The organism is Psychrobacter sp. Pi2-51 (assembly GCF_904846665.1).
Classification (GTDB): domain Bacteria; phylum Pseudomonadota; class Gammaproteobacteria; order Pseudomonadales; family Moraxellaceae; genus Psychrobacter; species Psychrobacter glaciei.
The window spans coordinates 1-57,671 of the sequence record NZ_CAJHBP010000003.1; the positions used below are offsets into that span (position 1 = coordinate 1).

Annotated in this window: 44 protein-coding genes, 2 tRNA genes and 1 rRNA gene (1 of these 47 running past the window's edge); 21 read left to right on the top strand and 26 right to left on the bottom strand. The window is 44.0% G+C overall.

From position 1 onward, the window contains the following. Positions 1–112: 112 nt before the first annotated feature. The 3 genes from rrf (at position 113) to JMY08_RS02200 (ending at position 2,086) form a co-directional block, all read left to right on the top strand. Positions 113–227 (top strand): 5S ribosomal RNA (gene rrf, locus JMY08_RS02190). A gap of 469 nt (positions 228–696) precedes the next feature. Next, positions 697–1,191, top strand: a complete 495-nt coding sequence (locus tag JMY08_RS02195) for a hypothetical protein (RefSeq protein WP_201589705.1) — start codon at positions 697–699, stop codon at positions 1,189–1,191. Between the two features lie 94 nt (positions 1,192–1,285). After that, positions 1,286–2,086 carry a DUF3800 domain-containing protein gene (locus JMY08_RS02200; protein ID WP_201589707.1) on the top strand — a complete coding sequence of 267 codons (801 nt, stop codon included), beginning with the start codon at positions 1,286–1,288 and terminating at the stop codon, positions 2,084–2,086. Positions 2,087–2,183: 97 nt separating this feature from the next. Here the strand turns inward: JMY08_RS02200 and JMY08_RS02205 are convergent, their stop codons facing one another. After that, positions 2,184–2,444 (bottom strand): DUF1289 domain-containing protein, encoded by a 261-nt coding sequence (locus JMY08_RS02205; protein WP_201589709.1) that lies wholly within the window; start codon positions 2,442–2,444, stop codon positions 2,184–2,186. Between the two features lie 187 nt (positions 2,445–2,631). Between JMY08_RS02205 and JMY08_RS02210 the strand changes: the two genes are divergently transcribed. The 3 genes from JMY08_RS02210 to JMY08_RS02220 all read left to right on the top strand — a co-directional run bounded on the left by JMY08_RS02210 (position 2,632) and on the right by JMY08_RS02220 (position 6,104). Next, positions 2,632–3,264, top strand: coding sequence for a YqiA/YcfP family alpha/beta fold hydrolase (locus JMY08_RS02210; RefSeq protein ID WP_201589711.1), 633 nt, complete (start codon positions 2,632–2,634; stop codon positions 3,262–3,264). 110 nt (positions 3,265–3,374) lie between these two features. Next, entirely contained in the window at positions 3,375–5,261 is a 1,887-nt protein-coding gene (gene parE / locus JMY08_RS02215) for a DNA topoisomerase IV subunit B (protein WP_201589714.1), read from the top strand. Between the two features lie 144 nt (positions 5,262–5,405). After that, positions 5,406–6,104, top strand: a complete 699-nt coding sequence (locus tag JMY08_RS02220) for a lysophospholipid acyltransferase family protein (protein ID WP_194620985.1) — start codon at positions 5,406–5,408, stop codon at positions 6,102–6,104. 82 nt (positions 6,105–6,186) lie between these two features. Here JMY08_RS02220 and JMY08_RS02225 read toward each other — a convergent pair whose 3' ends face one another. Next, entirely contained in the window at positions 6,187–6,969 is a 783-nt protein-coding gene (locus JMY08_RS02225) for an SDR family NAD(P)-dependent oxidoreductase (RefSeq protein ID WP_201589717.1), read from the bottom strand. Positions 6,970–7,254: 285 nt separating this feature from the next. Between JMY08_RS02225 and JMY08_RS02230 the strand changes: the two genes are divergently transcribed. Further along, positions 7,255–8,760, top strand: coding sequence for a hypothetical protein (locus tag JMY08_RS02230; protein ID WP_201589720.1), 1,506 nt, complete (start codon positions 7,255–7,257; stop codon positions 8,758–8,760). A 185-nt stretch (positions 8,761–8,945) separates the two neighbouring features. Here JMY08_RS02230 and JMY08_RS02235 read toward each other — a convergent pair whose 3' ends face one another. After that, positions 8,946–10,640 carry a mechanosensitive ion channel gene (locus tag JMY08_RS02235; protein ID WP_201589723.1) on the bottom strand — a complete coding sequence of 565 codons (1,695 nt, stop codon included), beginning with the start codon at positions 10,638–10,640 and terminating at the stop codon, positions 8,946–8,948. 499 nt (positions 10,641–11,139) lie between these two features. On the opposite strand from JMY08_RS02235, the gene JMY08_RS02240 reads away from it, so the two are divergent. Beyond that, positions 11,140–11,871 (top strand): FKBP-type peptidyl-prolyl cis-trans isomerase, encoded by a 732-nt coding sequence (locus JMY08_RS02240; protein ID WP_201589726.1) that lies wholly within the window; start codon positions 11,140–11,142, stop codon positions 11,869–11,871. A gap of 134 nt (positions 11,872–12,005) precedes the next feature. Here JMY08_RS02240 and argA read toward each other — a convergent pair whose 3' ends face one another. Then, positions 12,006–13,328, bottom strand: a complete 1,323-nt coding sequence (argA, locus tag JMY08_RS02245) for an amino-acid N-acetyltransferase (RefSeq protein WP_189586965.1) — start codon at positions 13,326–13,328, stop codon at positions 12,006–12,008. A 468-nt stretch (positions 13,329–13,796) separates the two neighbouring features. On the opposite strand from argA, the gene JMY08_RS02250 reads away from it, so the two are divergent. Continuing rightward, positions 13,797–14,396: a hypothetical protein gene (locus tag JMY08_RS02250; protein ID WP_010201301.1), complete on the top strand. Its 600-nt coding sequence runs from the start codon at positions 13,797–13,799 to the stop codon at positions 14,394–14,396. Positions 14,397–14,623: 227 nt separating this feature from the next. On the opposite strand, the gene JMY08_RS02255 is transcribed toward JMY08_RS02250, so the two are convergent. Further along, entirely contained in the window at positions 14,624–15,616 is a 993-nt protein-coding gene (locus tag JMY08_RS02255; protein WP_201589729.1) for a patatin-like phospholipase family protein, read from the bottom strand. 382 nt (positions 15,617–15,998) lie between these two features. Here JMY08_RS02255 and recG point away from each other — a divergent pair, with 382 nt between their 5' ends. From recG to ahr, 4 genes are all read left to right on the top strand, one after another. Then, a complete protein-coding gene (gene recG, locus JMY08_RS02260; RefSeq protein WP_227679570.1) occupies positions 15,999–18,365 on the top strand; it encodes an ATP-dependent DNA helicase RecG in 2,367 nt (788 codons plus the stop codon). 681 nt (positions 18,366–19,046) lie between these two features. Beyond that, a complete protein-coding gene (locus tag JMY08_RS02265) occupies positions 19,047–20,345 on the top strand; it encodes an efflux RND transporter periplasmic adaptor subunit (protein WP_201589732.1) in 1,299 nt (432 codons plus the stop codon). After that, positions 20,342–23,443 carry an efflux RND transporter permease subunit gene (locus JMY08_RS02270; protein ID WP_201589735.1) on the top strand — a complete coding sequence of 1,034 codons (3,102 nt, stop codon included), beginning with the start codon at positions 20,342–20,344 and terminating at the stop codon, positions 23,441–23,443. The genes JMY08_RS02265 and JMY08_RS02270 overlap by 4 nt, the downstream gene beginning before the upstream one ends. Before the next feature lie 454 nt (positions 23,444–23,897). Beyond that, positions 23,898–24,905: an NADPH-dependent aldehyde reductase Ahr gene (gene ahr / locus JMY08_RS02275; protein ID WP_201589739.1), complete on the top strand. Its 1,008-nt coding sequence runs from the start codon at positions 23,898–23,900 to the stop codon at positions 24,903–24,905. Positions 24,906–25,046: 141 nt separating this feature from the next. Here ahr and JMY08_RS02280 read toward each other — a convergent pair whose 3' ends face one another. From JMY08_RS02280 to hisF, 13 genes are all read right to left on the bottom strand, one after another. Beyond that, positions 25,047–25,454: a MerR family transcriptional regulator gene (locus JMY08_RS02280; protein ID WP_201589742.1), complete on the bottom strand. Its 408-nt coding sequence runs from the start codon at positions 25,452–25,454 to the stop codon at positions 25,047–25,049. A 406-nt stretch (positions 25,455–25,860) separates the two neighbouring features. Next, on the bottom strand, positions 25,861–26,634 hold the full coding sequence (locus JMY08_RS02285; protein ID WP_201589745.1) for an STAS/SEC14 domain-containing protein: 774 nt from the start codon (positions 26,632–26,634) through the stop codon (positions 25,861–25,863). Positions 26,635–26,772: 138 nt separating this feature from the next. After that, complete coding sequence (locus JMY08_RS02290; protein ID WP_201589748.1) at positions 26,773–29,871, bottom strand: efflux RND transporter permease subunit; 3,099 nt, start codon at positions 29,869–29,871, stop codon at positions 26,773–26,775. After that, positions 29,868–31,004, bottom strand: a complete 1,137-nt coding sequence (locus tag JMY08_RS02295; protein ID WP_201589751.1) for an efflux RND transporter periplasmic adaptor subunit — start codon at positions 31,002–31,004, stop codon at positions 29,868–29,870. Before JMY08_RS02295 ends, JMY08_RS02290 begins: the two co-directional genes overlap by 4 nt. Positions 31,005–31,150: 146 nt before the next feature. Further along, complete coding sequence (locus tag JMY08_RS02300) at positions 31,151–31,960, bottom strand: MipA/OmpV family protein (protein ID WP_201589754.1); 810 nt, start codon at positions 31,958–31,960, stop codon at positions 31,151–31,153. A 116-nt stretch (positions 31,961–32,076) separates the two neighbouring features. Beyond that, a complete protein-coding gene (locus tag JMY08_RS02305; protein ID WP_189586985.1) occupies positions 32,077–32,721 on the bottom strand; it encodes a TetR/AcrR family transcriptional regulator in 645 nt (214 codons plus the stop codon). A gap of 386 nt (positions 32,722–33,107) precedes the next feature. Then, entirely contained in the window at positions 33,108–34,952 is a 1,845-nt protein-coding gene (gene glmS / locus JMY08_RS02310; protein ID WP_201589757.1) for a glutamine--fructose-6-phosphate transaminase (isomerizing), read from the bottom strand. Between the two features lie 15 nt (positions 34,953–34,967). Continuing rightward, positions 34,968–36,344, bottom strand: coding sequence for a bifunctional UDP-N-acetylglucosamine diphosphorylase/glucosamine-1-phosphate N-acetyltransferase GlmU (gene glmU, locus JMY08_RS02315; protein WP_201589760.1), 1,377 nt, complete (start codon positions 36,342–36,344; stop codon positions 34,968–34,970). Positions 36,345–36,599: 255 nt separating this feature from the next. Beyond that, positions 36,600–37,181 (bottom strand): phosphatidylglycerophosphatase A, encoded by a 582-nt coding sequence (locus tag JMY08_RS02320; RefSeq protein WP_201589763.1) that lies wholly within the window; start codon positions 37,179–37,181, stop codon positions 36,600–36,602. A gap of 3 nt (positions 37,182–37,184) precedes the next feature. Continuing rightward, on the bottom strand, positions 37,185–38,210 hold the full coding sequence (gene thiL, locus JMY08_RS02325; protein ID WP_201589766.1) for a thiamine-phosphate kinase: 1,026 nt from the start codon (positions 38,208–38,210) through the stop codon (positions 37,185–37,187). A 2-nt stretch (positions 38,211–38,212) separates the two neighbouring features. Beyond that, a complete protein-coding gene (gene nusB / locus JMY08_RS02330) occupies positions 38,213–39,310 on the bottom strand; it encodes a transcription antitermination factor NusB (protein WP_189586992.1) in 1,098 nt (365 codons plus the stop codon). 242 nt (positions 39,311–39,552) lie between these two features. Further along, entirely contained in the window at positions 39,553–40,074 is a 522-nt protein-coding gene (ribE, locus tag JMY08_RS02335; protein ID WP_010200525.1) for a 6,7-dimethyl-8-ribityllumazine synthase, read from the bottom strand. A gap of 298 nt (positions 40,075–40,372) precedes the next feature. Then, the gene (gene hisF, locus JMY08_RS02340) at positions 40,373–41,155 is read right to left on the bottom strand and encodes an imidazole glycerol phosphate synthase subunit HisF (RefSeq protein WP_189586995.1); all 783 of its coding nucleotides are present in this window, start codon (positions 41,153–41,155) and stop codon (positions 40,373–40,375) included. 188 nt (positions 41,156–41,343) lie between these two features. Here hisF and JMY08_RS02345 point away from each other — a divergent pair, with 188 nt between their 5' ends. The 4 genes from JMY08_RS02345 to JMY08_RS02360 are packed head-to-tail and all read left to right on the top strand — an operon-like array spanning position 41,344 to position 45,521. Beyond that, positions 41,344–42,537, top strand: coding sequence for a homoserine kinase (locus JMY08_RS02345; protein ID WP_201589769.1), 1,194 nt, complete (start codon positions 41,344–41,346; stop codon positions 42,535–42,537). Positions 42,538–42,597: 60 nt separating this feature from the next. Beyond that, positions 42,598–42,930 carry a hypothetical protein gene (locus tag JMY08_RS13950; RefSeq protein WP_227676228.1) on the top strand — a complete coding sequence of 111 codons (333 nt, stop codon included), beginning with the start codon at positions 42,598–42,600 and terminating at the stop codon, positions 42,928–42,930. Next, the gene (locus JMY08_RS02355) at positions 42,931–43,854 is read left to right on the top strand and encodes a class II glutamine amidotransferase (RefSeq protein ID WP_201589772.1); all 924 of its coding nucleotides are present in this window, start codon (positions 42,931–42,933) and stop codon (positions 43,852–43,854) included. Between the two features lie 8 nt (positions 43,855–43,862). Next, entirely contained in the window at positions 43,863–45,521 is a 1,659-nt protein-coding gene (locus tag JMY08_RS02360; RefSeq protein WP_201589775.1) for an RNA-binding domain-containing protein, read from the top strand. 163 nt (positions 45,522–45,684) lie between these two features. On the opposite strand, the gene JMY08_RS02365 is transcribed toward JMY08_RS02360, so the two are convergent. After that, positions 45,685–46,239, bottom strand: coding sequence for a YchJ family protein (locus JMY08_RS02365; RefSeq protein ID WP_201589777.1), 555 nt, complete (start codon positions 46,237–46,239; stop codon positions 45,685–45,687). Positions 46,240–46,283: 44 nt separating this feature from the next. Further along, complete coding sequence (locus tag JMY08_RS02370) at positions 46,284–47,000, bottom strand: metal-dependent hydrolase (protein ID WP_189585836.1); 717 nt, start codon at positions 46,998–47,000, stop codon at positions 46,284–46,286. A gap of 113 nt (positions 47,001–47,113) precedes the next feature. On the opposite strand from JMY08_RS02370, the gene JMY08_RS02375 reads away from it, so the two are divergent. Continuing rightward, positions 47,114–48,154 carry a DUF3025 domain-containing protein gene (locus tag JMY08_RS02375; RefSeq protein ID WP_201589780.1) on the top strand — a complete coding sequence of 347 codons (1,041 nt, stop codon included), beginning with the start codon at positions 47,114–47,116 and terminating at the stop codon, positions 48,152–48,154. A 288-nt stretch (positions 48,155–48,442) separates the two neighbouring features. Continuing rightward, complete coding sequence (gene acnA, locus JMY08_RS02380; protein WP_201589794.1) at positions 48,443–51,271, top strand: aconitate hydratase AcnA; 2,829 nt, start codon at positions 48,443–48,445, stop codon at positions 51,269–51,271. Between the two features lie 248 nt (positions 51,272–51,519). Here the strand turns inward: acnA and JMY08_RS02385 are convergent, their stop codons facing one another. Both JMY08_RS02385 and JMY08_RS02390 read right to left on the bottom strand, forming a co-directional pair. Then, on the bottom strand, positions 51,520–51,978 hold the full coding sequence (locus tag JMY08_RS02385) for a hypothetical protein (protein ID WP_201589797.1): 459 nt from the start codon (positions 51,976–51,978) through the stop codon (positions 51,520–51,522). A 32-nt stretch (positions 51,979–52,010) separates the two neighbouring features. Continuing rightward, complete coding sequence (locus JMY08_RS02390; RefSeq protein WP_201589800.1) at positions 52,011–52,664, bottom strand: LysE family translocator; 654 nt, start codon at positions 52,662–52,664, stop codon at positions 52,011–52,013. A gap of 492 nt (positions 52,665–53,156) precedes the next feature. Here JMY08_RS02390 and JMY08_RS02395 point away from each other — a divergent pair, with 492 nt between their 5' ends. Beyond that, entirely contained in the window at positions 53,157–54,065 is a 909-nt protein-coding gene (locus tag JMY08_RS02395; protein WP_194620957.1) for a DMT family transporter, read from the top strand. A gap of 201 nt (positions 54,066–54,266) precedes the next feature. On the opposite strand, the gene JMY08_RS02400 is transcribed toward JMY08_RS02395, so the two are convergent. From JMY08_RS02400 to gltX, 4 genes are all read right to left on the bottom strand, one after another. Further along, positions 54,267–54,342: transfer RNA gene (locus JMY08_RS02400), tRNA-Glu, on the bottom strand. 156 nt (positions 54,343–54,498) lie between these two features. Beyond that, positions 54,499–54,574: transfer RNA gene (locus JMY08_RS02405), tRNA-Ala, on the bottom strand. A gap of 122 nt (positions 54,575–54,696) precedes the next feature. Further along, on the bottom strand, positions 54,697–55,062 hold the full coding sequence (locus JMY08_RS02410) for a hypothetical protein (RefSeq protein ID WP_201589803.1): 366 nt from the start codon (positions 55,060–55,062) through the stop codon (positions 54,697–54,699). 272 nt (positions 55,063–55,334) lie between these two features. Beyond that, positions 55,335–56,864 (bottom strand): glutamate--tRNA ligase, encoded by a 1,530-nt coding sequence (gltX, locus tag JMY08_RS02415; protein ID WP_201589818.1) that lies wholly within the window; start codon positions 56,862–56,864, stop codon positions 55,335–55,337. Between the two features lie 393 nt (positions 56,865–57,257). On the opposite strand from gltX, the gene rsmH reads away from it, so the two are divergent. Beyond that, positions 57,258–57,671: the start of a 16S rRNA (cytosine(1402)-N(4))-methyltransferase RsmH gene (gene rsmH / locus JMY08_RS02420; protein ID WP_201590250.1), read on the top strand. Its footprint extends 642 nt past the window's final position; the window shows 414 of its 1,056 coding nt (coding positions 1–414); the start codon lies at positions 57,258–57,260; its stop codon lies beyond the right edge, outside the window.

Consider the following 57,671-nt stretch of genomic DNA (forward strand, 5'->3'; position numbering starts at 1 on the left):
GAATATTTCGATATCACCTTTAACCTTGATTCAGTTAGGTTACAAGTTGGTCGACTAAAAAGTAAAATTTGAAGTCATAATAACAACATCAGACTCATATCTAACCCCCTTTGCTGACGACAATAGCGCGATGGCCCCACCTGATCCCTTCCCGAACTCAGAAGTGAAACATCGTAGCGCCAATGGTAGTGTGGATTCGTCCATGTGAGAGTAGGTCATCGTCAGCTCTCTATTCTAAAAAGAGTCATCCTTAACGGGGTGGCTCTTTTTTTTATCTTTTATTCCTAGTGACCTACGCAGCAAATCCTATTGAAAGGTGAGCAAGGAGTAACGACTGTCTGGGAGACAGTCGTCCGTAGCGCAAGACGAAAGGCTATGCCTGTAGATAGCTCTTGCACTGCCTAGCAAAGCGGTGCTTTGCTTTTAAGCCATTTCTTCAATTCAAACGGCGCTCTCCTCGTTCGTTAGCTCTCTATTCCTAAAGTAAAACCCCCTGCGACTTATGTCACAGGGGGTTTCTTTCGTCGTATGGAACTTAATTGTCTTCTTATTACTAAATATATGGAAGTGAAAGTATAAGCTTTTACTGCTATATTGGGACTAATATTACATTCCCATTTGATCTTTGAATTATTGCTAAAAATATTAGAATTAATCAATTATCAATATATCAGATTCTTAAAATTAGGTGCAATAATGAATCCTGAGCAATCACAAAAGAACAGAATTAGATTTTTAAATGATGTTCGTTTATTCAGTGAACGTGATCATCAAGGTCTAATTGGTATTCTCAAAGCTCACCTAATCGTTGAGCAAATGCTGAATGAAATGATTAAGTGCAATCTTAGCTGGAACGATAAAAAACTTGATTCTTGTAGGTTATCTTTTGCTCAAAAAATAAAAATTACTGTAGCGATGGAAAACTTAGATGCTTCTGTTGAGCGTGCACTCATAACTTTGAATAAAATTAGAAATTTATGTGCTCATGATATTTCGTTCGAGCTTGAAGATAGTCACTGGGAGTCTATTTTTGAGCCATTTATTGAAGATATGCCTTATGATTCTATCTCTACTTTAAAGTATATGAGATGGAAACGCTGGTCTTATTGGATACTAGGTGTTTTTTTTCCTACAGCTGATGTTTATGCGTATGAAATGGGAATTAAAGAGTTGAAAACAAAAGGTGAATAATAAACTCAAACACAAAAATACAGTTAGCTATTTTCAAACCTTTAAGTCTTTTGCCAACTAAGTTGTTACTTTTCATAAGGTGCTAGAGAGAATTATGCATATTGCAATCGATGACACATATGGTCCAACAATTTCAACAAGGTCTGAGTATGTCACTGGAAACAGAAGAACACATATTGGAGTGGGTTTTCCTGATAAAGATGTTGATTATATTCGAGAGCAAATAACAAATTCCCTTAATTGCATTAGAGATGAACTCTCCATTGACCCTAAGGAGTTTCATTTTGTAGAGATTTATAATAGGAAAAATCTTTGGAATAAACTACCCGAAAAGGCAAACTTAGCTATATTTGAATCTTTTGCTAAAATATATACTGAATATAAATGGAAGGTTTTTATTCAGACTATTGATAGTAGGACTCTTAGGGACCACGGTATCGAAAAGATCAGGGGCAAAATTAAGCAATTCAACTTGGAAAAACCATCCGATCTTTCGCTTTTTTGGTTACTAATTAAAATTAAAAAATTTTATTCAAATACTTCAGAAGATTTAACTGTTTTTATTGATGAAGGGTTAGGCAAACCAAATACTACAGTTGGGGATGAAATCTTTCATGATTATTCGAATAAATATCAAGGTGTATTTCAATCGTCTCATCAAGAGCCTTTATTGCAATTAGCTGACTTCATAGCATTTGTAGTTAATAGGTCTACTCATCTTTACATGAAAGAAAACAGAACTGATTTAGATAATTGGTTCTTACAACTGTTTAATAGCATGAATATCAATAGCGATGACTTATTAAAGGTTGACTTTAATGGCGATTACTCTGAGCTGACGGCTTCAAAGTTTGATATAGCACATGAACATGATCGTTATGTGAAGAAAATTTAGTCTGGCTAAAGTGGTCTAAAAATTTTAAGTCTATAATCATCTATTTCAAAAAGTAAATTTAAAATGATATTTTTCAGTGTATCACAATCTCCACTTCCTAAAATAACTCACCAACTTCAACCACTCCCTCAAAATCAAACCCCAACTGCTCACCTTTACGCTGTCTCATCTGTTCAATACGCTGTTTACGTCCAGAGACTAGCCGTAGCACCTCACGGCGCTGCTCGTTAGTCATGTTCAGCCATAGCTGACGCTCAGGACGACTGCGTAGGCAACCAAAGCAATAGCCTTTTTTATTGCTCGTGCACACACCAATACACGGATTGGCAATCTCGAACAGCTCAAACTGTTGATTCATGGCGGCTCCATCGCGCTTATCATTATTCCTTTAACTTGCCTCATCTTATTTTAAAACATTATTATGTCGTAAATAACGAATAATAGTGTGCCGCTTTATTGTTACTGTTTTTGGCGAGGCAATGCTATGCTTAGCTTTTATAGCATATATAAAGTCATCATAACAAAATTAATAAGTGAGATTGTACGTGAACATTATTTATATTCATGGACTAGACAGTGATGCCAACTCTACTAAAGGAGTACTGTTAGAAAAATATTGTCAGCAGTATCATCCTGATATCAGCGTATATCGCCCTGATCTAAATAGCGTTCCGGAGCAAGTTTTTGAGCAGCTGGTCAAGTTGGTAACTCAATTAAATAGAGATGCTGAAACGGTACTGGTGGGTAGCTCGTTAGGTGGCTATTTCTCTACCTTGGTGAGCAATCATACAGGCTGTGCGGCTTTACTGCTAAATCCCAGTACGCAGCCGCATATCACGTTGCAACGCTTTGCTAGTGAATCGTCTTCAACGGCTAGTGGGAAAAGTAAAACATTGAACAATGAGATTCTACATACAACAGCGGGTGGTTGGCACATTACTCATTCAGATTTGCAATGGTTTGCAGCGCATTCTTTAGGATCAATTAACTACCCTAATAAAATGGTGGTCTTTATCAAAGAGGGTGATGAACTTTTGAATCCGTACTTATCAAGAGATTTTTATAGAGGGCTTGATGTACGGGTTACTTTGCAAGAAGGTGGTGATCATAGATTTACGGATTTTGGTGAACAGCTACCGATGGTAATAGATATGCTACAGCGTTTGTTATCGACTTAAAGAGACGACATTATCTGACGTGAGCGACTGACAATTAGCGTTACCGTCGTTATTTTTGGTTATAATGGTTCAATAGAATGAATGATCTGTAAATATTAAGGGAAGCATTTGTGAGTGAATATAATGCGCAATCGTTAGAAGTTTTAGAAGGACTTGAGCCGGTACGTCGTCGCCCCGGCATGTATACGGACACCACCCGTCCGAACCACTTGGCACAAGAGGTGATTGATAACTCAGTAGATGAGGCGTTGGCGGGTTATGCTAAAACCATCAAAGTTCAATTGTATAGTGATGGCTCGCTGTCAGTCGAGGATGACGGGCGCGGTATGCCAACTGATATTCATCCTGAGTTTAAACAGTCAGGGATTGAGCTGATTTTGACCCGCTTACATGCTGGCGGTAAGTTTTCGACCGCTAACTATGAAGTTTCGGGTGGTCTGCATGGCGTTGGTATCTCGGTCGTCAATGCGCTGTCCACGCGCGTAGAAGTGACCGTATGGCGTGATAGTACACAGTTTGAAATGGCTTTTGAAAATGGTGCGCCAGTTACGCCTTTGACGGAAACGATCAGCTCAAACAAGCGCAAACGCGGTACTAAAGTACATTTTTGGGCGGATGGTAGCTTTTTCGATACGCCAAAATTCAATGTTAAACAACTCAAGCACAATCTAAAAGCCAAAGCGGTGTTGGCCGCGGGTTTGACGATTGAGTTCGTCGATGATATTAACAATGAAAAAATCGTTTGGCAGTTTGCCGATGGCGTTGTTGAATATTTAAACGAACAGTTAGATGGTCTTGAGACGTTGCCTGAGGCACCTTTCTATTATAATTACGATGCGAAAGCGGGCGAACGTGCCGCCATTACCTTTGCACTGTCTTGGTTGCCTGATGGTGGTACGCCCATTCAAGAAAGCTATGTTAATCTTATCCCGACTGCGCAAGGTGGCACGCACGTTAATGGTCTGCGCACCGGTATTCTAGAAGCCTTACGCGAGTTTTGTGATATTCATAATCTATTGCCGCGTAGTGTCAAGCTGACGGCAGAAGATGTATGGGATGGGGTCAACTATATTCTGTCGCTTAAGTTTTCTGAGCCACAGTTTTCAGGGCAAACCAAAGAGCGTTTATCGAGCCGTGAAGCCGCAGGCGCAGTACAGACATTGGCAAAAGATGCCTTTAGCTTGTGGTTAAATCAACATGCCGATATGGGTGCTCAAATTGCCGAGTTGGCGATTAATAAAGCGGGACGTCGCCTAAAATCTGCCAAAAAAGTTGCGCGTAAAAAGATTACTCAAGGTCCTGCATTACCGGGTAAATTGGCTGATTGCCGTGGTGATTTGCGTGATGGCGCAGAGTTGTTTTTGGTGGAAGGAGATTCGGCGGGTGGTAGTGCCAAACAGGCACGAGATCGTCATTATCAGGCCATATTGCCACTGCGCGGTAAGATTCTAAATACATGGGAAGTGTCGTCAGATACCGTGCTGTCGAGCCAAGAGATCCATGATATCGCCATCGCTATCGGTGTCGATCCGGCGTCAGACGATTTGTCCGAACTACGTTATGACAAAGTATGTATTTTAGCGGATGCGGATTCTGATGGTCTGCATATTGCCACCTTGATTTGCGCGTTATTCGTTAAGCATTTTCCAGCGTTAGTCGATGCAGGACACTTATTTGTCGCCATGCCGCCGTTATATCGCGTGGATGTCGGTAAAGACGTGCATTACGCGTTGGATGAGCCTGAGCTTGCCCATATTTTGGCCAATGTACCGGGTAATAAAAAAGCGCAAATTACGCGCTTTAAAGGGCTGGGTGAGATGAGTGCAGAGCAGCTGCGTGAGACAACTATGAATCGTGATACCCGCCGCTTAGTGCAGTTAGATATGGACGACATGGTGCTCACCAATAGCGTGATGGATATGCTGCTCGCCAAAAAGCGCTCTGCTGACCGTAAGACTTGGCTTGAGGATAAAGGCAACTTGGCTGATATTTCATAAAGTATCGTAATAATGAATACTAGATAGGCTGATTGCTCACTGTAGAGTCGAGTAAGAGATAGCGCAATAAAAGCCTGTAAAAGGCAATTTAGTGGCATAAACTTAATGGTATTATGTAGCTATCTTTTATAATCTGGTGCCGTTATGACATCGAAGTTTACCCATCGCTCTAAGTTGCCAACTGCTGCTAATTCTGCACGCTCTAAAATATTGCCAAAGCTTAGCAAAAAGGATTTGGGTCATTTAATTCCCAAACGGGGCGGCACAATTGCTCCAGTGATAGCTTCTTTCCTGTTAAAAACCTCAGGATGGCGAATCGTTGGTGAAATTCCAGATATCTCGCAAGCGGTGGTATTGGCGTTACCGCACACGTCAAACGTTGATGGCGTCTATGCATTACCCAGCTTGTTTGCCTTAGATTTAAAAATCAGCATTATGGGTAAACATACGTTATTCAAAGTCCCAGTATTGGCGCAACTCTTACGTTGGATGGGTATTATTCCCATCGATCGTGGTAATAAAGGTTCTGTGCTACAAGCGAGTATTGATAAGTTTAAAACCGGTGAGCCACTGTTTTTGGGATTATCTCCAGAAGGCACGCGGGAATATACCAAAGACTGGAAGACAGGGTTTTATTACCTAGCAGTGGGTGCTGGTATCCCTATTTTGCCAGTGGCGTTAGATTATAATACTAAAGAAGTGCGTTTTTTATCTGCTGTGTATCCTACTGGAGATATTGAGGCTGACTTACCAAAAATTTATGCTCAATATAAAGGGGTAATACCAAGACATCCTGAGCGCTTATCGCAGCCACTACAGGATGTTAATAATTCAGCCGATTAGGTCTATCTTGCGAATATGAGCGTTTGAATCTCTTATGAATGGTTAGTAAAACGCTCATATTCGACTACAAAGATAGCAATGGCTAGAATTGAGGCTGACCGTTAGAAGCACTAACCCCACCGTCCACTGGTAAATTAACACCGGTAATCATCGACGCATCATCACTCGCTAAAAAAGTAATCGCAGCGGCAATATCCTCTGGCGTGGCCAGACGACCAAGTGGGCAACGATCTAAGAATTTATCAGTCTTGGCATCGTTATCCTGAATGGCACTCGTCATGTTTGTCTTAGTCACGCTTGGATTAACCGCGTTAACACGCACTCCATCAGGACCATGATCCAAGGCGAGGGTACGTGTTAAATTGCTAACGCCAGCTTTGGCAGCATTGTAAGCGGCCATATTCCAATCACCACCGACCCCTGATAATGAGGAGACATTGACGATATTACCTTTGGTCGCTATCAAATGTGGCATGGCTGCCTGACAGACATAAAAAGTACCGTTTAAATTCACATCAATCGCTGATTTCCAGTCTTCAGCCGTTAGCTCCGTAATTTTACCTTGGGTGGCTTTACCTGCATTATTCACCAAGATATCAATTTTTTCAAACTGATCAATGGCTCTTTTAATCATTTCTTGCACTTGGCTCTGCACACTAATGTCGCAAGTGATGGTCATATAATTATCGGTATGAATCCACGTACGGTCTTGCGGGAATTCTTTGGCGGTTTCTGCTAACGTATCGGCAGTCCGTCCCACTAAAACGACACTGGCGCCTTCCTGAGCAAAGCGAATGGCCGTCGCACGACCAATACCTGAGCCTGCTCCTGTTACGATAACGGTTTTTTCTTTAAAACGTTTCATAGTATTCAGTCCTTGTTCTTATATGCAAATAATAATAGTCACTACATAAAAAGTGAATGAGCAGACCCTAACATAATGGCTGCACTATAAATCAATGCGTCAGCTGTGCTACTTTTATGTCATCATAACAAGTCATTGCTTGGAAAGCGACTTTGTATAATTGCACTTATGTAGTTTGCTTTTTCTTTATTGAATTATGCCTATCATCCTCACAAAAATGGCATGATCTTTGTAAGTTGCCGTGTAGGGTACGTTATATTTCATTGATAATAAAAGGTTGAGACTGTGTTCAATTCGATTACTGGTACATCTGATGGGGGTTATCTGGTCAATGAGTTGGCCTGCTATCTACAGACAGATGCTTTAGATATTGTTTTACCTAACATGCAAACCATAGAGATTCGTTATGAGGCTCATTATACAGCTCGACAGTATCACTATCATTTACCACTAGGTAAGCTTCAACTATTAGCGCTCATCTTATATCTGCCTTCTGAGACCAGCTTGGCTAATATCGAAACAGTACGTATGGCAGCGGTCAAAGCGGTGCTAGCATGGCAAAAGACTAAGTCTTCTCAAGATAAAGACAATCAGGCGCTCATCTATGACGTATTGGTCGTCGACATCCAATTCAGTGAGCACGCTAATAGCAACAATAATAATAACAGTGACAATAATGATGAGCACAACAATGACAATAATATTGAACATAACCGTCAGCGCGGTCAGTTACCGAAGCGCTTAAAGCACGAATTTGCAGCACGCTATTTTATGGAGAATTTGGTTGTCGACATGAGTGACCACGCACAACGACTGCAAGTATTTAGCTGGCATGATTGGTGTTCGATAACGCTTGCATTACAGACGCCATGCGAGCTGTGGCGATTCTTAGGGTATCATCTTGACCAGCTCCAGCGCTCGGTCTCCAGCCATGTCGCGAGTTTTGAATCTGAAGACATGCTTGTCACGCAGTTTTTAAGCAGTGCGCTCTTATTTGACCATGCTATTACGATCGATAATGCCCTGATCAAATATGGTATTCAGCAAGCACCAAATTCCGCTTTGGTAGCCATGACCTTAGCTCAAAAAAATAAGAGCCAAACTGCCCAGATGTATCAACAACATAGGCAACAAGCAGCAACACTCTGGTCGCAACTTAGTACACAGATGATCGACACGGTCAGTGCAGAGCTGACAGCTCAAGCAGACACCGAGTCTCTAAAGCCACAGTTCTCTCTTTGGCAGCAGCAATTATTAGACGAATCCGCGTTTTCGCGACATGAACTGATTCGCACTTTATATAGACACCCAAAACAAGAGCTGGCGTTGCAAAAAACTGGTTATGTGATACATCAGCATTCATATGAACGTCTCGGCAGGCATTATGTGCTGATATTTTATGGGCAAGATTTGGCGGGGCAGAACAGTAAAGCGGCTATTCAGCCAAACTTACAGAAAATTGCGCAAGATGTCGCTACGCGTCTGCCGATGGCTGAGCTACACCATGTCATCATACTTGGTATAGGTTTTATCTCTGATGCCGGTGAGACTTTCATGGACATCGACCTGTGGATTCAACCCGTGAATAATATGACTCAGCGCGAGCGTCAACTTACCAAGCAAATACAACGTCTCAAACAGCAAGGTGCTGAGCAGCAAGATATTCAGCAGCAAGATATTCAGCAGCCAGTGGCTAAGAAGCAAGCGGCTAAGAAGCCAAACGAGCCAGTAAATGATTTGCCTCAGATCCGTCTCAACCTTTCTATTCCAGCCCGTAAAGATAAGCTGTAAATCGATACTATAGTCAGTGAAAAGTAATATCGATATATCAGCAGTATCGTAGCGTTTTCGGGGTATTTTGACTATGGATAAATTTGTCGTCGTTTAACTTAAAGAAATCATCTATCATACAAACACCCATAAAAAAAGACAGCCTAAGCTGTCTTTTTTTTTCGAAATTATACTTTCATAAAGGTTTATTTATTGGTGTCGTCGATAAGACCGCTACCAGGTAATAAATCGTTATTAGTCGTAGTTCCAGTAGTTCCAACATCAGTAGTATCTACAGGATCAGTACCAAGTTTTGTGGTATCGACCGTATCTGTACGTAAGTTGGTAGTCGAGGTAGTTGGTGCACTCGGCATATTCTCACGAACTGAATCAGCAACTTTGTCTTGCGTTGATGAATTAGGCGTCAAAGCAGACTTCGCTTTCGCTTCAGTACGCTCTTTGTCCATTTTGTCCTGCATCTTGCGTAGGAAACGTGCTGCTGCTTCTTGACCGCCAAGACCGAATGATAGAGCAAAGGCAACCGCAACGGCACCTAACGTTAGACCAAATGCTAAGTTAACGATAGAGTCAGCAATACCCATCGCTTTTAGACCCATGGCTAGTACCAAGCCCATGATTAATACACGTACGATGTTTGCTAAGAACTGTGAGCCTTGCTCAGAGCGCTCAACGACACCAGCAATGATATTGGCAAGCCAGAAACCGATGAATAGAATGATCGCGCCCAAAATGATGTTGGCACCGAAAGCGATAAACATCGTGATAATAGCTGAGATAGGCTCAAAACCTAATAAATCAGCGGCAGCGATAGCGGCAAACAGCATGGCAAAAAAGATGATCGCATAACCAACAAGGTCAGAAACTCTTTTATCACCCATGGTTTCTTGTAAGCCAACTTTCGCAGGCAACTGGTTGATCTGAGTGTTTTCGATCAAGCCTTTAATAATATTAGCGACCATACGTACCACGTAGAAAGTCACTACTAGGATAGCCGCTGCCATAAAGATGTTTGGCAAGGCTTCCATGATTTTGTTCAGCATATTCGTCGCAGGACGAGCAATCACTTCGATTTTTAACGCATTTAATGCGGCAATAATCGTTGGGATAATCACAACTAAAAATGCTAATGAACCCGCGATATTAGGTAGGCTATTTTGCTCGTTCAAACCTGCTTTTGACGCCAACTCTTGCACGTTAAAAGTAGAAACAAGGTTGGTCACAATGCCGCGTACAACTTTAGCAATGATATAACCAACGACAAACACCACACCAGCAATTAGGATGTTAGGAATAAAGCTGAAGATTTTATCTACCATATTAGTCAATGGGGCAAATAAACCATCAAGCTCTAATTGGCCCAATACCATGGTTAGAACAACCAACAAGATGAACCAGTAAACCATATCAGCAATCGTGCTACTCATTGGTTTTACGCCAGCTTTAGCGCTTAAACGCTCATCCATTGATGTTTTGGCCAGTGCTGCGTTGATCGCTGTGCGGGCAACAGTTGCCACAACCCAACCAATCACACCAAGAGCAATAGCACCGATCAGATTAGGAATGAACGCCAACACTTGGTTAACCATATTTGCAAATGGTGCTGAGATAGAGTTCAAGTTCAACTGACTAAGCGCTCCTGAAATGGCAATGATAAAGATAAACCAAAAAATAATCTTAGAGATAATACCCTCCAGATCATAGGTTTTGCCAGTAGAAGAGTTCATGCGTTGATTAAGATTCACTTTAGACAGCACACCGCGTACCAGTGCCGCGATGCCTAAAGCTACGAGCCAGCCAATAATAAATATTAAGATAGCACCAATAATGGAGCCGATCGGCCCACCAAGATAACCATTAAAAGATGTAAATGTTGGATTCATCTTATCCTCCTTGAATCATCATATATGAGCTGTGAAATAACAAAGGTAACCATTACAAATAGTAGGTAATCAGAACCTTAGTTATTGAGCAAAATCATATAGATGGTAATTATAAATAGTGTTTTTAATTTAAGTTATACAGGGACATTATAGTGACTGAAAAAGTAATACTACTATAGGAAAATGTGGATCTGCGATGGCCATACATCTCTATTACGCAATATGGCTACCGACATCCCAATATATACTAGTAAAACTGACGTCCAGTTACTTATCACCTTAACTAATTTAGCTTAGCTGATGTATTGATAGATTTAAAGACAGAAAGCTTAACCTGTTACTATATTTGTGTGATAACTTGTTATTTTTACGAGAAATGTTAACACAGACTGTACATTGGCCCGATAATTTCATCCTAAACATGGCTCCTAAAACTAAGATTTGTTATTATAGAAATATGTGACATCTCGCCACTATACTTACAATTTGAGAGTACTCTATGAAAAAAATCACTACTTTAAGCGTTAGTGCACTTGTTAGTGCTATGTTATTAGTTACCGGTTGTAGTACTAATAATGGTAATCAAGAAACTTCTAGTCAAAGCGTTTCAGTGACTGAAAAAAGCCCAGCCAATGAAAAAGTGGGTTATAGCTTGGGCTATATGATGGCGGAAGGTAACAAAGAAGCGGTCGGTGATCTCAATCTTGATACCTTTGAAAAAGGCTTCCGTGATGGTTATGAAGGCACTGATTCCGCACTGACACAAGAGCAAATGCAAGAAGTATTGATGACCTATCAAAAAGAGCAAGAAGAGAAGTTTGTCAAAGATATGGAAAGCAAAGCGACTGACAACAAAGCCGCTGGTGAAGCATTCTTAGTTGCAAACGTGAAAAAAGAAGGCGTAAAAGAGACGGCCTCTGGTCTACAATACAAAGTAATCGCTCCAGGTACTGGTAAATCACCAAAAGCGACTGACGTGGTTGAAGTAAACTACGAAGGTAAATTGATCGATGGTACGGTATTTGACAGCTCTTATGAGCGTGGTGAGCCGATTGAATTCCCACTAAATCAAGTTATCGCTGGCTGGACGGAAGGTCTACAGTTGATGAAAGAGGGCGGCAAATACGAGTTTTACATCCCATCAGACATCGCTTATGGCGAGGCAGGTAACTCAGGTATCGAGCCTAATAGCACTTTAATCTTTACGGTTGAGCTGTTAAAAGTAAAATAATGCTGCGATAAAACGTAATAATCTGCACCGTCCTACGTTTCGTCCTAAAACAGAAAAAGCCCTCATAAATATTATGAGGGCTTTTTGTTTGGACGTGGTCTAGTTCACTGTTTACTCATCAATTGAGTCACTCGTTAAAGTGTCTTTTGGAACACCTTCGAGTTACGTCCGTTATGATACTTTTCTTGTCGTGCTTCTGGTAAGGCGCTTGCTTCAACTTCTGCAAAGCCTTGCTCAACGAACCAATGTGCGGTGCGAGTGGTCAATACAAACAGTTTGTGCAAACCATGGCTGCGCGCTTGCTGCTCTAAAAACGCTAGCAAATCCGCACCTCGGCTGCCGCTACGATATTCGGGATGAACTGCGACACAAGCGACTTCTGCCGCATCTGCATCTAATGGATAAAGCGCGGCACAGCCCAGAATCATACCATCACGCTCAATCACACTATAGTGATCAATCTCTTGCTCCAAGCATTCGCGCGAACGACTGACCAAGATGCCTTGTTCTTCTAACGGTAATAACAGTTCAATAAGTCCCACGACATCGTCGATATCTGCTCGGCGAATCTCTTCATAAGGGTCGTGGCTAATGAGCGTACCAGAGCCATCACGAGTGAATAGCTCTTCTAATAATGCACCATCTTTGGCATAAGAGATAATATGGGTGCGATGAACGCCTTGACGGCAAGCATTACTGGCGCAATTTAAAAAGTAGTTAATCTCACAATTTAGATCACGGCCACGTAAGAAACGATCGACTTCATTTGGAATCATTTCGCGTAGCAAGCGATCATCGTCATTGATACCCGTTTCTTCACCTAAGAATATCAGCTTATCCGCGCCAAGTGCGACGGCAGCACTTAATGCCACATCTTCAGCGAGTAGGTTGAAAACTTCACCAGTCGCTGAATAACCCATCGAGCCTAAAATGACGATATGATCGTGGAGTAGGTTGTTTTTGATGGCCTCAACGTCGATAGAGCGCACTTCACCCGTCATTTGATAATCGACACCATTACGAATGCCATAAGGGCGAGCAGTGACAAAATTGCCCGACACGGCATCAATGCGCGAGCCGTACATGGGTGAATTGGCCAGCCCCATCGACAGCTGTGCTTCAATCTGTAAGCGAATGGCACCAACGGCTTGCAAGATAGACGGCATCGCTACACGCGGCGTCACTCGAATGTCTTCATGCAACGGCGAGGTGATATCAGTGCCTTGCAGGTTGTTTTCGATTTGCGGTCGGGCCCCATGTACCAACACCAGCTTGATGCCCAAGCTATGTAACAAGGCGAAGTCATGAATAAGCGTACTAAAATTCGGGTGATTGACCGCTTCACCGCCAAACATGATCACAAAAGTCTTACCGCGATGGGTATTAATGTAGGGGGCAGAATTACGGAACCAATGAACGTATTCGGGATTAATCTGTGGCATGGCGCTAGTAGTCATAATGGGAGCAGTAGTAGTCAGAATAAGAAAAAAGGACGTGACAAAAAATGCCAGTCGCTAAAGAATTACCATAGCAAAAAACGCCGTTGTGAGCTATCTTTTATTTCAGTAGCGTTCATCAATCTTTGTAGTAAATTGACAATATACACAACCTCAACACGGGGTTAGTGTACCTACAAACGCTTTTTGCTATGCTAAGCGCTATTGCTTTATAGACAGCTAACGCAGATAATCAATAAAAATGAACGTTACCAGCATGGAGCGTATATGATGATAGCCTGCTCATAATCCGAGATGTCGTCATTAAGTGTATTGCTCAGATAAAGTTTCGTCTATCCAAACCGCGAGAAACTTAAAAAGTTAAAGCGATAAATGTCAGAGTTTAAAAGCATTGAAAATGCATTAACCAGACAGTCAGGTTTTGCCAGCTGCGTTTTACCGATATATTAACTAGGGATAATGAAAGTCATGAAAAAAAGTAACCATTTTGCCAATCCTTTTAGCGCTTTTAGCGGACACCGTCTGTTTCACGTGATCGCTGGTACGCTCGTCGGCGTCATGGCTGTGACTCAAGCCTCAGCAATGCTGCCGACCCCAGAGCAAGCAGTTGATAATTTAGCTACCATGCAGTCAAGTACCAATCAAGCAAGCACCCGTAGCGGTAATTCTAGTGTGCAAGCCGTTAATACAAAAATTACTGCCTCGTTGATCAGTGTTGATGCTAATGGTCAGGAGGTCTTGGTACCTGTTAATGCCAACACGCGCTTGCAAGCAGGCAACGTCTTAGAGTATCAAGGGTATTTTACCAATACCAATGCTGATCGAGTACGCAAAATGACGGTCACCATGAGTATCCCTGAGCAAGTAGAGTTATTGCGTGCGGTCTCGCCTGATTTCCCATATGGCAGCACCGATGGCGATACTTTCGCCCGTATGCCGCTACGTGGCAAGGTAGACAATCAATTACAAGAAATCCCATTCAAATACTACAAAGCAGTACGCTGGGATATCGAAGGTGTTGGCCTCAATGACACCGTAGCAGTGAAATACCGCGCCCGCGTTAAATAGATTTGCTTATTAATTGATACAGTCTGTTTAAGCAGAATTGATTTAGCTAACGGCAAAAAGCACCACAGTTCATGACTGCGGTGCTTTTTTAATGGCTGAAATTCTAATGTTTGAGGTTAGCTTGTCGAGGATTTACTATATATAGTCAGTGAAAAGTAATATCGAACCATCACGCACTGCTGATATCAGCAATACCGTCGCGTTTTTAAGATATTTTGACTATATCGTTATAAAATTGCATATTTACTCTGTGATTTTTCTTTAATTAATTGTTTAATCGCATTGATTTGTGGTGTGGTGGCTTGCGTGCCAGCAGCAATAAGGGCGCTACGTTGACTGGTATCTAATGAGCTGATATGACCGACATCAGGGGTAATCACAATATCAGCACGCGCGCGTTCATTGCGCATCGATGCGCTGTGCTTGGTATTTGAATGAGCAGCGTTGGCGGTTAAATTGTTTTCAAGTAAGCCCCAAAAGCTACTCAATGAGGTGATAGCAGGTAAGAGATTGCTTGTTATGTTCTTTTTATTCGAGGTAGGCATCGTCACATCGACAGCGATGATGATATCTGCCCCCAAATCGCGCGCGCTATCGACAGGCACTAAGCTGACCACACCGCCATCGATATATTTTTTGCCGACTTTTTCGGGAATACGTGGGGCAATAAAAATATTAGGTACGCTACAAGACGCTTGGACAGCAAGCCCAGCATCTCCGGTGGTAAAAATTGCTTTTTTTAGTGTGTGCTTCTCAGCCGCGACGGCAGCGAAATGAATGGGAAATGACTCTATAGGGCGACCACCAACTTTTGCATTAATAAAGTTTTTGAGTTTGATGCCTTCTATAAAGCCTTGGTTGGATAAGGTGAAGTCCGTCAATTCGCTGTCAGTGCTGGTCAATGCCAAGCGCTCAAGCTGTGCTGGCGTGTAGCCGCTAGCGTATAGACTACCAACCAAGCTGCCGATGCTCGTGCCAACGACCAAGGTTGGTTTGATACCGTTTGCTTCTAGAGCCTTAATCACGCCAACATGCGCAAAACCTTTGGCACCGCCGCCGCCCAACACTAACGCTACTTTTGGTTCATCTACTATGGGCGCTACTGGTGCCGGTGTCAGTGTGCTACAAGCGTTAGTGCCTAGAGCCAATACAGCAAGCACACTGATACGCAGGAGTATTAAATGATGATAAGATTGAGGCAATAGAGCAGGAGCAAACATAAAAAAGACCTTATAAAATCATCATAAATTAGGGCGTGTCATCAATTAGCACATTTATATATTTAGTGGTCTTAAAATGGCTAAATTTTGCTAAACATAGTCAGAAATTTTGCCAAATCGACAAAGCTACTTATCGATAAAGTTGCTTATCCATAAAATAGACTGGATGTATTTCTCTACAAAGTGTCTAAACGCAGTATTACTAAATAGCTTAGCATAATCAATCATGTTGTCAGTTATAATGAGACTGATTCAGTATTTTGATAGCTGGTTGATTGCTATCACCTTTGCAGCTTCTTACTAGCAGTAGAATGCTTAGGGCATGTCCTAATAAAACATTTTGCGCTTACGGAATTTAAAACCAATATCGTTAGGATTTTTGATGCCCATGTCGGTCAGTCACGCTTCAGCTCCTTCCTCAGCCCAGTCAACCGCTCATGGGATATCTGAGCAACCTCTATCGGCACTCGATATGCCAGTGACGGCGTTGGCAGGCGTCGGCTCTAAGGTTGCTGAGCAACTCGCGCAGTTGGGTATCGTACGAATCTTTGATTTGCTGCTGCATCTGCCACGAGATTATGAAGACCGCAGCCGACTGGTATCGATAGCAGACGTGGGGCATGGACAAGCAGTATTAATCACTGGGCGTGTGGTACACGTCGATGTCAAGCGCAGTGGCATGACCGTAATTGTAGACGATGACACCGATACGATATCATTGCGGTTTTTTAAGGTCTATCGTGGTCTGGCGCAGACCATGAGTTTGGGTACACAATTGCAATTGTTCGGCGAAGTAAAAGTGAGCCGTTATGGCAAGCAGATGCACCATCCCGAATATCAAATCATCACTGATAGCAGTTCGATGACTAATACTGGGTTGCAGCCCATTTATCCCAGTGTCAAAGGCTTGCATCAGAATAAATTGCGTACCTTGATTAAGTTGGCACTGCAAACGGTGCGTAGTCAGGGTCTACCGATGACGCTGTTTACCAATGAAGATTTTGCCGTCGTTGCGGATTTACCATTGGTACCTTTTGAACCACCAAAAAAATCGGTAATAGAGGCGTATGAGTCTGAAGATATTTTTTCAACACTCGCCCGCAGTGTGCCCGACAATGCTACCAGTAATAGTGTCAATAAAGCCCAGCCCGCTGTTTATGATGCAACGTATGACGCGATGAATCATAATCTCGATACGATGGCCGCTAATAGTGTCTATCATTTGACGATATTTGAAGCGCTGGTCTTATTGCATACCCCGCCTACTTATACCGATGCCAGTCAGCAATATCGGTTACTCACTCAGCTCACAGCGCGTACCCATGCGGCCTGCCAGCGCCTAATCATCGAAGAGCTAACCGCGCATCAGCTTAGTCTCTTGTATCGCCGGCAACAGCTGCATAAGCATAAAGCCCCTAAATGTACGACCACCAGTCCATTAGCGGACAAGCTATTTGGCGCGTTGCCGTTTGATTTAACGGGCGCGCAGCAACGAGTGATGAAAGACATCACGGCCGATATGGCGACTTCTATTCCGATGCTACGACTGGTACAAGGGGACGTGGGCGCTGGCAAAACGTTGGTGGCGGCAGGTGCCGCAGGATATGCGCTTGATAGTGGCTGGCAAGTGGCTGTTATGGCACCGACTGAGATTTTAGCAGAGCAGCATTTGGTTAATTTTAAACAATGGTTTGAACCCTTAGGCGTTGGGGTTGGTTGGCTGGCGGGTAAGCAAACTGCAAAGCAGCGCCGTGAAGCGTTGGTAGCTGTGGCTGAAAATACCGTGCAAGTGGTCGTCGGCACCCATGCGTTATTTCAAGAGCAAGTACAGTTTGCTAAATTGGGCTTGGTTATTATCGATGAGCAGCACCGTTTCGGTGTCGAGCAGCGCATGGCTTTGACCAGTAAAGGCGTGGCCAATAGCACACCACATCAGCTAATAATGACGGCAACACCTATTCCGCGTACGCTAGCGATGAGTGTCTACGGCGATATGGATACCTCCATCATTGATGAGCTGCCACCGGGTCGCACGCCAATTACGACGGTGACGATTGACCGTAACCGCCGTGATGAGGTGATCGAACGTATTGCGATTAATTGTGAGGCGGGCAGGCAAGCGTATTGGGTTTGCTCGCTGGTGGAAGAGTCTAGCGTGCTGGATGCACAAGCCGCTGAAGCCACTTACGAGGACTTAAATGAGCGCTTAAATATTCGTATTGGTCTTGTCCATGGCAAGATGAAATCCGTTGATAAACAAGCCATCATGCAAGCATTCAAATCCGGAAATCTTGACTTGCTCATTGCCACAACGGTCATCGAGGTTGGCGTCGATGTCCCGAATGCGTCGCTAATGGTTATCGAGAACGCCGAGCGTTTGGGTCTATCGCAACTACATCAATTGCGTGGACGAGTCGGGCGTGGTTCGACCAAAAGTTACTGTGTCTTGCTCTATCAAAAGCCGTTATCAGAGACAGGTACTGAGCGTCTAAATGTATTGCGCGATAGCACCGATGGCTTTGTTATTGCCCAAAAAGATTTGGAACTGCGCGGGCCAGGTGAGCTGTTAGGCAAACGTCAAACGGGCAATGTTGGTTATTATTTGGCGGATTTGATCCGTGATGAGCAATTATTTGCGATTGCCCAGCGTCTCGCCAAACACTTAATTGCAGATCCTGCACGTAAAGCAGATGTCAGCCAGCTTATCCATCGCTGGATGCCAGAGGCCAGCCGTTACACCAATGCATAGCAGAGTTTTTCTCTCTGCATTCTTACCGAATAATTCGGGATGCTATTTATCCTTGTTAGTCATGCTCATTATTTGATGCTAGGGCATGTCCTCAATTCAATTGATCATATCTAAATGGGCTAAAAATGGCTAAATTTTGCCAAACATCGTTAAACAGCTGGTTGATATCCCGATATTATCTGCGCTATTTTCCTCGTTTGACGGCAATTTATCTCATCTTTATCACCATTTTTAAAATGAGGACACGCCCTAAACAATGAATATAAAGAGCGAGCGAAATCAATGATTTATGCATCATTTTTTCTGCCATCGCTTTAGTTGATGAAAATAGCTCTTTGGTAGTTTTTATTTATTAATACTGACTCATGTGTTCGCTGATTGTCATTGATATGCATCGAGTAGTGTGGCAATTTATGAGGTTGCATCATTACCGTGTTATTTGTACCACTACTTTTCAACTGTCTGAATATTTATACAAGGATGTATTATGAAACAGACGTCTACGCCTGCTTGTGCCACTGTTATCCCATTTTCATTTAGTCAATCTGCCTTTGCTCTTTTACTACTGACCCCATCGTTAGTGGGATAGGCTCGGTATTGCCAGAGTGTGCGATCAAAAAACACATTCCAATGACCGACTATCTTAATTTTTATTATTGCCCGTATTTATAGAGACCTATCATGAGCGATCTTGAAGAAACCAATCCTAAACCATCTCCTCAATCTGAGCTGCCACCATATCGTCAACCTGACACGCTGGCTAATGCTAATAAGTCTTCGTCGAAATTGCCACTATGGTTGTTGCCAGTATTGGGCATTGTGCTGGTCATGGGTGTTCTGCTTGGAAAATACTGGGGTGCTGGTGATAAAGCGATGAATGACGAGGCACTAGCATCTGCCAGTACACAAAATGATGGCACCCCTACTAGCGACGCTAGTACAGAACAATCTGTATTATCGGTAGAAACGGTGATGCCAAGCCAAGATACGATTGGCAATACGTTGAGTGCTGACGGCACCATCAGTGCCAAAGACGTGGCTAATGTCAGCGCTAAAGTCAATGGTGTGGCTATTGAGCGCGTACTGGTTGAGGAAGGTGAGCGGGTCAAAGCAGGTCAAGTATTGGCGATATTTGATACTGATGCCATGGAGCAGCAAGTTTTGCAAGCAGAGGCCGATGTGGCAGAAGCTGAAGCAACGCTTGCCAATGCCAGCGCTGATGCCGCACGTGTCTTGCCGTTGGTAGATATTGATGCCATTAGCAAACAAGAGGCCGATCGCTATCGTACCTCTGAGATGCGAGCTAGAGCGTCTTTGCAGGCCTCCAAAGCCCGCTTAAATAATCAGCGCTTGACGCTAGACAATTCAAAGGTTATGGCGCCTGTCAGCGGTATTATCAGTGAGAAAATGGTGGAAGTTGGGATGGTGGCTGGCGGTGAGCCACTGTTCACGATTATCAAAGGTGGTGTTTTGGAGTGGCGGGCAGATATAGATCCTAAGCTTATCGGTGACATCAATATCGGTACATCGGTGCGAGTAGGATTGCCAAATGGTGATTCAGTGATGGGGCAAGTGAGCCGTATCGCACCGACGGCGGAAAATAACCGCCAGATCACTATTTATGCGAGTCTAGCGGCCAACTCAAAAGTACGCGCAGGCATGTATCAGACTGGTGAGTTTCTACTAGGGAGTGCCAGCACCCAAACGATTCCTAATAGCGCCATCGTTAGCAATGACGGTTATGATTATGTGATGCTAGTGACCAGTCTTACAAACCAAGACGGTAAGTCCATGGGTCGTATCAAGCAACAACGAGTGACTTTGGGCGCGCGACTTGGTGAGAACGTAGCAGTGCTAGAGCCTCTGCCAAGCGATAGTCGTATCGTGAAGCAAGGCGGTAGCTTTTTGAACGATGGCGACCTAGTGCGTATAGTTAATGGTGTGAGCCAAATGAGTACAGCAACGCAGGCACAACCATGAGCTTAAACGTCTCCGCTTACTCGATCAAAAACCCACTCGTGGCTATTCTGCTATTTGTGCTCCTAACCTTAGGGGGCATCTATGGCTTTATGAAAATGAAGGTACAACAGTTTCCAGATATAGACTTGCCAGCGGTGGTCGTCACGGTGACCCTACCTGGGGCTGCGCCTTCGCAGCTCGAAAACGATATCGCAAAGAAGATTGAAAACAAACTGACCAGTATCGAAGGTGTGAGTCATATTCGTACCACCCTACAGACGGGTGCGGCGACTATTGCCACCGAGTTTACGTTAGAAAAAGACATTCAAGAAGCGGTCGACGATGTACGTTCGGCAGTTGGCGAAGTACGTGGTGATCTGCCAGCCGCCGCCAACGATCCAATCATTACCAAGGTGTCTACCGCAGGATTTCCAGTCGTTACTTACTCTGTCGCTGCTAACAATATGAGTGTAGAGGATCTCTCGTGGTTTGTAGATGACACGGTCACCAAACGGCTCTCTGATATACCAGGTGTCAGTACAGTCGGTCGTATCGGCGGGCTGCAGCGTGAGATTACGGTCGCAGCTGATCCTATCACTTTGAGTGGTTTGAAGTTTTCGATTACCCAGCTGTCACAGCAAATAGCAGGTATTCAACAAGACAGCTCAGGTGGTGAAGCAGAAGTGGGTAAAACCACCCAAACCATTCGCGTTTTGGGCGCGGTCGAGCGTGCAGGCGAGCTTAATGATCTACAAGTGGCTGTCCCTACAGGTGGCACTCAAGCACTTGGACGTATGGCGCAAATCACTGATGGTGCGGCTGATCCCAGCTCTATCGCTAAGCTCGATGGTCAAACGGTGGTTGCATTTAATATCACTCGCTCGCGTGGTGCCAGTGAAGTTGAGGTAATGGAACTGGTCGATGACGAGCTTGCCAAGTTGACTGCCGATGTGGGCAATATCAGTATTGAAAAGGTCTATGATCGAGCGACGCCTATTGCGGAAGATTACCAAGCTTCATTACGCATGCTGATCGAAGGTGGCCTGCTTGCCGTGGTGGTGGTATTTCTGTTTTTACGCAATATTCGGGCGACTATTGTTGCCGCTGTGGCGTTGCCGCTGTCAGTGATTCCTACCTTCTTAGGTATGTACTTATTTGGCTTTAGTCTCAATATTATCTCACTACTGGCATTGTCATTGGTCATTGGGGTACTGGTCGATGATGCAATCGTCGAGGTCGAAAACATCATCAGGCATTTGAGGATGGGCAAGACGCCTTATGAAGCGGCGATGGAAGCCGCTGATGAGATTGGTTTGGCTGTTGTCGCCACTACCTTTACCTTGATTGCTGTGTTTTTACCGACGGCCTTTATGGGCGGTATTGTAGGGCAGTTTTTCCGTCAATTCGGTTGGACGGCTGCGTTATCGATTTTTGCATCGCTTATGGTGGCGCGTTTGATCACACCTATGATGGCTGCATACATCTTACGACCCGAGAAAAAGCATGTCGAAAAGCAAAGTGCATTAATGACGTGGTATCTCAAAATTGTCTCGTGGACGCTTCATCATCGTTGGCTAACTATGGGTGCAACGTTGGTGTTGTTTGTGGCCTCGTTGGCATTAGTGAAACTACTACCGACTTCTTTTATTCCAGACAACGATATTGACCAAACCCGTGTGGCTATTGAGCTAACCCCTGATGTGTCGCTCGCAGATACGGAGCGCGTGTCAGCGCTTGCCAGTGCGCGCATTTTAGCCATGCCTGAGGTGACGAATATCTTTACGTCAGTGGGAGAAGCACAAGCATCCCTGAGCTCAGAGTCTGGTGGTAGCAAAGCGGAGAATATTGCCAGTTTGGATATTGTGCTTGCACCGCGTGCGGAGCGAGGCACTAAGCAAGAAATAGAACGTAAAATCAGTAAGTTGATGACAGAAGTACCTGGCGCTCGCTTTACCGTTGGACTATCAAGTGGTGGTGAGAGTGGCTATAATTTTTCGTTAACCAGTACCAGTCCACAGCTGCTTGAGCAGACTGTTCAGCAGATCATGACTGAAATTCGAGGTTTGCCAAGCGTAGGTGCTGTGACCAGTGATCGCAGTTTGCCACGTCAAGAGCTAACGGTGACACCAGATAGACTGGCGATGGCTGATAAAGGCGTGACCACGCAAGATATCGCTACGACTTTACGTGTGGCGACTGTCGGCGACTACGAGCAGCGCTTATCTAAGCTCAATCTTGATACGCGTCAGATTCCTATTGTGGTGCGTCTGCCAGATGTTGCCAAGCAAAATGTCAGTCAATTAGAGGGCTTGTACGTACCAAACTCACTACCAGCAGGTCAAGGGGTGCGTGTGGGCGAAGTCGCTGCGTTAGATTTTGGCACAGGTCCTGCTCAGATAAGTAGGTTGGATCGAGAGCGCGCTATTAGCATTACGGTGCAGCCAGCAGATGGCGAGCTAGGTGATTTGGTGCAAGCGGTTAAATCAGTGCCGACCATGCAACAATTGCCGCCTTCGATTACCATCATCGATCAAGGTCAAGCCGAAAATATGGCAGATCTTTTTAGTGGCTTTATCATTGCGATGTCAGTGGGTGTGGTTTGTATATTAGGCGTGCTTATCTTACTATTTGGTCGTTTGTTACAGCCATTTACCATTTTGATGGCATTGCCTCTATCGATAGGCGGTGCGTTCGTCGGCTTGGTTATTACCAACAGTAGCCTGTCGATGCCCTCGATGATTGGTTTTATTATGCTCATGGGCATTGCGACCAAAAACTCGATTCTGTTGGTTGATTATGCCTTGATTGCCCAGCGCCGAGGGCTGGCACGTTTTGAGGCAATTATTGATGCCTGTCATAAGCGTGCGCGTCCTATCATCATGACTACCATTGCAATGGGTGCAGGTATGTTGCCATTGGTATTTGGTTGGGGTGATGCAGATCCTACCTTTAGGCGACCGATGGCAGCAGCGGTATTGGGTGGTCTAGTGACTTCAACGCTGCTGAGTTTGGTGGTCATCCCAGTCGTCTATACGTTGATGGATGATCTGTCAGGATGGTTTGCTAAATGGCTTGTGCCAAGTGGCAAAGAGCAGACAACGACGGACAGTAAAATATGATTTAACGTCTTTGTTTGATCGTATACATGACCTAGCATTAGCAGTAATAATGCTAGGTCTAACACAGACAAGCCCATACTTATTGATTAAGTATGGGCTTGTTGTCATTTTATAAGCACACAAGCACAAACGATGTGATTGCCCTGCTAGTTACTATCGCAAAGCCATGCATGTCATTATGAATCCAATGTCTCTTTCGACAATCATGCTGAACATTCAGATTGAGGCGGCAAAGCGATAGTGTTGGTGATTCGTCGCCTTTCAAGTACGAGGCTTTGTATTATGATAGTCTTACAACTATTGGCTTGGATGGTATAACTTAACCAATCTTTGGTCAGACCAGTTCAACTTATCGACAACCCTTTTTTGAATGGGAAAAATTTGAATCGTTAGAAACGACTGGCTCATTTGTTATGAGCACTCCTCCATAAATACTATTAAATAAGGAATAATGATGATTAATGCATACGCAGCAAAAGAGAAAGGCGGCGAGTTTGTGCCTTATCAATATGATCCTGGTACTCTAGGCGATCACGAAGTAGAAATCGAAGTGCATAGCTGCGGTGTCTGCCACAGTGATCTTTCTATGTGGCAAAACGAATGGGGTATGACCGAGTATCCGTTTGTCGGTGGGCATGAAGTTGCAGGTAAAGTCCTTGCAAAAGGCAAGCACGTAAAGCATCTTGAGCTAGGCGATAAAGTCGGTCTTGGCTGGCATAAAGGCTACTGCAACATTTGTGACCTATGTATCGGCGGTGACCATAACCTCTGTGCTAAGCAGGAAGGAACCATCATTGGTAACCATGGCGGCTTTGCAGATAAAGTACGCGCAAAAGATACCAGCGTTATCAAAATTCCTGAAGGGCTTGATTTCAATGCGGTAGGGCCACTGCTGTGTGGCGGTGTCACAGTATTTAACCCGCTAATGCAATACGATATCAAACCAACCTCTAGAGTAGCGGTTATCGGTATTGGTGGTCTGGGTCATCTTGCGCTTCAGTTTGCTAATGCGTGGGGCTGTGAAGTGACAGCATTTACCAGCGAATCAAAGATGGAAGAAGCAAAAGAGTTGGGTGCTCATCACTCTTTAAACTCAAGAGATGAGAACGAAATCGAAAAAGCAGCAGGCTCTTTTGATTTAATCATATCAACAGTGAACGTTGATATGAATTGGGATGTCGTTATTAAGACGTTGAGACCAAAAGGTAAACTGCATTTTGTTGGCTTATTAGAAGCGCCGTTAGAGATAGTAGCTGCGCCAATGATCATGGCTCAAAACAGCCTATCAGGCTCGCCAGTCGGCTCACCGTCGACCCTGCGAAAAATGCTGGATTTTGCTGCTCGACATAATATTCAGCCAGTGACTGAAACCTATAAAATGTCTGAGATAAATGAAGCATTCGAGAGACTAGAGAGTGGTAACGCTCGCTATCGAGTGGTATTAGAAAGAGATCAAAAATAATTAATCTCCGCTAAGCACGACTGTCGCAGTGACAATTCATCTCATAGATGGAATGTCACTGCGACTATGTTTTAGCACTTTGACCGCTTTTCTTTGAATGACGAAGGGTCACTGCGTCTGCTGTTGGCAATCGCCAAGGCATTATTGAATATTTGCTTTGCCAATATTATCTGATTTCATTTCTTTTAAAGCGGTATGGCGCGCACTAAGTTGGTTAATCACATTGATTAAATTGACTTGTTGACGCTGCGCTTGAGCAATCTTTTCGGAAATCACATCCATTTGCTTATCAATATCGAGAGTGCCATCGTAATAATCATTCAACCAGACTTTAAGTTCGTTGAGATTAAAACCGACCGCTTGTGCATTTTTGATCAGGTCGATACGCTCGACACATTCTGGATGAAATTCAGTGTATAGGCGCGAACCTGCTTGGCGCTTACGGGATCTTAGTAAACCCATATCATGATAATGGCGCACAGTGTCTTTGGTGGTATTGGCTTGCATCGCCAACGTTCCTATTAATAAAAATGACGTGTCAGATACCATATAGTAACCTCAAAAACGTAGTGTCCATTTCACTCTAGACTGTTATGTCTACCTTTAGTCGTATTTGCTTAAAAATATACCGAGACTGTTATATACCGAAACTGTCATTAGATGAACAGTGTCAGCAGCAAAAGTATCGCTAATATGCTCAATATTGCTATCGCCGATAGTAAAGCCCATGTTGTTTGAGCATGTTTTCTGACCATTTGATGGTGTCCTAAATCATATCAATAGAATATAAGTGCAGTAATTTTAAACATTGAGGACATATCAAGACGCTTCTAAAGTAAGCATTTAAATGTCTCATTGAGCCAATATTATTATTAGTTCGACTTACAAATAGAGCAGCCCTTCTTTTGAAGAGCTGTTAGTAAAAGCAAATATGTCAGTTATCGTTCTATAGAGGCTATTTCACCAGCTCAGCATCAAGCCAAGCAAGCGCCTCATTTTCCTGATCGGCAGTAAAGGTTTTGATGTCCACTTTTGGAAAAACTGGGTTCATCGTTTCAATGAATGTACACATCCAGCGCGGTGCGCCGACGATAGCGTAGCGCTCTAGCTTTTTCATAGCAGCCATTTTCATGGATAGTAAGCCGCTGCTGTGTATAAGGATAGACGGATCGAAACCATCAAAGTTTTTCATTCGGGCAAGCAATCTTACCGTGTCATGATCATTAAGGAATTGCTCAAGCTTCTGCGTGACACTTGGCATTTCACTTGAGGACAATACACCGTCCACCTCAAAAGCGAGCACGTTGTCTTTATTCGTAGGCAAGAAACGAATGGCACCACGCTTTTCTATAGGCTGCTCGGATTTCTCAGCTGCCCAGCTTAAGGCGTCTTCTTTCTCATTTGAAGAAAATACTTTCATCTCTAACATCGGCAGTAGTCGATCAGCAATTGAAATAGCTGCTTTTGGCCATTCTTTATCTGACACAAAAGCACATCTATTCAGCTGTTTTATGTGACTAAATAATTCCATGTCCGCTTTAGTCCCTTCTACTATCGAATTCGCAGTCATGTCCGTCAGCTCTGTCATATCAATATAGAGACCAATTTGATCATGCTCTTGTAGTTTTTTTTCCAAAACATGACGATATTCTTGTAGACCTTCACCAGTCAGCGTTCCATCGAGGGATAGGGCGATCACATGATCTGGAGCGGTTATTTGTTTTAACATAATTTTATCCTTATATTATATTTATCAACTTTCAAATTTTGCAAACCCCAGCAGACAGCAGGTATTTTTTAGCCGCTGGCTGCTAAAGGCTTTGCACGTAAACGCTCAAGGGAGCGAATGCTTACACTAAGTAGATAACTACTTATGTTCAATATTTTCTTTTTTTAGCGAGACCGATTCCACATTTTTCTCTGGCGGCAGCTCAACCAATCTAGCCAGCTTTGGTTTTATCCATAGTTCAAAGTCTTCGATCAACTCATAGACCACGGGTACCAAAATAAGCGATAACAATGTCGAGCTAATCAGCCCTCCAATGACGGCAATAGCCATAGGCGCACGGAACTCTGATCCTTCGCCCAGTGCTAGCGCGGTAGGAACCATCCCCGCCGCCATGGCTATCGTTGTCATCACGATTGGACGTACACGCTCACGGCAAGCCGAGAGTAACGCCTCTCTTTGTGATGCGCCTTTATTTTCAGCTTCAATGGTAAATTCGACCAATAAAATTGAGTTTTTAGCCGCCAACCCCATGAGCATCAATAAGCCAATCAGTGCTGACAAATCAAGCGAGCTGCCTGCTATCAATAGACCCAAAAAGGCACCCGCAAGTGATAATGGTAATGCCGCTAATATCGTAATCGGCTTAAAGAAGCTCTTGAATAACAGCACCATCACGCCGTAGATGAGACCGATACCCGCCAATATGGCAATACCAAAGCTAGAAAAAAGCTCATTCATGGTTTCACTATCACCAAAGGCAGGTTGAGTCACGTCAGAGGGTAGGTTCTGGAGAGTATCTAGTTGATCAATGGCGGCTGTTGCTTCTCCCAAGGTCACGCCATTGAGCTGTGCTTCGATAGTGGCACGGCGCTTACGATCATAGCGATCAATACGTGATGCACCTGGTTGGAAACTGAGATCAGCCACTGCTGACAAAGGAACTGAGGTTCCGTTAGAGGTTGGTACTTCTAGGTTTCCAAGGGTTTTTAAATCGGTACGTGCGCTATCAGGCAAGCGCACACGAATAGGCAAACGCTGATCACCTGTATTGAATTTGGCAGTATTGGAATCGACATCACCAAGGGTGGCGACACGAATCACTGAGCCAAGCGTACTAGAGGTAATACCCAGACGAGCTGCTTCAGCTGGTTTGGGCGTTATAATCAGCTCCGAGCTGGGTCTAGGTGTCACTTGATGCACATTACTAAGCTCGGCAAGCTCACGCATTTCGCGTTCAAGCTTGAGAGTCGATTCAGATAACGCATCAGCGTTTTCACTGGCTAAGACAATTTGCAGCGTGGTACTACCGCCGCCGCCAGCCTGACCAAAACCGATACGCACGTCAGGAACACTCAGCAATAGAGCACCTAGTGAGCTTTGGAAAGATTGTGTTGATTGTGATCTTTCTTCTGTAAGCAGTACCGTTGCTTGCCCAGAGCTCACATCACCATTACTAGAGTTTGAACCGATCGAGGTAAATACTGTTTTTACCTCGTCTAAAGCAAGCAATTTTTTGGTTAGGACATCATTACTACGGCGCATGTCATCCAAGGTTGCCCCAGGCGCGCCTTCAATAGACAGTTGAACAATACCGTTATCTTGTGGAGGTGTCACACCTGTTGGTAGCAGAGTGGCTAGAAAAACAGAGCCGCCGAGTAGCAACCCAGCTAGGCCAAGTGATGTCCAACGGTACACGAGCGCAAGATCTAGCACTGTGCGGTAAATACCTTTAAAGGGTTTTGGTTCATGTGGTTTGGTTGATGGCTTTAACAAATAGGCAGCCATTAAAGGAGTCAACAAGCGAGCGACTAACAGTGAAAACAATACTGAAATAGCAACCGTAAAACCAAACTCTTTAAAGAACTGACCGGCAAAACCACCCATCAAGGATACGGGTAAAAATACAACGACAATCGTTGCTGTCGTAGCTACTACTGCTAGCCCAATTTCATCAGCCCCTACTAATGAGGCTTCATAGGGGCTTTGACCTGTTTCAATACGCTTTTGAATGTTTTCTATTTCAACGATAGCATCATCGACCAAGATACCAATAACTAACGTTAAAGCGAGTAGGGTAATCATGTTTAAGCTAAAACCCATCCAACTCATCACCGCAAAGGTCGGAATGAGAGAAATCGGCATAGCTGCAGCGGCAATGAGCGTCGCGCGCCAGTTACGTAAAAACAGAAATACTACGATGGCGGCAAGCAACATCCCTTCTATCAAAGCGCTCAGAGTAGCCGTAAAACTATTTTGTGTGCTGGTGGCTGTCGATACAATGCGCTCAAATTTTACATCAGGATAGTCTTTTGCTAACTGGCTAGTGGCGCTAGCAATGGCATCTGCTACCGCAACATCAGAGGCGGCTTTGGTTTTTTTGACTTGAAAACCAACGACCGATTGACCGTTTAGAGAAGCAAATCCACGTCTTTCGGCTGCACCACTAGAGACAGTGGCAACATCAGAGAGCTGAACAGTATTGCCACTGATACTAGGAATGACCAAGTTATTTAGTGCTTGTACCGATTCGGCCGCGCCAAGTACACGCACCGTTTGTTCGCGCTCACCAATTTCAGAACGTCCACCAGGCACATCGGTGCTTGATGTTCGTAATGCATCATTGATATTGGGCGCTGTCAAACCTAATGCTTGCAGACGATTGGGGTCGAGCGTGACATTAATCTCTCGGTTGATGCCACCAACCAAATCGACTTGTGCGACCCCTTCTTGCGTAATTAACTGACGCGCGACGGTATCCTCTACAAACCAGCTAAGCTCGACATCCGTCATCGTTTCGGTAGAGACGGCATACGTGACGATAGGTGCTGAGTCTATATCAAAACGCTGTACGATAGGTTCTTCAATACTAGACGGCAGACTGCTTCTGATGCGATCAATAGCTGAACGAACTTCATCCGTTGCTTTTTGTGCATCTTCCCCAATTTCGAACTCAATCGTACTGGATGACAAGCCCTGTGTGACAACGGATTGCACATGTTTGACGCCAGAGACATTGGATACGGCAGCTTCAACGGTACGAGTAATCTGAGTTTCAACTTCGCTTGCTGCTGCACCTGATAAGGTAACGCTTACTTGGACAATCGGAAATGAGACGTCTGGATAAAGTTTAATAGGGAGAGCGCGGTAACCGCTCATCCCTGCAATCATGAGTACAATGAATAGGAGGACAACTGGGATTGGGTTGCGAATTGCCCATGCCGAAATGTGCAAATTCATGGTGTCACCTTCGTGGCTGGTGCAACCTTGTCTGATACAGTGTCAGGCTCATTTGCTTTACTGATTGGATTGACGGCATCACCATTCAGCAAGAAAGCACCACCGCCAAGTGCAACACGAGTACCGACGGCTGGTCCGTTTTTAATTTCAACAAAACCATCGGTTCGAGCGCCAGTTTCTACCATAACACGCCGTGCCAAATTGTCTTTATCAATGACGATTAATAGCGCACCACTGGCCTCAAACTGTACGGCTTTTTCAGGAACAGCAGGGACAGGTGTAGAAACCTGTTGAAAGACAACTTTCGCATAACCACCCGCTCTTAGCTCAGGGTGGGTTGGAAGCTGTACCCGCACATGACCCAGTTTCGTTTCTGGATCGATACGAGGTGATAGTAGTCTCACTTTACCTTGTAACTCAGCGCCCGATGGTAATATGACCGTTGCAGCTTGACCAATAGTAATAGTAGCAAGATCATCTTCAGGTACTTCAGCATCCATTTCAATTAAGCTATTGCTGGCAAGGCGAAACATAGGTTGCGACTGCCCCGAGACATCTCCAAGACGCACGATGCGCTCAAGTACAAACCCATTTACTGGAGAGCGTACTTCCATAAGATTGCGTTGTGTTTGTAATTCATTTAATTGGGCTTGAGCCACCTCAACCCCAGCATTTGAGTTCTTCGCTTTAGCCACTCGGGTCGCAATCTCTTCTTCTGAAAATGCACCGATGTCCTCATAGCCTTTGATGCGATCAGCTTCAGCGCTTGACTGGTTTGCAAGGGTTTTAGCTTGAGTAAGATTGGCTTCCGCTTGAGCGATTTTGGCTAAGAGTAGACTTGGATCAAGACGAGCCAATACCTGATTTTTCTTAACGGTTGACCCTTCATCGACCAGCAATTCGGCTACTCGATAGCCTGATATCTCGGAACCAACTGCCACTTCTTGGCGCGGTAACAGTAATCCAGAAGCAGTCACACTTCCAGTCATAGGACGTAATATGACCGTATCTACGCTAACCGTCCGAATACTCGATTCTTCCGACTTGGTATCGATAACCTCAGGTTCTTTTGAACATGCCGCTGTCAAAGCCAGTACGACACTAAGGGGGAAAGCCCAGTATTTAATATTCATTGTAATTCTCTATGTTTTGCTATGTTTTAGGGCTTATTGGGATGTACTATTACAACCACCTATTAGTGTCTGAAGTAACTGCTCTGAGCGTTGTAGCACATCAAATCTAACGCCTGTTGTTGCTAAAAATAGCATTAGCTTTTTTATCAGAATTTGTAGCCGACACTAGCGCCTACGAGACCACCAGTACGTGATGTGGTAATTGGACTATCCGCCGCTTCACTACCAAGCTGATAAACCCCTGCATTTAACGTTGAAAACACTTTTGGTGTATAGATATGAGTCCAAGAGGCACCCACACCATAACGTCTGATACCAGCACTGGCATCATAGGTAGCTAGACCAGAGTTATTGGATTGCTCTGATGTAACACCGAAATACCCCTCCATGATGTCTTGATCCGCCCAATTTATGGAGGCATCAAAATTCAGACTGTCTTTAGGGCCTAAAGGTAGCGCATAACCAACCCCTAATTTAAGTTCAGTGCCACTTACATCACCACCTAAGCCTTGCTTAATGGTGCTATTCACAGAAAATGGCTTTAGATCCCATTTCACAAAAGCACCTAAATTGGCGCTTGGATCAATATCACCAAGTCCTTTTAAGCGTTCGTGGTCGCTCTCGTCACGCCCAGGTTGATAAGAAAGAACAGGCCCGATAGACAAACCCTTTTTGGTCGATAAGTCATAGCCTATGCCGCCAAGTGCACCCGCAAAAAAACGACCATTACGATAATTAATCAGTGGTAAAACACTGGTCTTATAATCTTCTGATCCCTCATATTCTGGTGAGTAAGCCAAACCAGCACCCACTGTGAAATTCGACTCATTTTTATTACTGGCGTTCGATTCTGACTGAGCGATAGCCGCCGTACTCATTCCTAGAGTGGCGAGTACCAGTAGTGTAATAGCAGATGGGTACAGTGAGTTTTTTAAGCTTTTTGCATGCGGGTTCATGATTAATTTCTCTTTTAAGACTGTTGGTCTATATATGACTGTTGGTCACGGTTAGGTAAAAAAAAGCGTGTATAGGTCGGCGTGCTAAAAATTTAAAATGGGGTTAATAGTGTTACTTAGTCTTTAGTCTGCGGGATAGGCTGGTTATGATGTACCAATCCAGCGATCATAAAACTCGTTACTTCTTCCAAATGTTGCTCATGATCAATGTCGCCAAGATAACCGCTCCATATGAGCTGTATCGCACCCCAAAACATTGACTGGAGGCCAAAAATTAGCAGATTGATCGGTTTGTTTGGAAACAAGCCCTGTTCAATACCTTCAACCATAAGTTGGTGGGTAAAAATACTGACTCGCGATTCAGCTTCTTGCATCTCGGTCAGTAAATTACTAGGCAGTTGCGCGCGAAATTCAGCTCGGCTGCAAAACATGAATACTCGATGCAGCTCTTTACTAGATAAGTGCATCTCCCATGCCGCGCGAATATAACAGCGAAGCCGGTCGAGCACAGGCATCGACTGATCGAGAAGACCTATTTCACTTGCCATGCGTTTTTGAAAGCGAATGGCGAGTCGTACATAAATCTCATTTTTACTTTCAAAATGCTTATAAATAGTGCCTTTACCGACCTCAGATTTTTTTGCGATTTGCTCAACAGTGACTTGTTCCCAGTCATCTGACCCAAACAGACTCAAAGCGGCATCGAGAATTTCCTGACCGCGTTGTTCGAATTCGCGAATCTTGCGCTCTTGAATACCCATAATCTACACCTATTCATGTTGTGACTGCTGGTCATTGTATAGACTGACAGTCATAGTAACAAGTATTTCTATAAAAATGAATATATATATTTATCATTTTTTTGAAGAGAAGCCTTCGATCTCATCGAGATAGTGAACGCTGATTGATTAGGGCGTGTTGAATATTCGCGAGTCAGTGCCATGGTCGAATGTTCAACACGCCCTAAATTCTCTCAAGTTCAAGTTTACAGATTTTATAGGAGAGGTCAGTTTTTTGAGCGCATAAAAAACCCCTGCTATTGAATCGAAAATAGCAGGGGTAAATATCTAAGTGAGAGGATGATACTTGATTACTCAGTATGATAAATAATTACTCAATGACAGTTTTTACTATCTAAACGTAAAAATTATTCAACCGTCACACTTTTTGCAAGATTACGCGGCTGATCGACATCTGTACCACGCATCACGGCAACATGGTACGACAGCAGCTGTACTGGCACGCTATAAACGATAGGGGCAAGCGTCTCGCAAACATCGGGTACATATACCACGTGCAAACGATCTTCTGCGACCATTTGACTGGCTTCACTGGCGAATACGAATAGCTCACCGTGACGCGCATGAACTTCTTGCATGTTGGCTTTAAGCTTATCAAACATGCTGTCCTTGGGCGCAAGCACCACGATAGGCATATCCTTATCAACCAAAGCTAATGGGCCATGTTTAAGCTCACCAGCGGCATAACCTTCCGCATGAATATAAGAGATTTCTTTGAGTTTTAACGCGCCTTCCAAGGCGATTGGGAATTGAAGACCACGACCTAGGAACAGGCAGCTTTTCTTATCTTCAAAGCTTTCACTCATGGTTTTGATAGGCGCATCTAGGTTTAAGCTGGCATGCAGCTGACCAGGTAGCTGTTGTAACTCACCGAGCAATGTGCTCAATCGCTCGCCAGTCATACGTTGCTGAACCACCCCAACCTTTAATACCAATAGCATTAATGCCACCAGCTGTGTGGTAAAGGCTTTAGTAGACGCCACACCAATCTCAGGTCCCGCGAGGGTCGGTAAGAAAATATCGGTTTCACGTACCAATGATGAGGTCGGTACATTACATAAGGCTAAGCTAACTAGCCCTGCTGGGGTTTGTTTCTGAGTATCACGTAGCGCTGATAAGGTATCAGCCGTCTCACCAGATTGAGAAATACAAATGACCAGTGTGTTGTCGACGACGACAGGGTTACGATAACGGAACTCACTGGCTACTTCGACTGAGCAGGGCACCCGTATCAGACTTTCAAACCAGTATTTGGCTACCATACCTGCATGATAACTGGTACCACAAGCGAGGATTTGCACATGGCGAATATCTGCTAGTAGCACTTCATGACGCTGCAAAAAGTCATCGCGTAATTTAGAGGTTTCACTATTATTTATGGCCATCTCGATAGTACGTGCTACTGCGTCCGGCTGCTCATAAATTTCTTTGAGCATATAATGCTTAAACTCACCTTTATCCGCATTATGTTGGGCGGCATCAATCTCATGTATCTGGCGTTGCACTTCAACACCCTCTGCATAGACCTTAATGCTATTGCGAGTCAGCTTTGCAATGTCACCTTCTTCTAGATACATAAAGCGGTTGGTAACGGGTAATAGCGCCAACTGATCGGAGGCGATAAAGTTTTCACCGATACCCACACCAATGACGAGAGGTGAGCCTAAACGTACGGTAATTAGCTCATCTGGGCAATCGATATGCACAATACCAAGCGCAAATGCACCATGGAGTAAGGGAATAACCGCACGAACTGCTTCTAATAAATCAGGCGTGTTTTTATAAATATCATGAATTAGATGCGCAACGACTTCGGTATCAGTTTGCGAGGTGAATTCATAGCCCTTAGCCATTAATTCTTCTTTTAGCTCGGCATAGTTCTCAACGATACCGTTATGCACCACGGCAATCTTGCCTGATACGTGCGGATGGGCGTTACGTTGTGCAGGTTCGCCATGCGTGGCCCAGCGGGTATGCGCAATACCAATGTGACCATCAAAAGCGTTTGGATTAACCGCGACAGCATCGACCAATGCCTGTACTTTGCCGACTTGGCGCTCGCGGTGTAGCTCACCATCACGAATGACTGTCAAACCAGCTGAGTCATAGCCGCGATATTCTAAACGTTTAAGACCTTCAAGCAAGATATTGGCGATATTACGCTCAGCGACTGCCCCAACTATTCCGCACATAAGTATTCCTTAAATTTATTTTTTGATTGGACGCTGAAAGTCATTTTTTTGCACTTGACGCGCGCGACCAAAGGCTAATGCTTTACTATCAACATTTTTAGTAATCACAGAGCCTGCCGCAACCGTTGCGGTATCTCCAATGGTGACTGGCGCGACTAGGCTGGCGTTAGAGCCGATAAAGGCATTGTCTTCGATGATAGTCTGCGATTTATTGACACCATCATAATTGCAGGTAATGACACCAGCGCCGATATTGACGTCTGTACCGACGGTTGCGTCACCGACGTAGCTTAAGTGATTGACTTTACTGCCTTGACCGATGGTCGATTTCTTAATTTCTACAAAATTACCGACCTTACTGTTATCAGACAATACCGTCTCAGGACGCAAATGGGCAAAAGGTCCTACATCAACACCTGCACCAATCTCGGCGCGATCAATCACACAGTACGGTTTAATATGACAGGCGTTACCAATTTGGGCATTTTTGATGACACAGCCCGCTTCGATATAAACGTTATCACCCAAAGTACAGTCGCCTTCGAACACCACACCGACATCGACGAATACGTCTTGACCAGCTGTTAAGGTGCCACGAATATCAACGCGGCTCGGATCAGCAAACTGCACACCAGCTTCTTGCAAATCGGCAACCAGTTTACCCTGCCATGTGCGCTCTAAGCTGGCCAGCTGTTGACGGTTATTGACGCCTTCAATCTCAAACGTATGCTCAGGCTCAATCGCGGCAATCGTAATACCATCAGCGACGGCCATTTTAACGATATCAGTTAGATAATACTCTTGTTGCGCATTATCGTTAGAGAGCTTTGGCAGATATTTATGAAGTAGGGCATTGTCGACGCAATAAATACCGCTATTAATCTCTTGGATGCTTTGCTCATCGGTGCTGGCGTCTTTTTGCTCGACGATGGCTTCGATATTGCCTGCTTGGTCACGCTTGATGCGACCTAATCCAAACGGATTGTCGACAGTAAGTGTCAGCATCGACATACCGTCAGTATTAGCCACTTTTAATGCCGCTAGCGTCTGGCAGCTGACCAATGGCACATCACCATATAGAATGAGGCTTTGCCCTGATTTTGGCAAATCGGACAAGGTCACTTTAACGGCATGTCCTGTCCCTAACTGTTCAGTCTGGGCAACCCACGTGATTGAGGATTTGGTATATTGGTTAGCAATTTCTGATTTTACTTGCTCGCCACCAAAACCATGAACGATGATAGTTGCATCAACAGTCAGCTGGTGACAGGTATCTAATACGTGACTTAATAAAGACTTACCGGCCAGTGTCTGTAGCACTTTTGGCTTGGCCGATTGCATGCGCGTGCCTTTACCAGCAGCTAGGATAATTACAGAAAGAGGAGAGGTCATAGTAGCTCGTTAAATGTAACAAAATATAATTTATGATTATAGCGCAAACGCCAAGGCAAAAAAATGCAATGCCGTGCAAGCTTTGTAACTTAAGGTTATACAAAGGGTTATATAGTCAGTCATACAAAAAAGCCTAACCGCGTATCTGCTTATGTAATCGGTTCAATATAATTTAGATCCCAGAAAGGCAAGTGAAAGTACTAGAAATAGTGGACTAAGCGAGCCTGACACCGTATCTGATCTATAGAGGATTGACTACAACAGCATACCGAGCATTACAACGAGCCATACCGCTGCCGCCATTACGCCAGCAATAATATCATCAAGCATAATACCGAGACCACCGGCGACTTTTTTGTCTGCCCAACCGATCGGTGGTGGCTTAATAATGTCAAAAAAGCGAAATAGTACAAAAGCGATGATAAGCGCAATGATAGATAAATTTTGTGAAATGTCTTGCCAAAAACTGGCAGTAGACACCCCCATGTAAGAAAACGGCAGTAAAGTAATCCAAATGCCTGCCCATTCATCCCAAACAATATGCGGATCATCATGACCTTGCATCAGCTCGGAGGTACGACCACATATCCAAATACCAATGAGGCAGGACAAGATGGTAATAATCAAAAATGGCACAAAACCTAAGCTCATTAGAGGTATGGCGACGATTAAGCCACCAACTGACCCCCAAGTGCCGGGAGCACGGCGTGGCAAGCCACTACCTAAACCGATACCGAGCCAATAAACCACACGATCAAGCAGGCCAGAATTTACGGGCAATGGAGGGCAGTCATTGGCTTTACTGATGTCAGGCTTAGATAGGTCGTGATCAGTCATGGATTAGCCTGTGAAGTGTTGGTAGCCGGTAAGGGTGGGCCATGTAGAAAACGGCGCGGGATGAGTCGGTGTGACTGGCTGTCCTTGATAAAATAATTCAGGACGTAAAGCGGTAGGTGTGTCTGTGTCTTTATGATTTGTCATCGCAGTCACCTCACCGATACAGGTGACTAGCGTGTTGCCAGTAGGTGGTTCAATATGCGCAGGCAAAGTAAAAGCCAACTCATAATCATCGCCACCCGCCAGCTGACACAATAAGCGCTCAGACAAATCTACGCTTGCCAATGGTTTGCTAGTAGGTAGAAGCTCCAGATTAAGCTGCATACTAACGCTGCTTTGTTGGCAGATATGGCCAAGATCTTGATAAAGACCATCAGAGATATCTATCATCGCGGTTGCACCGATTTTTGCCAGTGCTGCCCCTAAGGCAATACGCGGGGTAGGCATATGCAAACGATGGGCAAGCTCTACGCCTTGAGCACTGTCAGGATGTTGCAGGGCATAGCTGGCATCGCCGAGTGACCCTGATACGTAGACTTTATCACCAACTTGCGCCCCTGAGCGATAAATAGCTGGCGTGTCTGCGGCAAGTAATCCTTGCGCGCTGACGCTGAGTACTAAACGCTCGCTGCGCGTGGTGTCACCACCAATGAGAGTCACCCTGAATAATTGGCAGGCATGAAACAAGCCTTTGGCAAATTCAGTCAGCCATTGCTCGTTCGCTAAACGTTCAGGCAATGCTAATGCTAGTAGAATACTATGCGGTGTCGCGCCCATCGCCGCAATGTCTGAGACGTTAACCGCGACGGCTTTATAACCAATCGCAAATGCCAATTCGTCAATGTGTTGCCAGTCGGCATGAAAGTGACGACCTTGAACCAGTGTATCAATACAGCTGACCAAGCGCGAGCCTGCAGGCAATGCTATGACGGCTGCATCATCGCCGATACCTTTTTCGATACCGATTAATGGTGCATGTGCCGCTTGCATCTGTGAAAATATGCGCTCGATCAGCTCAAATTCATTCATGGTTAGTCTTGGCTTTTCGTATCAGTATCGTCTGTTGCAGTAACATCTGACACATTAGTATCTGATGTGGTCTCTTCTGAGTCAACATTGAGAATATTAGAGTCCGTTAGACCAGTATCCGCTGTGGTATTTTCTACATTGCTGTCGTCATTGACAGCGTCAGCAGCTACCGCTTCTTTTGCAGGCTGTTCATCAACGACGATATCTTTTTCAACAATGCTTTCTTCAACAATCGGTTCTACTGCAGTAACTGTTTCAACACTGTCGTTTTCAACCGTGTTTTCAGCAGCATCTTTCTTACTCGCCTTAAAGTCACTAATATTTGCACTGGCTTTACTAACGCTACTACGTTTGACGGTAGCATTATTGGCGCTGATACGTGGCTTGTTTGAAGCAGTGAGTGTTTCTTCCATAGCATGGGTATCGGCACTGCTATCTGTATCAGCTTCTACTACCGGTTTAGCGGCCGCTTTTTGTGAGGTGCGTAGATTGGCTTTACTATCTGCTTCTACTTCGGTAGCGCGCAGCTCAACTGCCATTTTATCAAGGACGGCATTAATCAGTTTATGGGCGTCAGTGGCACCAAAGTGATTATTTAGCTTCATCGCTTCGTCAAGCACGACTTTATAAGGGATTTCTAGACGGTTTTGCAGCTCGTAAGAACCAATCAAAAGAATAGCGTGTTCAACGGTATCGAGTTTATCAATTTCACGATCGAGATACTGACTAATAAGCGCATCTAGTGCCTCAATCTGCTCAGGAATATCGCGCATCATTTCATGATAATAGCCGATATGTACGGTATGCATGGCATTGGTCGCGCGTGTACGAGCAGCGATATCATGCGGCGCATTGGCCTTCCAGCCAAGCTTGCCGTCTACATCAAAACGGCGATCAGTGACGAGCCATTCGTATAGACCTTGCATCGCAAAGCGGCGCGCTTTACGGATAGCGGTGTGACTGGTCTTGTAAGAAGACTCACTCATATCGAAGGTTTGATCACCCGCACTGCTGCTCGCAATACGCGTGGCTTCAGCTTGACTATCATTGGTTTGGGCGGTTTTCGCAGCGTTAATAGCGCGCTTGAGTTGGTCAGTCATAGGGGGTCTATACCTAGTTTTAAGATAAGAAGTTTTAAAATAAAATGTTAAATAGTAGTCGGCTGGCAAATTTACCAGACAGTTTTAGATACTGCTGTTGAACATTTAAATGACATACTTAGGGCTATCGCAGTAACCATAGCCCTAACAGATTTAATCAACAATAATACTTATCGATAAAGAATGGTGCTGAATCGCGACTCAAAAACATTCAAATGCTAATGAATGAGCAACGCATTCAATTAAGCGTCATCGCTATCGTCATCGATGTCTAGCTGTGATAGTACCGCAATCATCTCTAGCACGACCATAGCGGCTTCAGAGCCTTTATTACCGGCTTTCGTACCAGAACGCTCAATCGCTTGCTCGATGCTGTCGGTCGTCAATACACCGTTGGCAACAGGAATATTATAATCAATCGCAACGCTGCTTAGGCCTTTGGCTGATTCACTCGCGACAAAGTCGAAATGCGGCGTGCTACCACGAATAATCGCGCCTAACGCAATGATGGCATCAAAACGATCTGATTCAGCAGCGCGCTGAGCAACCAATGGCAACTCAAAAGCACCAGGAACGCGAATAACGGTAATGTTGCTACCCAATACACCATGACGAAGTAGGGCGTCGATTGCACCATCTACCAATGATTCAACGACAAAACCGTTAAAACGACCAACCACGATACCAATACGGGCATCTTCATTCTGATGTAAGTTACCATCAATATGAGTCACGTCATTGCGTTGCTGTTGTAAATTCGACATAAAAATATCCTTCGCCTAATGGGCTTTTAATTAAAATGTAGGAGTAGCTAAATATAATGATAGAGTCAAATAATACCAAACCCAAAAAGTACGATTAGCTGTGTCAAACTTGTTTAGTCTACAATGCGTAGTACTTACACTCGTTTTCCTTGCTACTCTAATTTTTGTGAATGGTATAACTTATTTGATTGGTTATCACGTAAACGAATTGACCGTTAAATGAACGAAAACCAAATGATAATAAGCAGTTAGCGCTATGATAACATTTTTTCTAATTTATTTGCATTTTACAAACGTATTACAGGCGCATCTGTATCCCTTGCGCTGCCATATATTCTTTGGCTTCCTGCACGGTGTACTCACCGAAGTGAAAAATACTGGCGGCAAGCACCGCATCGACGCCGCCTTCTAATACGCCTTCTGCTAAATGCTGTAGGTTGCCGACGCCACCTGAGGCAATAACAGGTACGTTAACGCGGCTGGTAATTTGTTGCATCAAGGCTAAATCATAGCCTTTTTTGGTGCCATCACCGTCCATCGAAGTGACCAGTAATTCACCAGCGCCCAGTTCAGCCATTTTGCTCGCCCAAGCAACCGCATCGATACCCGTTGGCTTGCGACCGCCATGGGTGAAAATCTCCCAACGCGGCAGGATGATGCCATCAACTTCAATGTCCGCGACGCGTTTGGCATCGATAGCGACAACGATACATTGATTACCGAATTTTTGCGCGGCTTCACCGACGAATTCAGGCGTAAATACGGCAGCTGAGTTGATCGCGACTTTATCCGCACCGGCATTGAGCAAGTTACGGATATCGGCAATTTTACGCACACCGCCACCGACGGTTAATGGCACAAATACCGTTTCTGCCATACGCTCAACCGTATGATAAGTGGTATCGCGCTCATCATTGGTGGCAGTAATGTCCAAAAAAGTAATCTCATCTGCGCCTTGTTCGTTGTAGCGTTTGGCGACTTCAACAGGGTCGCCTGCGTCTTTGATATCGACAAACTGCACGCCCTTGACCACACGGCCATTATCAACGTCCAAACAAGGAATGATACGCTTTGCTAACATAGGGTCTTTCACCTTATAATCAATTCTCTCAATGCGCTAGTCTAGCAAAATCACCGCCATATCAGGCAGGTTTTCGCAAGATTATTACGCTTTTCGCTATCGTTTGCTCAGGCGCGTTACAATTGTCGCCATTGTTGTTTAAATCTATCCTATTTAACTTTTTATTTAATTGCCAAAAGTGAGATGTCATGTCCGTCTATACCCAGTTAACCAATGATCAGTTTGCCGCCTTTTGTCAACGCTTTGGCGTCTCGTTTGCGCGCGCCATTCCGATTACCCAAGGTATCAAAAACTCTAACTGGTTTATTCAGACGACTGATGACGTAGATGGTGCGCACTCTTATGTATTTACCTTATTCGAAGAGCGTCCACCAGAAGATATCGAAAAAATGGCGGTTATCTTAAACCAATTAGACGGTAAGTTGCCGGTCGCTGCGCCATTGGCATTGATTGATGATGAAGGACTAGACAGTGATAAAAATAGTAGTGATAAACGCTATGTTATCCATTATGACGATAAAGCCATTACCCTAGTTCCGTGCTTATCGGGCGCGCATCCACAGCAAACCACGCAAGCGATGTGTCATGAAATCGGTGCTGCTTTAGCGATGCTGCATGAGACCTTGCAGGCGTTGCAACCTGCTGAGGAATACGGCGTACCTTTGTATCCATGGTCAGAAGTTCGCGACCGTGAAATGCAGTTTATGCCCGGTGACGAAGCTAAGCTCATGAGTGATATTTGGCAATCTTATACAGATTTGCCGCTTGCGACTTTGCCAAAAGGCTTGTGTCATTTAGACATGTTTGCTGATAATACCTTATGGAACTTGTCGTTAAATAATAGCCAAAAAGGCGAAGAGTGCTTAACGGGATTGCTAGACTTTACCGAGGTCAGCGTCGAGCATTATGTGATGGATATTGCCATTACAATTAATGATTTTTGCACCACGTGGGGCGATGCCGAACAAGGCGAATCGGTGAATTTTGACCGCAATAAAATGGCGGCATTTTTACAAGGCTATGAGTCAAAACGTCCACTTGGAAACGATGAAAAACGTGCGTTATCGGTTATGCTGGCAAAAGCGGCCGTTATTTTTTGGCTGTTACGTTTGAATGTTATCCATTACAACCGTACCGAAGGGCGTACGGGCGATAACATCATGGTCAAAAATCCCGACTTGATGAAACGCCTTGCTGCTTATCATTGGGCTCATGTAGAAAAACCGCAAAATAATACAGTATTTGTGCTTTTGGGGAATAAAGTAGACAATCAAGTAGTCGGTGTCTTTAGCAACATCACGCAAGCCGAGCAAGCACGTGAAAAATTGAGCAATAGCAGTGAGTTTGCAGTCAAAGAATATACGCTAGATCAATTATCGTAAACATTGCCTACGCATTTATTCTAGTACCAATTTTAGTACCGAAACCTTAGAGGCGACCCCATGACCGATCAAGTTGATAACTGGCACAAACTGGCACGCTACGACACCAATATGCAAGGCGAGCTGCATGCCAATCTGCTGCGCAACAATGGCATTACCGTGTCCTTGCAACCGCTAAGTGCCATTCCAGGGATGAATTCTGGTGTCGTACTGTGGGTAGAAAACACGGATTTGGCACAAGCGCAGCGTATCCTAGATGGTGTTGAAAGCGACGACAATACTGGAGCGGATTTATTGGCTAGTATGAGTGATATAGAACTTGGTATTGTGTCAGGTAATCCGGTCAATCATGACGCAGCAGATAACCAATTTAATAAAGGCGGTAACGCATAAATGTGTCAACTCCTAGGAATGAACTGTAATACCCCGACGGATATTGGTTTTAGCTTTGCTGGCTTTCGCAAGCGCGGCGGCATGACGGACAGTCATGAAGATGGCTTTGGCATTGCGTTTTTTGAGCGTAGCGAGTGTGCCAATGATGACAGCTCTAAGCGTGATGAGTCGGTAAATGCCTCAACGGGACTGCGCTTGTTCCATGACAATCGTCCCAGCCATTTGTCACCAGTCGCTGATTTGGTCAATAACTATCCAATCAAAGCCATGAACGTCATTGCGCATATTCGTAAAGCGACTCAAGGGCAAAATTGCTTGGCGAACACCCATCCGTTCGTCCGTGAAGTCTGGGGCGAGCAGTGGGTGTTTGCGCATAATGGACAGATGAATAGCGAGTTTATTAAACGCTGTCAGCGCTTGCAAGACAACGGTAACGCCTCACATTGCCAGCCCGTCGGTAATACAGATTCTGAGATGGCATTTTGCTACCTCGTTAATCGTCTAAAAAGTAGCTTTAAGTCGCGTCCCGATGATCAAACGCTATTTAATTTTTTGACTACTCAATGTCGTTATTTATCCGCCAACGGTCTATTTAATTGTCTAATATCGAATGGTCGATGGCAATTGGCTTATGCTGGTAGCTTATTGTTTTATCTCACGCGCCAAGCACCTTTTGGGGAAGCCAAACTGTCAGATGATGACTTGGCGATTAACTTTGGTGATGTGACGACGGATCAGGATAAAGTCACTATTTTAGTGACCGTTCCACTCACTGAAAATGAAAAATGGCAACAGCTGGCGGTCAATGAATGTCTCATCTTCCAAGACGGCGAGATTCTGTTTAAAGACAGCCCAAGCCAGCGTAAGTTTTTGACGATTGAGGAAGGTATTGCGGTGGCACGGGCGGTTGGGGCGAGTGTTTAGGGGATGATATGAACCATGATGAGCTTTTAGAGTTACTCGATACTCTTATTGAATGTTGGGAAAATGAAGTTGTCGAATTTAAGCGCGGTAAAAAAGAGTTCTCTTTATCTGATATCGGGAAGTATTTCTCAGCTATATCTAACGAAGCTAATTTGCGAGGGCAAAGTTTTGGCTGGCTAGTATTTGGTATTGATGATAAAACCCGACAAGTCATTGGCACAGACTACAAGGCTAAGAGTTCTGAACGTATCCAAGCAGTGAGTCAGCAGATTTCTCAAGATACGCAACCAACAATCACCTTTAGAAGTATTTTTGAATTGCAACATCCTAAAGGGGGTGTTGTTATGTTTCAAATTCCAGCAGCACCTAAAGGTTCGCCAATATCTTACAACGGGCATTACTACGCTAGAGCTGGTGAAAGTTTAGTAGCATTAGGATTGGACAAGTTAAATGAGATTAATCAACAAGAAAAATGGATAGATTGGTCGGCACAAATAGTATCAGAAGCGACTATAAATGACCTAGATCCGGATGCATTAAATAAAGCGAAGCAAGGTTTTGCTAGAAAAATGGATCAAAGGCTCGAAAGCCAAGCAGTGCTTGAGCTAGATGATTTAGATTTTCTAAACAGAGCTAGATTAACTGAAAATGGCAAAATTACTAGATCTACGCTTTTACTTCTTGGCAAACCAGAGTCAGCTAGATTTCTTTCACCTCACCCTGCGGCTATGGTATGGAGCTTAGAAGCGGAAGAAAGAGCTTACGAACACTTCTATCCACCTTTTTTATTAACATCAACACAGCTATACCAGAAGATACGTAATTTCCAAATACGAATTTTACCTGATGATGAGCTCATTCCTGTTGAAATCGATAAATATAATCAACGTGTCGTTTTAGAAGCTTTGCATAACTGTATAGCCCATCAGGACTACACTAAAAACTCTAGAATTATCGTGTCTGAAAAAATAGATCGTTTAATCTTTGAAAGTGAAGGAAGCTTTTTCGAAGGTAAACCTGTGGATTATGTAACAGAAGAGAGAAGACCAAAAAAGTATCGTAATTATAAGCTTGCCCAAGCTATGGTTCAATTGAATATGATTGACACAATGGGTTATGGAATCCATGAAATGTACGAGAAACAGGCGAAGCGCTATCTGCCGTTACCTGATTACGATTTGACAATGCCTCAGGCTGTTAAGTTAATTATATACGGTGATGTTGTAGACCCTGCATATAGCAAGTTATTAATTAAAAATACAGATTTATCAATAATGGAAATTATAGCTTTAGATAGAGTTCAAAAGGGTCAAAATATTTCTAAAAGTATGGCTAAGGAGTTACAACGGAAGAACCTTATAGAAGGACGAAGACCTAACTACTATGTATCATCATCAGTGGCAGAAGCCACTAATAAAAAAGCTAAATACATACGTAATAGGATTCAAGATGATACTTTTTATATGCAACTTATTTTAGACTATATAGACAAATACGAATGTGCTACAAGGCCTGATATCGATAGCTTGCTAATACCAACACTTAGTGAAGTTCTCGATGAAAAACAGAAAGTCACTAAAATAGGTCATTTATTGACGAAACTTAGAAAAACAGAAAAAATAGAAAACGTTGGAGTGGGTCGGTACTCTAAGTGGGTTATGAAGTGAGAGAAGCATTTTAATTGAGAGAGGTTTGAGAGAGAAAAAGCCTAAATGAGAGAGAGAAAGAGCGATAATTTTTTAAAGTATTGATATATATGGTTTTTATAAAATGAATAATTATAACTAAGCTAGTAATTTGAGAGAGAAATATTGAAAAATGAGAGAGAAGCTAAACCAAATAAACACCACAACACCTCTTAAACTTCTCTCCAGAACCGCAAATACACGGCTGCTTTTGGCTGACAGTCATCTCGACCGTCGGGTCTAAAAAATACCAACGCTCATCATTATTGATTTTGTCTGTCACCTTCACAAAGGCAGACAACTCATGATGTGCTTGCAAATCCTTATTTGTCTTGAAATAAGCCTCAAACTCAACCTGCGCATGGCGTTTACCAAGTTTTGCTGTATGCGCTACGATTTCTAATCCTGCCCAATCTGTTTCTTTTGCCCAAGACTCAATCGCCTGAATATCTAGCAATTTTTGCTGTACAGGTAGCGAGGTCTTAACGATATATTCTGGCTTGACCAATACAAAGGCGCTATAACGCGACCGCATGAGACGCTCAGCAGAGTCCGCTTTTACGCCATCTGTCTTATCAGCTTCTTCGCTCAATAAACTGTCATGATAAGGCTGACAGCAATCTTTATAAAGTAGCGGTGAGCTTATAACGTTTGATGATGGGTTAACTTGGCAAGGGCAGGTTTGTAGGAAAATCGACATTATTTACTCGAGTTGTTATTCATTTTTTAACAGTTTTATAAATTTTAATTTAGCCAGTTTTTTATCAATTCTGGCCATAGACCGATTTTCAGCTTTGCCCAAGGTGCTGGGTCACGTAGTTGCTGCCAAAATTCATCGAAAGGTGGCGCAAAGTAGATCAAGAGCGCAAGGATGACATACAGCAGCAGATACCACCATTTATCTTTATGCTGATAAAACTTCATCGCCGTACCCGATGAGCGCTTCATTTTCATATTTGATAAATTAACGCTATATAGCTCATCTAATGCCAAATGTACCATTGCGCCACTGAATAAAAACAAACCGTAAAACCAGCTGGCCGTCAGTGGAAGTTGTAGCACGCTGTAGCTTAGGTAGGTGAGCCCCAGACCCAGTATCGCCATATAGGGTACAGAATGCATGACGCCGCGATGTACGGTCATGGTGGTAAAGATATGAAAAACCACGTAACGCATAAAACCGTAGCCAGCTAGCCATAATGCTATTAGCGCCAATAAGCTCAGATCACTACGCCAATGCATCACCAGACCAAAGGCAAAGATAAACGAGGTGATATTAAAACCCAGCTTAATCGGTGTCGAATTATCAGAATCCAAATCAGGCAACAGCCCACCGATGGTACCGAGCGCCACACACATCAAAAACCCTGAGTCATCAATCAATCCTGCTTTGTAAACCGTCAAACTCAGCGTACCACTGGCCATGAATGCGACATTTAGGTGGGTATTAAAATTTGCCATAAAGATTTGCCATAAAATATCGCTAAAAAGGGTGTTTAAAGCTGCCTATCTCGCAGCAAAAAAGCGCTCTATGATACCATAGACAAGCCCTACGTCTAATAGAGATCCGCCCCATGACCTTCATTGATTTATCCACCACACTCCATTCTGATGTACCTATTAAAAACCTGTCTACACGCGACGGCAGTCTTGATAAAAGCTTTGCTGAAATCGATTGGCAAGCGCCGTGGTTGGCTCATTTACACCAGTTGGACTATATTAGTAATGCCATCGCTCAGCTCAGTGAGAAAAATGCTGAAGGCTTTGATAATGCTGAGGGCTTTCATAAAGCTGAGGGCTCTAATGAAGCTAAACCAAAGAGTCGGCCTGACGTGATTGCTAAGGTTTTAAACGAAGCGTTAAGCCAGCAAAGTGAGCATTTGCAAAGCCAGCTACCCACCACCAATCCTACCCAAGATAATCAGGCACACACGCTAAACTTTGTCTCACAGCATGCGTTGCCAGAAGGCGAAGCGTACGAGAGCTTTATCGCCACGACGGGGAATATCCCGACGCGTGACAACTTGCATGATTTATTTAACGGCAGTATTTGGCTGACTTTTCCAAAAACCAAAGCACTGCTCAATTATTATCATATGGCGGAGATTGCCCATCAGGGAATTGGCGCTAGCAGAGGACGCGTCCGCGATACCATCACCGTATTTGACGAAAATGGGGCAGTGCTAGTGACGTCTGAGCCATTTATTGGCGAGGCGCTGATTGATTTTAATTGGCAAGCAAGTTTGGTAGAGTCACGTAATAGCTGGGACAATCCACAGCAACTGAATAGTCAGTCTCAGGCTGCGGTTTATGTTTTTGGTCATGCTCTACTGGAGCAATTAATACAACCGCGCAAACCTTTATGCGCGCACAGTATCGTTATTGATGTTTCGCAGGATTTTTTTAGTTTATCGTTGTCTGCGCGCATGATCTATTTGGACAGTAAAATTGCTCATTATATGGATAAATTGTTGTCACAAGATAACGTCACACCGCGTCAGCTTGCCCCTTTGCCTATTTTGGGCGTGCCGCATTTTTGGGCAGAAAATGCCGATGTGAGCTTTTATGAAGACCCTTATGTGTTCCGTCATGGTCGCCGCAAAAGCAAAAAGTGAAAAATCATTGAACACCTTATTTATAAACCGCTAAGCTGCTGTTGCGTTTACGATTGTGCCACGATTTGACTACGTCTAGGCGTTAACAAAGCGCTCTAGATTTGTTATGGTAAAGGAGAGTCGTTATGAACGACGCAAGGTCTAATGATTTTTCTTCGAAATTCCAACTATGAAAATACAAAATTCATTTAAGCCTTTTTCAAACGAACACCTTTATAGTAAATCCATCTAGCCACCAGTTATAACAATAAATTCATAACAATCTACCCAGTAGATAAGGAAGCTACCATGAGTGATATCTTTGACGTAAAAGACACCCTGTCGGTCGATGGCAAGGAACATGCCTACTACAGTCTGCCTGAGCTGACCAAAACCTATAGCAATATCAGTAAGCTGCCATATTGCATGAAAGTCGTATTAGAAAACTTACTGCGTAATGAAGACGACGGTCAATCTGTGGGTAAAAACCACATCGAAGCGGTTGCCAATTGGGACGCAGGTGCTGAAGCTTCAAAAGAAATTGCCTTTATGCCTGCTCGCGTCGTCTTGCAGGATTTCACTGGTGTGCCTTCAGTAGTCGATTTGGCAGCCATGCGTGATGCGGTGGTTGAGCTGGGCGGTAAAGCCGAGCAAATTAACCCGTTTATCCCTAGTGAATTGGTCGTCGATCATTCCGTACAAGTCGATGCTTATGGTCGCGAAGATGCGCTAGATTTGAACGAAAAGATCGAATTTAAGCGCAATAATGAGCGCTATGAGTTCTTGCATTGGGGTCGTAACGCCTTTGAAAACTTCGTTGTCGTACCACCAGCGACTGGTATTGTCCATCAAGTCAACCTTGAGTACTTAGCACGTGTGGTAATGGCTGCTGATGTCAATGGTGAGCTTACTGCGTATCCTGATACGGTGTTTGGTACTGACAGTCATACTACGATGATTAATGGTATTGGTGTGCTTGGTTGGGGCGTGGGCGGTATCGAAGCAGAAGCTGCCATGCTTGGTCAACCATCATCGATGCTGATTCCACAAGTCGTTGGTTTTGAGATGACGGGCAAGTTAACCGAAGGCGTCACCGCTACGGATTTGGTATTGCGTGTGGTTGAGATGCTACGTGCCCATGGCGTGGTTGGTAAGTTCGTTGAATTCTACGGTGAAGGCCTACACAGTATGCCGCTCGCCGATCGTGCGACGATTGCCAATATGTCACCAGAATATGGCGCAACTTGTGGTATTTTCCCAATTGACCAAATGGCGATTGATTATCTGCGTCTATCAGGCCGCGACGAAGAGCAAATCGAGTTGGTTGAAAAATATGCTAAAGCACAAGGCATGTGGCACGATGCCGATACTCCGGCAGCGACCTATTCAAGTAGCTTGCAGTTAGATTTATCCTCAGTACAGCCAGCGCTGGCTGGTCCTAACTTGCCACAACAGCGTATCAACTTATCTGATATGCATGAAAAATTTGGCGAAACCTTAGAAAAAATGACCAAAGATCGCAAGTCAGAAGTCGATGGTAAAGTACGCTTTGACCAAGAAGGCGGTGAGCAAGAGCAAGCCGAGGCCTTGGCAGCGCAGCCAAAGGTCAATAATAATCAAAATGATGGGTATCAGCCTGCCAATGGGGTTTTCTCTACTGTTAAGATTGATGAGACAGACCACAAGTTGCGTGATGGCTCAGTCGTTATCGCAGCGATTACCTCTTGTACCAACACCTCAAACCCTGCGGTGATGATTGGTGCAGGTTTGGTTGCCAAAAAAGCCGCTGCCAAAGGTCTCAAAGCTAAGCCTTGGGTAAAAACCTCACTAGCACCTGGTTCTAAAGTCGTCACTGATTACCTAGAAAAAACCAAGCTAATGGATGAGCTAGAAAAAACAGGCTTTTACTTAGTCGGTTATGGTTGTACGACTTGTATCGGTAACTCAGGGCCGCTGCTCGAATCTATCGAGAAAGGTATTGAAGAAAATGACTTAGTCGCTGCGGCTGTACTGTCTGGTAACCGTAACTTTGAAGGTCGTATCCACTCGCATGTCAAAGCAAGCTATTTGGCTTCACCCCCGTTAGTTGTCGCTTATGCACTCGCTGGTACGGTCGATATCGATATGACCACCCATCCGCTAGGTCAAGACCAAGATGGCAATGATGTGTTCCTAAAAGACATCTGGCCAACATCAGAAGAGATCAATGAGCTGATTGCCAATAATATCGACGCTGAAATGTTCCGCAAAAACTATGGCGAAGTGTTTGACGGTAGTGCTGCTTGGAACGCCATTAGCTCAGCCGATAGCCAGCTGTATCCATGGGATGAAGGCTCGACATATATTAAGAACCCACCGTTCTTTGATGGTATGACCATGGAACCAGACGGTATCCGTGATATCGAAGGCGCACGCATCTTAGGTCTGTTCGGTGATTCAATCACGACCGATCATATCTCGCCCGCTGGTAATATCGATCCTGACTCGCCTGCAGGCAAATATTTGCAAGAGCGTGGCGTCATGCAAGCCGACTTCAACAGCTATGGCTCACGCCGTGGTAATGATGCGGTCATGACCCGTGGTACTTTCGCTAATATTCGTATCAAGAACACGATGATGGGCGGTAAAGAAGGCGGCTATACGTATTACTTCAAAGGCGACAGCGCCACGCTACAAGACGGTGAAGAAATGGCCGTCTATGATGCCGCGATGAAGTATAAAGAAGACAAGCGTCCCTTAGTCGTCCTTGGCGGCGCGGAGTATGGTTCTGGCTCTAGCCGTGACTGGGCAGCCAAAGGTACTATTTTGCTCGGCGTAAAAGCGGTACTGACCAGCTCGTTTGAACGTATTCACCGCTCAAACCTAGTCGGAATGGGCGTGTTGCCATTGACCTTTAAAGAAGGTGAAAACGCTGAGACTTACAAGCTCGATGGTTCAGAAGTGATCAGCATTAGTGGTCTCGATAATGGTGAAAGCAAAACCGCCAAAGTCACCGCTACTCGTGCTGATGGATCAGCAGAAACCTTTGAGGTTAACGTCGGTCTACAGACGCCAAAAGAGCGCGAATACGTGCGTCATGGCGGCGTGTTGCACTATGTGCTACGTCAATTGGCGGCTGAGAATAAAGACGCTGCTTAATGACTGGTTAGACTTAGCATGACAAAAAGCCCAATCCCACTAAAATAGGGGATTGGGCTTTTTTATTGGGTGAGGAAAAAGGAAACTATAGTCAAAATATTCCAAAAACGCTACGATACTGCTGATATCAATTTTTTGTAGCCTCTGTCTGTAAAGGCACAGCAAGCAAGAAAAATTGATATCAGCAGTGCGTGATGTATCGATATTACTTTTTACTGACTGTAGTATCTGGAAACTATTTCATTGAATCATTTGAAGTTCTCATTCCAGCTCTCCTTAAAGACTTTATTTAAGAACGTTTCTTTATCGAGGCTACCGTCATTGTTCAAGCAAGTCTTATCGACAAAAAGATAATTCGTCCAGTTAATATCAGGAGACAGTTCATTGATTTCATTCACCATATCAACTTCACTAATTTCAGAGAAATCTTTAATAATAAGCTTTTGAGCCAATTCTAAAATGCGACTCTTTGTTCTGTACTCATAAGAATTTGGATACTCAGAAATTTTATTCAAAAATCCCTCGTAATTTATACTTAAATCTTCGTTTACATACTCCTCACTCCAGAATATATAATCACTCCAAAGTGGATCGGGTGATAATTTATTTACTTCAAGATTTATTTCTATTTGCCTTGCTTCTGAGCATGTGGTGTTAAGTAACTCTTCAAGTAATAAAGTGATTTTCTGCTTAGTGTCATCGTTCATTATTATTTCCCTCATCATTTATTCCCATTGCTTTAACCTTTCTCAGTCAATAGCTTAATTCCCAGCCCGATAAATACCACACCACTGATTCTATTTAACATCGTTTCAATAGAGGGGTTTTCCCGCAGGCGTGTGCTAAATCGTGCAGCTAATAACGCCAAACACAAGCACCAAACAAAACCAGTCACAGCAAAAGTCAGTCCTAACATCAAAAATGACAGCATGCCATAAGCATAACTAGCGTCGATGAACTGCGGGAAAAATGCCAAGAAGAACAAGGCGACTTTTGGATTAAACACATTGGTCAACACACCTTGCTTATATATTTGCCAGCCGTCGACATCCTTTTGACTAGTAACGTGCTGATCGTTGGATAACTTGTTCGCTATTGAGTTCGAGCTTTTGCTCGTTAGCATCTTAAAGCCTAAATAGCACAAGTAACTGGCACCAATATATTTGACGAGCATAAATGCCGTAGGAGAGTTGGCGAGTAATACTGATAACCCGAGCGCCGCCAATAACGTATGCACCAAAATACCTGAGGTGATGCCCAACACCGAATAAAACCCTGCTGTTTGCCCTTGCGCCATACTACGGGTAATGATGTACATGCTATCGGTGCCGGGTGTTAGGTTTAACAGAATAGCCGCCAAAATAAATCCTAGATAATTTTCAATACCGAACATCGTAATCACCTCCCTTTGATAGCTCTAGATATCCCTATGTTATAGTCAATCCTCTATAAATTGGATACGGTGTCAAGCTTGCTTAGTCTACTACTTGTAGTACTTTCACTCGCCTTCCTTGTATCCAAATTATACTGAACCGACTATATAGAGTGTTTATATATTTTATAAGTTTTTATAGGATAGATAGTAGTGAGCTTAAGTTGAATTAGCAAAAACACCGCTCCTCCATCAAATCCTATTATGTCCGATATCCGCAAAATCAACCTCGCTCAAACCAAATTGTCTCAATTGATGCTAATCCACACGACATTCAAATTTTCGTCTTGCCAAAACTCAAGAAGTCTTGCCTATTTCTTGATATCTATCCTGCAAAAACACATAAAAACAGCATCTCTAAAGCCATTAAAACGTTATGATCACAATATTTTTTATGACTTAACCAACCCATTTAACATCGCTAAATAAATAGCCAGCCAAATTGAGTACACCATGACCAGACGCGACCTTATTACCTTTTTTGCACTTTCCTTTATGTGGTCGCTCTCATTTATATTTTATCGGGTGGGTGTCCCTGAGTTTGGCTCGTTGGCATTTGCCAGCCTGCGCGTGGTATTTGCTGGTTTAACCATGCTTATTTTTGTGTTAATCAGCGCAAAAAATCGCAAAGGTATTAAAGAAAGCTACAAAATGCTGACCGTCGTTGGTTTGTTCTCAGCTGCGATTCCCTTTGTGCTATTTTCCTTTTCAGCGCAGACCGTAAACGCTGGGGTATTGGCGGTACTTAATGCTTCTGTGCCAATGATGAGCGGTTTTATTGCCAGCACGTTTTTTAAAGAAAGACTGACTAAGCGCCAAACGCTAGGGTTGGTGATTGGCCTTGTTGGGGTGATTATTTTGATGAGTGAGAACTTGTTTGGTGCGCAAGGGCAGGGCTTGGGGACGGATTTAGGCTCAGCGTTGTTACCGATGGGTTATGCGCTATTTGCCTGTGTTGGCTATGCGATAGGGGCAAACATCACTAGGAACTATCTGTACGACATCTCACCGATTGCTATTACGGCAGGCTCACTAATCATCGCAAGCGTGGTGATGATGCCAATTGCTGTATATAAATTCCCTTATGGCGCAAGTATTAGCCTGCAAGCTTGGGTATCGGTGATTTGTATTGGGGTGTTTTCGACCGCCATTGCGCTTATCTTTATGAACCAGTTGATTAAAAATATTGGCCCGATGCGTGCGACCAGTATTACACTGGTTATTCCCATTTTTGCGATATTTTTTGGTTATGTGTTGCTTGGCGAGGCATTGGATATCGGCGCTATCATTGGCTCAGTCGTGATTTTGTTTGGCACTTATCTATCATTAAACTTGTCGTTAAAAGGCTTGGTCAAGTCGTAACCTATTTTATCGGACAGGCTAGAAGTTTGTCCGACAAAGTCTTAAGCGGTGATTGAGAGTTGCAGTAAGCCATTATAAAAATTATAGACATAAAAAATCCCAGTCACCGTATGATGACTGGGATTTTTCATTGTTCGCTTATTAGTCTAACCTGATGCTTAAAGGTGCTAAGCAAAAGTGCTAATAAGTGACGCCGTATAGTGGCGTCCCCAGGGGGATTCGAACCCCCGTTACCGCCGTGAAAGGGCGGTGTCCTAGGCCTCTAGACGATGGGGACGCATAGAGTGTTATAACCAGTGGTTACAACGGTACTTCACAATATCAGAGTGCTTATCTATTAAAATAGAGCAAGCCTTGCCTAGGTGCTGATATCGTCCTACTAGCGAGTATTTATTCTAAAGTGTCAGTAAACTGAGCTTTGTCTTAAATAGTATGGTGGAGCTAAACGGAGTCGAACCGTTGACCCCTTGCATGCCATGCAAGTGCTCTACCAACTGAGCTATAGCCCCTCGCTAAGAGTGTGCGTATTTTAGGTAACAGCAGCCTTCTTGTCAACCACTATTTTAAAAATAATGCATAAATATGCGAAAAAACGTGGTTAAAGCGATTTTAGCTGCTTAACAAGCCCAAATTAGCGTCGATTTTGCTTGAGAGCGATCTCTTTGATGGCTTTATCGGTAAAGAATTCTTCTTCGGTGCCATCTGAAAAAATAATTGCACTGCATTCTGTGGGGATATATTGTCCACCTTTTTGTTGTACTGTGCTGATTCCTTTAAAGCCAACGATGTCAGATTTTTTTAATCGATCGACATTATGATTGGTATAATCACAGTAAGTGGTGTATATCCACTTTAAGTCATCAAAGTCCTGACCCTTTGTCAGGGTAAGTTTTGCATCATAAAGCTCTTTTACGATGGCATCATAGTATTTCTGCGCTTCTTTTAGCGTGTTAAAGACATAATCTTTGCTTTCTATCGTGACAGTTTTGGCGGCCATGTTTATTTCCAATTAAGAATTTTGACAGTAGAAGGGTATAGTCAGGTCAATATAAAAAAGAGACAGCGTGACGGATATAAATTTTTTGTCGCCTCTGTCTGCGTAGGCACAGCAAGCAAGAAAAATTTGTACCAGTCACGCATTATAATGTCGTGTATCCATTTTATTTAGTAGCGACTATAGTAATGCTGACTAAGAATGTAGAAGGGTCAGAACTGGCCTGACCCTTCTACATTCAAAAATTTCAGTTAAATTAGTACTCAGTAGCTAAACTATTCAGCAGCCAAAAAGTCCGGCAATTCTGCCGCTTGTTTCTCAAGTTTTTTGAGTTTCTTTTTACCGAGGCCACCCAGTACGTCAACCGCATGACGCAAGCGAGTTAGGGTCATATCTGCACCGATAATTGCCATAGAGTTCATGACGGGCGTCGATGAGGTGCTACCAGCGATAGCGATAAAGAACGGCGCCATAAAGTCACGCATTTTAATATCAAGATGTGCAGCCAGACCTTTTAGCGTGGCGTAGATGTTTTCTTCTGACCAAGTAGGTAAGACTTCTAGCTGCCATAATGACAGCTGTAGCATCTCGATGATTTGCTCAGGTGTGAGCGACTTATGCGTAAAGCTCTCAGCGTTGATATCAGGTAAGTTTTGGAAATAGAAGCCGCTCCAATTGACCGCGTCAGATAGCAATTCGATACGTGGTTGAATCGCCGCTGCGATAGCCGTTAATTTGTCGCTATTGCTTGCCCAGTCGAGGATTTTGTTTTTTAGCTCTTCTGGCGTGAGTGCGCGTAGCCATTCAGCATTGAGCCAGTTGAGCTTTTCGATATCGAAAATAGGGCCGCCAAGTGACACACGTTGAATGTCAAAGCTGGCAATCATTTCTTCTAAGGTAAACTGCTCCGCTTCATCAGGCATTGAGTAGCCCATACGACCGAGGTAGTTTAGCAATGCTTCAGGCAGCACACCCGCATCACGATAGTAGGTGATAGACGTTGGGTTTTTACGCTTCGACAGTTTTGATTTGTCTGGATTACGCAGTAATGGCATGTGGCAAAGTACAGGCATCTCCCAACCAAAATACTCATAAAGCAACTGATGCTTAGGTGCAGAGTTCAACCATTCTTCACCACGCATCACATGACTGATATCCATCAAGTGGTCATCGACGACGTTGGCTAAATGGTATGTTGGCATGCCGTCTGTTTTTAGCAGCACTTGCATGTCGACTTGCGTCCAAGGAATCTCAACGGTGCCACGCAGCATGTCTTGCACTTGACAGACGCCTTCGGTAGGCACACGCATACGAATCACGTGCGGTTTGCCCTCAGCGACCAATTGCTCGGTTTTTTCTGTGGCTAAATGCGCACAGCGACCGTCGTAACGTGGGGTTTCGCCATTGGCCATTTGCTCGGCACGCATGGCATCTAGCTCTTCGCTGGTACAAAAACAACGAAATGCATGATCTTTATCTATTAGCATCTCAGCGTGTTTGGTATAGATGTCGCTACGTTCGCTCTGACGATAAGGGGCGTGAGGACCACCAATATCTGGGCCTTCTGCCCAATCAAGTCCTACCCAACGTAAAGCGTCCAAAATCATTTGCTCTGATTGCTCAGTTGAGCGCGTCTGATCGGTGTCTTCAATACGTAAAATAAATTCGCCGCCATGGGCTTTAGCAAAAGCCAAATTGAATAGCGCAATATAAGCAGTACCTACGTGAGGAAAGCCAGTTGGTGAGGGTGCGATACGAGTGCGCACAGGGCGCGTGCTGCTAGTAGAAGTCGATGTTTGCGTCATAGGAATCTCAGAATGTTGTTGTTAATAAATAAGGCAGTGAAAGAGGGTAAGGACAAATATGAATCAAAAGTTTGAAAAAATACGGATGAAACAATAGCCGTCAATGTTGAAAAATAGCGTAAAATATAGCGCTAGTATAACAGAGAGATGTGATATTTTTAATGAAAAGCCCTTCTAGCGCTTGACTACCAGCGTATCCTTGCGATAATAATGTTAGACAAGGCATAACTTGTTTATTTTCATCCGATTTTTTACTATTACTGGCCATTATGGTCGTCATCTACTGAGTTGTTTGTGTCATTATCAAAATCTAAATCTAAGCTAACGCCAAATGTTAACGCCAGTCCTTCTGCTGCTACTGATAGCCCTGAGTCAGCGCTTAGCCCATCTGCTATGGAAGACATTTCTGTTCAAGACCCTAATCAAGGCGATAAGGTGTCAGATGAATTAAGTTTCGTTCATGATGCTGTGCTACTGCAAGAAGCCGTCGCTGCTGTGCTTGGCGTCAATGCGCTGCCCAAGCAAACAGGCAGTGACGAACAAAGCAGTGACCGTCAAAATAGCTTGCAAATGAGTGGCATCTACGTCGACGCAACCTTTGGTCGCGGTGGTCATAGCAGGCTACTATTGAGTCAACTTGCTGATGATGCCACGTTGATCGTCTTTGATAAAGACCCGACCGCTATTGCCGTTGCTCGCGAATTGGCAACTACCGACAGTCGCGTAAAAGTGGTTCATGACAGCTTTGCGACACTGACGGACAGTCTGGCAGCCATGGGCATCATGCAAGTTGATGGGTTGATGGCG

What these genes read in the sequence shown, in the direction of transcription:
- JMY08_RS02385 (WP_201589797.1), bottom strand. Translation starts at nt 51,978, where the DNA reads ATGAACGATGACACTAAGCAGAAAATCACTTTATTACTTGAAGAGTTA.
- JMY08_RS02205 (WP_201589709.1), bottom strand. Translation starts at nt 2,444, where the DNA reads ATGAATCAACAGTTTGAGCTGTTCGAGATTGCCAATCCGTGTATTGGT.
- JMY08_RS02285 (WP_201589745.1), bottom strand. Translation starts at nt 26,634, where the DNA reads ATGTTAAAACAAATAACCGCTCCAGATCATGTGATCGCCCTATCCCTC.
- acnA (WP_201589794.1), top strand. Translation starts at nt 48,443, where the DNA reads ATGAGTGATATCTTTGACGTAAAAGACACCCTGTCGGTCGATGGCAAG.
- JMY08_RS02290 (WP_201589748.1), bottom strand. Translation starts at nt 29,871, where the DNA reads ATGAATTTGCACATTTCGGCATGGGCAATTCGCAACCCAATCCCAGTT.
- JMY08_RS02395 (WP_194620957.1), top strand. Translation starts at nt 53,157, where the DNA reads ATGACCAGACGCGACCTTATTACCTTTTTTGCACTTTCCTTTATGTGG.
- JMY08_RS02345 (WP_201589769.1), top strand. Translation starts at nt 41,344, where the DNA reads ATGTCCGTCTATACCCAGTTAACCAATGATCAGTTTGCCGCCTTTTGT.
- JMY08_RS02255 (WP_201589729.1), bottom strand. Translation starts at nt 15,616, where the DNA reads ATGTTTGCTCCTGCTCTATTGCCTCAATCTTATCATCATTTAATACTC.
- JMY08_RS02300 (WP_201589754.1), bottom strand. Translation starts at nt 31,960, where the DNA reads ATGAACCCGCATGCAAAAAGCTTAAAAAACTCACTGTACCCATCTGCT.
- JMY08_RS02305 (WP_189586985.1), bottom strand. Translation starts at nt 32,721, where the DNA reads ATGGGTATTCAAGAGCGCAAGATTCGCGAATTCGAACAACGCGGTCAG.
- JMY08_RS02235 (WP_201589723.1), bottom strand. Translation starts at nt 10,640, where the DNA reads ATGAATCCAACATTTACATCTTTTAATGGTTATCTTGGTGGGCCGATC.
- JMY08_RS02225 (WP_201589717.1), bottom strand. Translation starts at nt 6,969, where the DNA reads ATGAAACGTTTTAAAGAAAAAACCGTTATCGTAACAGGAGCAGGCTCA.
- JMY08_RS02265 (WP_201589732.1), top strand. Translation starts at nt 19,047, where the DNA reads ATGAGCGATCTTGAAGAAACCAATCCTAAACCATCTCCTCAATCTGAG.
- JMY08_RS02240 (WP_201589726.1), top strand. Translation starts at nt 11,140, where the DNA reads ATGAAAAAAATCACTACTTTAAGCGTTAGTGCACTTGTTAGTGCTATG.
- JMY08_RS02365 (WP_201589777.1), bottom strand. Translation starts at nt 46,239, where the DNA reads ATGTCGATTTTCCTACAAACCTGCCCTTGCCAAGTTAACCCATCATCA.
- JMY08_RS02270 (WP_201589735.1), top strand. Translation starts at nt 20,342, where the DNA reads ATGAGCTTAAACGTCTCCGCTTACTCGATCAAAAACCCACTCGTGGCT.
- nusB (WP_189586992.1), bottom strand. Translation starts at nt 39,310, where the DNA reads ATGACTGACCAACTCAAGCGCGCTATTAACGCTGCGAAAACCGCCCAA.
- JMY08_RS02410 (WP_201589803.1), bottom strand. Translation starts at nt 55,062, where the DNA reads ATGGCCGCCAAAACTGTCACGATAGAAAGCAAAGATTATGTCTTTAAC.
- JMY08_RS02295 (WP_201589751.1), bottom strand. Translation starts at nt 31,004, where the DNA reads ATGAATATTAAATACTGGGCTTTCCCCCTTAGTGTCGTACTGGCTTTG.
- JMY08_RS02280 (WP_201589742.1), bottom strand. Translation starts at nt 25,454, where the DNA reads ATGGTATCTGACACGTCATTTTTATTAATAGGAACGTTGGCGATGCAA.
- thiL (WP_201589766.1), bottom strand. Translation starts at nt 38,210, where the DNA reads ATGAATGAATTTGAGCTGATCGAGCGCATATTTTCACAGATGCAAGCG.
- JMY08_RS02200 (WP_201589707.1), top strand. Translation starts at nt 1,286, where the DNA reads ATGCATATTGCAATCGATGACACATATGGTCCAACAATTTCAACAAGG.
- JMY08_RS02320 (WP_201589763.1), bottom strand. Translation starts at nt 37,181, where the DNA reads ATGACTGATCACGACCTATCTAAGCCTGACATCAGTAAAGCCAATGAC.
- JMY08_RS02375 (WP_201589780.1), top strand. Translation starts at nt 47,114, where the DNA reads ATGACCTTCATTGATTTATCCACCACACTCCATTCTGATGTACCTATT.
- JMY08_RS02390 (WP_201589800.1), bottom strand. Translation starts at nt 52,664, where the DNA reads ATGTTCGGTATTGAAAATTATCTAGGATTTATTTTGGCGGCTATTCTG.
- glmS (WP_201589757.1), bottom strand. Translation starts at nt 34,952, where the DNA reads ATGTGCGGAATAGTTGGGGCAGTCGCTGAGCGTAATATCGCCAATATC.
- JMY08_RS02250 (WP_010201301.1), top strand. Translation starts at nt 13,797, where the DNA reads ATGAAAAAAAGTAACCATTTTGCCAATCCTTTTAGCGCTTTTAGCGGA.
- recG (WP_227679570.1), top strand. Translation starts at nt 15,999, where the DNA reads ATGCCCATGTCGGTCAGTCACGCTTCAGCTCCTTCCTCAGCCCAGTCA.
- JMY08_RS02195 (WP_201589705.1), top strand. Translation starts at nt 697, where the DNA reads ATGAATCCTGAGCAATCACAAAAGAACAGAATTAGATTTTTAAATGAT.
- glmU (WP_201589760.1), bottom strand. Translation starts at nt 36,344, where the DNA reads ATGACCTCTCCTCTTTCTGTAATTATCCTAGCTGCTGGTAAAGGCACG.
- JMY08_RS02355 (WP_201589772.1), top strand. Translation starts at nt 42,931, where the DNA reads ATGTGTCAACTCCTAGGAATGAACTGTAATACCCCGACGGATATTGGT.
- ahr (WP_201589739.1), top strand. Translation starts at nt 23,898, where the DNA reads ATGATTAATGCATACGCAGCAAAAGAGAAAGGCGGCGAGTTTGTGCCT.
- hisF (WP_189586995.1), bottom strand. Translation starts at nt 41,155, where the DNA reads ATGTTAGCAAAGCGTATCATTCCTTGTTTGGACGTTGATAATGGCCGT.
- JMY08_RS02370 (WP_189585836.1), bottom strand. Translation starts at nt 47,000, where the DNA reads ATGGCAAATTTTAATACCCACCTAAATGTCGCATTCATGGCCAGTGGT.
- argA (WP_189586965.1), bottom strand. Translation starts at nt 13,328, where the DNA reads ATGACTACTAGCGCCATGCCACAGATTAATCCCGAATACGTTCATTGG.
- JMY08_RS02220 (WP_194620985.1), top strand. Translation starts at nt 5,406, where the DNA reads ATGACATCGAAGTTTACCCATCGCTCTAAGTTGCCAACTGCTGCTAAT.
- gltX (WP_201589818.1), bottom strand. Translation starts at nt 56,864, where the DNA reads ATGACGCAAACATCGACTTCTACTAGCAGCACGCGCCCTGTGCGCACT.
- ribE (WP_010200525.1), bottom strand. Translation starts at nt 40,074, where the DNA reads ATGTCGAATTTACAACAGCAACGCAATGACGTGACTCATATTGATGGT.
- JMY08_RS13950 (WP_227676228.1), top strand. Translation starts at nt 42,598, where the DNA reads ATGACCGATCAAGTTGATAACTGGCACAAACTGGCACGCTACGACACC.
- JMY08_RS02360 (WP_201589775.1), top strand. Translation starts at nt 43,863, where the DNA reads ATGAACCATGATGAGCTTTTAGAGTTACTCGATACTCTTATTGAATGT.